The sequence below is a fragment of the Polaribacter sp. OB-PA-B3 genome (assembly GCF_054589375.1).
On the sequence record NZ_BAAIIX010000001.1, the window covers coordinates 748,080 to 805,750 of the forward strand.

Genomic DNA, 57,671 nt, shown 5'->3' on the forward strand with positions numbered 1-57,671 from the left:
GCGTGTTAATTTTTAAAAGGTGAATTTTACTATTAAAAGCATTTGCGAAATTTAGAAATTTACTAAATACTTCTTTGTTTTCTTCTTTGAAGTTTGAAGCAAAAACTAAGTTTTTTAGCTTTATTTTTACATCATCTTTTTTAACTACAATTACAGGAATTTTAGAGCTTCTAACAACTTTCTCGGTATTTGATCCAATCATAATTTCTTCAAATTCAGAATGACCTTTAGAGCCCATTATGATTAAATCTGCATTTATTTTTTCTGCATATTTTTTAATGCCATCAAAAGGAGAACTTAATTTAATAAAATATTCTACATTTACTTTATTAGCAAAGAAAGTTTGTTTAAATTCTAAAATTTTATCTCTAATTTTTCTTAAGTAAAGTATGCTTTCTGGTATGCTAAAAGAACTACCAGAGCCCATATCTATAATACCTGTTGGTAATTCGATTAAATGAATTAAGTATATAGTGGCATTGGTTTTTTTTGCAATTTTTGCAGCCATTTTAGCTGCGTATTCAGACGGTTTAGAAAAATCGATAGGAACCAAAATATTTTTCATGATGTAGAATTTTAAGTTAGAAAAGAGCTTGTACCTCAAGTTACGAAAAAAAAATTGAATCGTAGTAGATTTGGTAAATCATAAACAATTCGTATATTTGCACCGAAATTTATAGTAAATGAAGAAGGAAGGGGACTCAAAAGTCCCCTCTTTTTATACTTTATTTTAAGGTTTAAGATGGAGCAAGAAAAAATAAAAGACTTAGTAGAAGAGGCGTTAGCAAGCAATTCCTCATTGTATTTAATAGATTTATCTATTTCTGCAAACAATAAAATACAAGTTGTAGTTGATGGTGATAAAGGGGTTCCATTAAGCGAATGTATAAGAATTAGTAAAAATATAGATGGTAATTTAGATAGAGAAGAAGAAGATTTTTCTTTAGAAGTAACTACACCAGATATAGCGCATCCTTTAAAAGTGAAAAGGCAATATCTTAAAAATATTAATAGAATTCTTAAGGTAAAAACAGCAGAAGAAGAGTTTGAAGGGACTCTAATAGATGCAACAGAAGACAATATTGTCTTACAATGGAAGGCAAGAGAACCAAAACCAATTGGTAAAGGAAAAGTTACAGTGCAAAAAACGGTAACATTAGAGTATAAGGAGATTAAAGAAGCAAAAGTGAAAATTGTATTTTAAGTAAAAAATGTAATGGAGAATATAGCATTAATTGATTCGTTTTCAGAATTTAAAGATAATAAAAGCATAGACAGAGTTACACTTATGTCTATTTTAGAAGAGGTGTTTAGAGCTACTTTAAAACGAAAGTTTGGGTCTGATGATAATTTTGATATTATTATCAATCCAGATAAAGGAGATTTAGAGATTTGGAGAAATAGAGTTGTGGTAGCAGATGGTTTTTCTGAAGATGATAACGAAGAAATAGAATTAGCAGAAGCAAGATTAATCGAGCCAGATTTCGAAATTGGCGAAGATGTATCAGAAGAAGTTAAGTTGGTAGATTTAGGAAGAAGAGCAATTTTAGCATTACGACAAAACTTAATTTCTAAAATTTATGAGCACGATAGTACAAATATCTTTAAGCAATTTAAAGATTTAGAAGGAGATTTGTATAGTGCAGAAGTACATCATATTAGGCATAATGCAATTATTTTACTTGATGATGAAGGAAACGAAATTGTATTGCCAAAAAGTGAGCAAATTCGTTCAGACTTTTTTAGAAAAGGAGATTCTGTAAGAGGAGTAATTAAGACTGTAGAATTAAGAGGTAACAAACCTGCAATAATTTTATCTAGAACTTCTCCTGCGTTTTTAACAAAATTATTCGAACAAGAAATACCAGAAGTATTTGATGGTTTAATTACTGTTGAAGGTGTTGCAAGAATACCAGGAGAAAAAGCAAAGGTAGCTGTAGATTCTTATGATGATAGAATCGACCCTGTTGGTGCTTGTGTTGGTGTTAAAGGTTCTAGAATACATGGTATAGTTCGTGAGTTAGGAAATGAAAACATTGATGTTATCAATTACACTAAAAACGAGCAATTATTCATCTCAAGAGCATTAAGTCCTGCAAAAGTGACTTCAATGGAAATTGAAATGTATGAAGAAGAAAAAAATGGTAAGAAAGGGCGTGTAAATGTACTTTTAAAACCAGAAGAAGTATCTAAAGCAATTGGTAGAGGTGGTGTTAACATTCGATTAGCGAGTGAGTTAACAGGTTACGAAATTGATGTTAAGAGAGAAGGTCTTGAAGAAGAAGACGTAGAATTAACAGAATTTGGTGATGAAATCGAAGCTTGGGTAATAAAAGAATTTAAAAACATTGGTTTAGATACTGCAAGAAGCGTTTTAGAAACTAGTGTAGAAGAATTAGTTAAGAGAACTGATTTAGAAGAAGAAACTATTTTAGACGTTCAAAGAATTCTAAAAGAAGAATTTGAAGATTAGTGTGTGAAATAGTGAAAGAGTAATCGTAAAAAAGTATATTTTTACAAAATTAAAGGCTAAAAAATAATATATGTCTGAAGGCAAAACAACGAGGCTTAATAAAGTTTTAAGAGAATTAAATATCTCTCTAGATAGAGCAGTAGAATATTTAGCAGATAAAGGTCATGAAATAGAATCTAGACCAACTACTAAAATTTCTGGCGAGGTCTATCAAGTGCTACTAGATGGTTTCCAAACAGATGCAAGCAAAAAAGCAGCATCTAAGGAAGTTGGTGAAGAGAAGCGTAAAGAGAAAGAAGCTATTCGTGCAGAACTAGAAGCTAAGCAAGAGAGAAAAAGAGCAGAAGACGCTAAAAAAGAAGAAGTTCTTAAAGCTAAAGCCGAAAAACTAGAGTTTAAAACTGTTGGTAAAATTGATATCGATAATATTGGTAAGCCTGTAGTTAAAAAACAAGAGGCAGAAGTCAAAGAAGAAACACCAAAAGCAGAAACTCCAAAAGTTGAAAAGCCAACGGAAGTTGAAAAGCCTAAAGAAGAAGTAAAAAAAGAGCCTGTATCGGAAACGAAACCAGTAGAAGATAAAAAAGTAACCAAAGTGGTAAAGGTAGAAAAACCTATCTCTTTAGTTGAAAAAGAGGCTTCTAAGGTTGCTAAGAAATTAGATGGTAAAAAGGATGCTTCAAAACCTTCGGAAAAGACAGAAGAAGTTACTCCAGAAAATGCTGAAGCGATTAAAACTCAGTATAAAAAGTTAGATGGACCAAATTTTACAGGTAAGAAAATTGATTTAAAACAATTTGAAAAGCCTAAAAAGAAAAAGCCAGAAGCAAAAAAGGATGCATCTTCAGATCCAAGAAAAAAGCGTAAGCGTATTGTAAATAAAGCTGGTGGAAACGCCGGTAACAGAACTCAAGGGAACAGAGGTCCTGGTAATAGAGGGCCAGGAAACAATAGAGGTTCTTTTAACAAAGGTAGAGGTAATAATAGGCCAGCTGCAGTTAAGAAAGAAGAACCAACAGAAGCAGATATCCAAAAGCAAGTTAGAGAGACTCTTGAGAAACTTCAAGGTAAATCATCTAAAGGTAAAGGAGCTAAATATCGTAGAAATAAAAGAGATGCTCGTAGAGAGCAAACTGAAGCAGAACAAGAAGCACAAGCATTAGACAACAAAATTTTAAAAGTAACAGAGTTTGTTACTGTAAGTGAAGTTGCAACAATGATGGATGTACCTGTGACCAACATTATCTCATCTTGTATGATGTTAGGAATGATGGTGACAATGAACCAGCGTTTAGATGCAGAAACTCTTGTTATTGTTGCAGAAGAATTTAACCATAAAGTAGAATTTATTGGTGCAGAAGTAGAAGAATCAATTGAAGAGGTTGTAGATAAACCAGAAGATTTAATTAGTCGAGCACCAATTATTACAGTAATGGGGCACGTAGATCATGGTAAAACTTCTTTACTAGATTACATTAGAAAAGCAAATATTGTAGACGGAGAAAGTGGAGGAATTACACAGCATATTGGTGCTTATTCTGTAAATGTTGGTGATGAAAAGATTGCTTTTTTAGATACACCAGGTCACGAAGCCTTTACGGCAATGCGTGCACGTGGAGCGCAAGTAACAGATTTAGTAATTATTGTTGCAGCAGCAGATGATGATGTAATGCCACAGACAAAAGAGGCAATTTCTCACGCACAAGCTGCAGGAGTGCCAATTATATTTGCAATTAACAAAATTGATAAACCAAACGCGAATCCTGATAATGTAAAGACACAATTATCTGCAATGAATTTGTTGATAGAAGAATGGGGTGGAAGTATTCAATCTCAAGACATATCAGCAAAAACAGGTCAAGGTATTGAGGAGTTGTTAGAAAAGGTTTTATTAGAAGCAGAGATTTTAGAATTAAAAGCAAACCCTAATAAAAACGCAGTTGGTACAGTTGTAGAAGCGCAGTTAGATAAAGGTAGAGGTTACGTAACAACTATCTTAGTACAAGCTGGTACTTTAAAAATTGGAGATTATATTCTTGCAGGTAAAAACAGTGGTAAAGTTAAAGCCATGTTTGATGATAAAGGAAGAAAGTTAAATGAAGCAGGTCCTTCAACTCCAGTATCAATTCTAGGTTTAGATGGTGCACCACAGGCAGGTGATAAATTTAATGTATTTGAAGATGAAAGAGAAGCTAAACAAATAGCATCTAAGAGATCTCAATTACAGCGTGAGCAATCTGTAAGAACTCAGAAAACATTAACATTAGATGAGATCGGGCGTAGAATAGCGTTAGGAGACTTTAAAGAATTAAACATTATCTTAAAAGGAGATGTTGATGGTTCTGTAGAAGCTTTAACAGATTCGTTCCAGAAATTATCAACAGAAGAAATTCAAGTAAATATTTTACATAAAGGTGTTGGTGCAATTACAGAAAGTGATGTTTTACTAGCAACAGCTTCAGATGCAATTATTGTAGGGTTTAATGTGCGTCCGCAAGGAAATGCAAGAATGGTTGCAGATAGAGAAGAAGTAGATATTAGAACATACTCTATTATTTATGATGCTATTAATGATCTTAAAGATGCCATGGAAGGGATGTTATCTCCGGAAATGAAAGAAGAGGTTACTGGTAATGTAGAAATTAGAGAAGTTTATAAGATTTCTAAAGTTGGTAATATTGCTGGTTGTATGGTAATGTCTGGTAAGATTTATAGAGATTCTCAAATTAGAATTATTAGAGACGGAATTGTTGTACACGACGGAACGTTAACTTCTTTAAAACGTTTTAAAGATGATGTTAAAGAGGTAGCAAAAGGTTACGATTGTGGTCTTCAGGTTAAGAATTACAATGACATTGTAGAAGGAGATGTTATTGAAGCTTATAAAGAAGTAGCAGTAAAAAAGAAGTTAAAATAAACTAATTTTAACTATAATATAAAAGCCGAAATTCAATTAAGAATTTCGGCTTTATTTTTATAATTTTTTTAGGTATTTATTTTTTCATTGGTACTACAATTGTACCAGAAAATTCCTTTTTAAATATCAAGTTAGCTCTATCTGCTTCTAGTTTAGTTTTGTAGTTACCAACTTGTACTTTCCAGTCTGGCTTGTTGTAAATAAGCTTAGTGTAAACTCTTGGGTAGAGAACTTTAAATCGTGCATGTTTAGATCTTGCAGTTCGTTCATTTCCGTAATAAATTTGTATGCTGTAGCCAAAACCATTAGACTTATTATAACTTCTTTTCTTTTCTAGTAAATTGGTTATCTCTTTGTCTTTTTTAGTTGAGTTTTGAGCGTTTAAAGTACCTATACTTACAAATAAACAGAACAAAAATATCTTTAAAAACAGTGTGTTTTTCATAATCTTAAATGTTTCTGCAAAAATAACGACTTGCTAAAGAATAAATTGAGTCTTTTCCTTATTTAGAATAATTATAAATTGATATTTAACATTCTATTAGCTTTTCAAAATTTAGCAATATGTAGTACTTTTGTAGAACTGTTCAGAATGTGTTTTTTGAACGAATTTATACACAATACTAAAATTATAGTTTGTAAATATGAAAAGTGTAACATTGCATAGTAGACTAACCTCTGTACTTCTAAAAAGTCTTACATTACTTTTGTTTTTCGCCTTTAGTGCATCAACCTATTCGCAAGATGTTGATGAGGCTCGTCAGAAAGAAGGTAGAAAATTATTTAAATCTTTATGTGCTTCTTGTCATAAGCTAGATAAGAAATTAGTAGGACCAGCTTTGGGTGGTGTTGAAGAGCGTAGAGAAAATTCTTGGTTAAAATCTTGGATTAAAAACAATGCTGAATTTCAAAAAGTGAATGCAGATGCTGCGGAAGCTGCACAGTATAGTGCAACTGCAATGAATGCGTTTCCTCAATTGACGGATGAAAATATTGATAATATTTTATATTACACAACTGTAGGTGATATAAAAAAGGCTGCTGCTCCAGGACCTGGTGAAACTACAACTCAAGTGTTAGAGAAAAGTGGTGCGCCTGATTGGTTGATTTATTTCTTAGCTGCGGCAATTGTTGTTGCGTTTTTAATGATTGCTAGTTTGTTGAAACAAGTTAGCGAGTTAAAAGGTAATAAAAAATCTGGTGTAGATTCTAACTTAAGAAGAGACTTGCAAGAGCTCTGGGTTGGTGTTAAAGAAAATACTTTCTTAAAAGTTTTAGGGACTATTTTGGTTTTGTTAATTGGTGCTTATGTTGTTTTTGGTACAATGTTTAAAGTTGGTGTAGATCAAGGTTATCAGCCAATTCAACCAATTGCATTTTCGCACAAGATTCACGCAGGTGAAAATAAGATTGATTGTCAATATTGTCACTCTTCAGCGAAACATAGTAAACACTCAGGGATACCTTCTGTTAATGTTTGTATGAATTGTCATAAAGGTATTTCAGAAGTTGCTGAAGGGACTGAAATTCAATGGAACGGTCAGACTTATGGTAAAGAACAATTAGATCAAGAAATTGCAAAAGTTTATAAAGCTGCGGGATGGGATCCAGATGAGTTGGCTTATACAGGAGAGGAAAAACCAGTAAAATGGATAAGAATACACAATCTTCCAGATTTTGCTTATTACAATCACTCTCAACACGTAACTGTTGCAGGTGTTAAATGTCAGAAATGTCATGGTCCTGTAGAAGAAATGGATGAGATGTATCAATATTCTCCATTAACAATGGGTTGGTGTATTGATTGTCATAGAGAGACGAATGTAGATTTAAAAGGAAATGAGTATTACGAAAAAATTCATGATCAGTTGGCTAAAAAATACGGTGTAGACAAGGTTACTATATCTCAGTTAGGTGGTTTAGAATGTGGTAAATGTCATTACTAAATTAAGAATTAAAGATTCAAAATTAAAAGAGGAAAAAATTGTTGATCAATTTTATAAATCTTTCAATCATTAAATAAAAAAGTATAAATGGCTTCAAACAAAAAATACTGGAAAAGTGTTGAAGAACTAAAAGATAGTTCTGTTGTTGAAACGCTGAGTAAAAATGAATTCGTAGAGAATATTCCTACGGATGATTTTTTAGGAGATAAAGAAACATTAGAGGCGTCTTCTACTTCTCGTAGAGATTTTTTAAAGTATGTTGGCTTTACTACAGCGGCAGCTTCATTAGCAGCTTGTGAAGGACCGGTTGTTAAATCGATTCCTTATGTTGTTAAACCAAATGATATTATTGCTGGTGTAGCAGATTGGTACGCTACTTCTATGGCAGATGGTTATGATTTTGCGAATATCTTAGTAAAGACTCGTGAAGGTAGACCAATTCAAATAATGCCTAATAAAGAAGCAAACGGAACAACAAGTGCTAGAGTTCAGGCTTCTGTTCTTTCTTTGTATGATGAGAAGTTGCGTTTGAAAGAGCCTACTAAGTCTGGAGAAGTTATTTCTTGGGCTGAAGCAGATAAAGAAATTGGTCAAAAATTAAATAGTCTTAAAGAAGCTAGTAAGCAAGTAGTTCTTTTAACAGGAACAATGGCTAGTCCTTCTACAGATAAAATTATAAGTGAGTTCTTAACTGCATACCCTAATGCTAAACATGTTGTTTATGATGCTGTTTCTGAATCAGCTGCAGCAGATGCGTTTGAGAAAATGTATGGTAGAAGAGCTTTACCTAATTATAAACTTCAAAACGCAGAAACAATTGTTTCTTTTGGTGCAGATTTCTTAGGAGATTTTCATGGTGGTTTTGAGAAAGCGTATATTGATGGTAGAAAACCAGAAACAGGTAAGATGTCTTACCATATTCAGGTTGAAAGCAATATGTCTTTAAGTGGTGCCAACGCAGATAAGCGTTTGGTAGCTAAACCTTCTGATGTTGTTTTTTCTTTGTTAAATCTTTATAAAGAATTAACAGGAAATGCTGTGTCGTCTAATACTACTGCTATTGATTCAGATATTAAGAAAATAGCAAAAATATTAAGAAAGTCTGGTTCTAAAGGTGTTGTAATGACAGGTATTAACGATGTTAATGCTCAATTAATTTCTTTAGCAATTAACCAGTATTTAAATAGTGAAATTTTAGATGCCAATAACTCTTTAAATATTCGTAAAGGAAGTTTTGAAGATGTTGAAACTTTAGTTTCTGATATGAAATCTGGTAATGTTGGTGGTTTATTAGCTGTTAATGTAGATCCAGCTTATACTTTACCAAATGCAGATGAATTTACAGAGGCGTTAAGTAAAGTAGATTTAAAAGTTTCATTGTCTGTAGAAAATAATTCTACAACAGATGCAATGGAGTATGCATTGCCTGCGCCACATTTCTTAGAATCTTGGGGAGATACTCAGTTTTCTGAAGAAAACTTTGGTTTAATGCAGCCTACAATTCAACCTTTATTTGATACACGTCAGGTTCAAGATACTTTATTAAAGTGGTCTGGTAGATCAACTACTTACTATAATTTCTTAAAGGCATTTTGGTCAGAAAACGTTTTAGGTGGAGCATCTTGGAATAAAGCTTTACATAATGGATATTTTAGTAAAGCTGTAGATACTGCTACAAATTCATCGTTTGTATCAGAAGTTTCTATTTCAGAAGTTGCATCTAACTTGAGAAAGAATACCAAGGCTTCAGAAATGGAGTTGAATTTATATACTAAAACTGGTTTAGGTGATGGTAAGCAAGCAAACAATCCTTGGTTGCAAGAGTTTCCAGATCCAATAACTAGAGCTTCTTGGGATAACTATTTAACGATGTCTATTGCAGATGCTAGAGAATTAGGTTTTTCAAACCCAGTTAAAGATAACGGAGCAATCAATGGAGATTATGCAAAAGTATCTGTAAATGGTAAAGAAGTAATTGTTCCAGTAATGATTCAGCCAGGTCAAGCAAAAGGATCTGTAGGTTTATCATTAGGTTTTGGTAAAACATTTGGTTTAAAAGATGAAATGAAAGTTGGTGTTAATGCTTATCCTTTATATAAAGGAGGTAATAACATTCAATACAATGTTTCTATAGAAAAAGTGTCTGGAACGCATAAGTTTGCATGTACACAAGTGCAAAAAACCATTGCAGGACGACATGATATTTTAAAAGTTACTTCATTAAAAGATTATAAGAATGTAGATCCAAAAGATCATCATCATGGATGGAACAAGCCAGCTTATGTGTCTTATGATCATAAAGAAGTAGAAGCAAATACAATAGATTTATGGGATGAGCACAACAGAGAAGTTGGTCATCATTTTAATTTATCTATAGATTTAACTTCTTGTACAGGTTGTGGTGCATGTGTGGTAGCATGTCATGCAGAAAACAACGTTCCTGTAGTAGGTAAAAATGAAGTTAGAGTTGGTAGAGATATGCACTGGTTGCGTATTGATAGATATTATTCTTCTGAAGTTGAAACTAGAGAAGAAGCAAAAGAATTAGGATTAAGTAGAGGAGCTACTTATGAAGCTTTAGAAACAGAAGCAGAAAATCCAGAGGTTACTTTTCAACCAATGATGTGTCAGCACTGTAATCATGCTCCTTGTGAAACTGTTTGTCCAGTAGCAGCAACGTCTCATGGTCGTCAAGGTCAAAATCAAATGGCTTACAACAGATGTGTTGGTACAAGATATTGTGCAAATAACTGTCCTTATAGAGTTCGTAGATTCAACTGGTTTAATTATGCAAATAATAACGAGTTTGACTTTAATATGAACAACGAGTACGGTAAGATGGTTTTAAACCCTGATGTTGTGGTTCGTTCTAGAGGAGTTATGGAGAAATGTTCTATGTGTATTCAAATGACACAAGCAACAATTCTTAAAGCTAAAAAAGAAGGTCGTAAAGTAAATGTTGACGAATTTGAAACAGCTTGTTCATCTGCTTGTACTACAGGAGCCATGGTTTTTGGTGATGTAAACAATAAAGAAGATAAAGTTGCAGCATTAGCAGAAGATAAAAGAGCTTATAACGTATTAGATTACCTTCAAACGAAGCCAAATGTAATCTATCAAGTTAAAGTAAGAAATACAAACGAAGCGTAATTAATTTTTAAGATATAAAAACATGTCTCATTACGAAGCACCCATAAGGGAACCTTTAGTATTAGGTGATAAAAGTTACCACGATATTACCGAAGACATTGCGAAACCTATCGAAGGTAAAGCAAACAAGAATTGGTATATAGCATTTTATATTTCTTTGGCAGCAATGCTATGGGGATTTGGATGTATTTTCTACACAGTAGGAACAGGAATTGGAGTTTGGGGATTGAGCAAGAACATTGGATGGGCTTGGGATATTACGAACTTTGTTTGGTGGGTTGGTATTGGTCACGCAGGAACATTAATTTCTGCAGTACTTTTATTATTCCGTCAAAAATGGAGAATGGCAATTAACCGTTCTGCAGAAGCAATGACAATTTTCGCCGTTTTTCAAGCAGGATTATTTCCAATTATTCACATGGGTAGACCATGGAATGCATTTTGGGTATTACCAATACCGAATCAGTTTGGTTCTTTATGGGTAAACTTTAACTCACCATTATTATGGGATGTATTTGCAATTTCTACATACTTATCTGTATCATTAGTTTTCTGGTGGACAGGTTTATTACCAGATTTTGCAATGATTAGAGATAGAGCTGTTAAACCTTTCCAAAAAAAGATATATGCTTTATTATCTTTCGGTTGGTCTGGTAGAGCTAAAGATTGGCAACGTTTTGAAGAAGTTTCTTTAGTACTTGCAGGTTTAGCCACACCATTAGTATTATCTGTACATACTATTGTATCGATGGATTTTGCTACATCAATCAACCCAGGATGGCACTCAACAATTTTCCCTCCTTACTTCGTAGCAGGAGCAATCTTTTCAGGGTTTGCAATGGTGCAAACTCTATTAGGGATTATGAGAAAAGTTACTAATCTAGAAGATTACATTACGCGTATGCACGTTGAGTATATGAATATTGTAATCATCTTAACAGGTGGTATTGTAGCTGTAGCGTATGCAACAGAATTCTTTATCGCTTGGTATACTGGTTCTCCTTATGAAAACTATACATATTTATCTGTAGGAGCTGCAACAGGACCTTACGCATGGGCATTTTATTCTTTATTATTCTTTAACATTTTAACTCCGCAGTTATTATGGTTTAAGAAAATTAGAAGAAGCTTTATATGGACTTTCGTAATTTCAATATTTATTAATATTGGTATGTGGTTCGAGCGTTTTGACATTATTGCAATTGTATTAAGTAAAGGGCATTTACCATCTACATGGTGGCGTTTTGAACCAACTTTTGTAGATGTTGGTATCTTTATCGGAACAATAGGATTTTTCTTTGTATTATTCTTATTATATGCCAGAACTTTCCCTGTAATTGCACAAGCAGAAGTAAAAACGATATTAAAGTCTTCAGGTGAATTTTACAAGAAGAGAAGCGAACAAGGTATTCCTACTAAACCAGCAATTGTAATAAACAATACAGCAGTTAAAAAGGAAAACTTAGATAACAATATAAACGAATAAATATGGAAGCTAATAAAGTTATTCATGCATTTTATACGGATGATGAAGTTTTAGTTGATGCAGTTAAAGCTGTTAAAGCAGAACACCATCACATAGAAGAAGTATTTTGTCCATTTCCTGTTCATGGTTTAGACAAAGCTATGGGATTAGCACCAACTAGATTGGCTATTACAGCTTTCTTTTATGGTATTACTGGTTTAAGTGTTGCAATTTGGTTAACAAATTACATAATGATTCAAGATTGGCCACAAGATATTGGTGGTAAACCAAGTTTTTCTTGGTTTGAAAATATGCCAGCTTTTGTACCAATTATGTTTGAATTAACGGTATTTTTTGCAGCGCATTTAATGGTTATTACTTTTTATATGAGAAGTAGAATTTGGCCATTTAAAGAAGCAGAAAACCCAGATCCTAGAACTACAGACGATCATTTTTTAATGGAAATACCTGTACATAATAATGAAGAGGCTTTGACTTCTTTATTGGCGAAAACAGGAGCTGTAGAAATTAATGTAGTAGATAAGCACTAATAAATAGATAATGAAGAATCTAAAATTAATTATCGGTTTAATGGTTTTTACAAGTATCATTTCTTGTAATGACAAAAAGAATAGACAAGTTCAATATATGCCGGACATGTATGAATCTATACCTTACAATGCTGATGGAGAAGAAAGTGTCAACGGTAAAGTTGTAAATAGCAAACCAGTTGCTGGTACTATTGCCAGAGGAGGAGCGCCAGCTTATGATGTGCCAGATACTATAGAAGGATATGATACAGCTAAGGTAGAAGTTAAATCTCCATTAGAAAAAAATGATAAAAACTTAGATAATGGTAAAGCTATGTATACGATTTACTGTGTTTCTTGTCATGGTAAAAAAGGTGACGGTCAGGGTTACTTAGCAACTTCAGAGAAATTTGCAGGTGTACCAAATTATAAAGATAGAGATATTACAGAAGGAAGTATTTATCATGTACTAATGCATGGTAAAGGTTTAATGGGATCTCACTCTTCTCAATTGACTTATAAAGAACGTTGGCAAATTGTTCAATACGTAGAAGTTTTACGTGCAGATTTGTTAAAATAAAATACAAAAAGAAAGAATACGAAAGATATGTATCAATTCTCAGGTAAATTAAAGACATTCTCATTAGCACTTATTGTTTTAGGTGTTATAGGAATAGCATACAGTTTTTACAGTGGTTCACAAACTACTTTAGAAGATGCTAAACATGCAATTGAAGCAGCTAGTAATGATGGTCATGGAGGTTCACATGGTGAAGCTATTGAAGCCCCTCATACTGTTGATAGTTCAAAAGTTGACAATAATGCTTCTGGTGTACATCACGGTGAAGAAAGTGTAGATGCTACAATGAGTGGTCATGGTGCACATGATGATGATTCTCACGCAGAACATGTTTTACATCAACTTCAAAATAGACCATGGTCTGCATTTTATGTAGCTTTGTTCTTTTCTCTAGGTTTAACATTATTAGTTTTAACTTTTTATGCAATTCAAAGAGTTGCTCAAGTTGGTTGGTCTGTTGTTATTTTAAGAGTGATGGAAGCTATTACAGGAAATTTACTGCCTGTTTCTATTTTAATGGCAGTTGTTGTTATTGCTTCTGTAATGCATTTAAATCACTTGTTTCCTTGGATGGCAGAAGGTACTTTTGACCCCTCAAGTGAAAATTATGATCCTATCGTAGACGGTAAATCTTGGTGGATTAATTCTACAGGTTTTGTTATAAGAAGTATTATTTATTTAATTCTTTGGAATGTTTACAGATTCTTTATTAGAAAAAACTCTATTAAAGAAGATACTGCCAATGATGGTAATAAGACATATAAGAAGAATTACAACGCTTCCGTTATTTTCTTATTTGTATTTATGATTACTGAATCTATGATGTCTTGGGACTGGATTATGGGGTTAGATCCTCACTGGTTTTCTACATTATTTGCATGGTATGTTTTAGCTACATTATTAGTAAGTGCATTAACAGTTATTGCATTTTTTACAATTTATTTGAGATCTAAAAACGCTCTACCAGGTGTTAATGATAGTCATATTCATGATTTAGCTAAGTTCATGTTTGGTTTTTCAGTATTTTGGACATATTTATGGTTTGCTCAATTTATGTTAATCTGGTATGCAGATATTCCAGAGGAAACTACGTATTACGTAGCAAGATTTACAGAGTATAAACTACCATTTTTAGGTATGGTTGTAATGAACTTTGCTTTTCCTGTTTTATTATTAATAAATAGTGATTTTAAAAGCAAACCTTGGTTTGTATTTATTGGAGGTGTTGTAATATTAGCAGGTCATTACATAGATGTATTTATTATGGTTATGCCATCAACAGTTGGTGCACAATGGTTCTTTGGTATTCCAGAAATTAGTGCTTTATTATTCTTTATAGGTTTAATAATTTACACAACTTTAAGTTCTTTTGCTAAAGCGAATCCTGTTCCAAAAGGAAATCCGTTCTTAGCTGAAAGTGAACATTTCCATTACTATAATATTGAACATTCTGGAGAAGATTCTGGAGATCATCATTAATAAATAATTTAATTAAAATAAATAAGACAAGATAAATATGCTAGCTCTATTTTATATTTTTATAGGTGTTGCAATTGGTGTAAGCGTTTGGCAAATTACTAGAATCATGGATTTTAGAAGTTCTATTGCCAATGATCAAGATAATGCTGCTCAAGGTAAATTTGCAATTGCTTTCATGGCTTTTCTATATGCTATGATGATTTACTGTTTAATTTTTATGAATGTAATTATGTTGCCAGAATCGGCTTCTTATGAGGGTGAGCATGATGACAACTTATTCGATATTACTTTTTGGTTAATTGGTATCGTACAATTTATAATGCAATTTTTAATTTTTTACTTCACTTTTAAATATAGAGGAAGTAAAGATAGAAAGGCAAAATTTTATGCAGATAGTCATAAGTTAGAATTTATATGGACAGTTACTCCAGCGATTGTTCTAGTTCTATTAATTGGTTACGGTTTATGGCAATGGAATAATGTAATGGATTTATCTGACGCTGAAGATCCAATTGTAATAGAAGTTTATTCTCAACAATTTAGATGGGATGCTCGTTACGCAGGTGCAGATAATACTTTAGGTTTAGGTAATGTAAATTTTATTAAAGGTATCAACACAATGGGTGTAGATATGTCTGATAAAAATTCTGCAGATGATAAACAAGTTACTGAATTGTATTTACCAAAAGGTAGAAAAATACATTTCAAATTCCGTTCTCAAGATGTATTACACTCGGCTTATATGCCTCACTTTAGAGCTCAGATGAACTGTGTTCCTGGTATGGTTACAGAATTTGGATTTACACCTAAGTATACAACTCTAGAAATGAGAGATCAGCCTGAAGTGATTGAAAAGTCTATTGGTATTAATAAAATTAGAAAAGCAAAAGGAGAAGATCCTTATGTATTTGATTATTTATTATTATGTAATAAGATTTGTGGTGCATCTCACTATAACATGCAAATGAAAATTACTGTTGTAGAACAAGAAGAGTATGACAAGTGGTTATCAGAACAACCAACATTAGCTGAAGTTATTAAATAAATTATAATAAAATTACTACAAACAAGTAAGATTATGTCAGAACATCATCATAAAGAAACTTTTGTAACAAAATATATTTTTAGTCAAGATCATAAAATGATCTCTAAACAGTTTTTAGTAACTGGTATGTTTATGGGTATTATAGCCGTTTTAATGTCTATGTTATTCCGTTTACAAATTGCATGGCCAGATACATCATTTTCTATTGTAGAAGCATTTTTAGGTTCTCACCAAACAGATGGTATTATGGATCCTGATATGTATTTAGCATTAGTTACTATACACGGTACCATTATGGTATTCTTTGTATTAACAGCTGGATTGAGTGGTACTTTTTCTAACTTATTAATTCCATTACAAATTGGTGCTAGAGATATGGCCTCAGGATTCCTAAACATGGTTTCTTACTGGTTATTTTTCTTATCTAGTATCATTATGGTTATGTCTTTATTTGTTGAAGCAGGACCAGCGGCAGCAGGTTGGACAATCTATCCACCATTAAGTGCACTACCACAAGCTATTCCAGGTTCTGGAATGGGAATGACTTTATGGTTGGTTTCTATGGCTATATTTATTGCTTCTTCTTTAATAGGATCATTAAACTATATAGTTACAGTACTTAATTTACGTACAAAAGGGATGAAAATGACAAGATTGCCATTAACTATGTGGGCATTCTTTATCACTGCGATTATTGGTGTAGTTTCTTTCCCTGTATTATTATCAGCAGCTTTATTATTAATTTTTGATAGAAGTTTTGGTACTTCGTTCTATTTGTCGGATATATTTATTTCTGGTGAAGTATTACATTATCAAGGTGGATCGCCAGTATTATTTGAACATTTATTTTGGTTCCTAGGTCACCCGGAAGTATATATTGTTTTATTACCGGCACTAGGTATTACATCAGAAATTATTTCTACAAATGCTAGAAAACCGATTTTTGGATATAGAGCAATGATTGGTTCTATTATGGCAATTGCTTTTTTATCAACAATTGTTTGGGGTCACCATATGTTTATTTCAGGAATGAATCCTTTCTTAGGGTCTGTGTTTACATTTACAACATTATTAATTGCAATTCCTTCTGCTGTTAAAGCGTTTAATTACATTACAACGTTATGGAAAGGTAATTTGCAGTTAAATCCAGCGATGTTATTCTCTATTGGTTTAGTTTCTACTTTCGTTACAGGAGGTTTAACAGGATTAGTATTAGGTGATTCAGCATTAGATATTAATATTCACGATACTTACTTTGTTGTTGCTCACTTTCACTTAGTGATGGGGGTTTCTGCAATCTTTGGAATGTTTGCTGGTGTGTATCACTGGTTCCCAAAAATGTATGGTAGAATGATGAATAAGACTTTAGGTTATTGGCATTTCTGGTTAAGTATTATATGTGCTTACGGAGTATTCTGGCCAATGCACTTTATAGGTTTAGCTGGTTTACCACGTAGATATTATACAAATACTAACTTCCCAATGTTTGATGATTTAGCAGATATTAATGTTGTTATTACAATTTTTGCATTAGTTGGTGGTATTGCTCAGATTTTCTTTATTGCTAATTTCTTTATCTCTATGTATCGAGGTGAAAAAGCTACGCAAAACCCATGGAGATCTAATACATTAGAATGGACAACTCCAGTAGAACATGTTCACGGTAACTGGCCAGGTAAAATACCAGAAGTTCATAGATGGGCTTACGATTATAGTAAACGTGTAGACCCTAATGATGACGATAGCGATTATTTACATGGTGAAGATTTTGTTTTACAAACAACACCATTGTTAGACGGTGAGGAACCATCTTAGTAATCATAAATTATAAATTAAAAACCTTTCCAATTACGGAAAGGTTTTTTTGTGTAACAAAACTTACATTTTAGTATTTTAAATAATATTATCTTTGTTTTATGAATGAAAATTTAAATCCTGATAATAGTAATTTTTCCAATGAAGACTTAGATGTAGAAAAAAAGTTAAGACCTTTATCTTTTGATGATTTTACGGGGCAAGACCAAGCTATTGATAATTTAAAAGTCTTTGTTCAAGCCGCAAATAAAAGAAATGAAGCTTTAGATCATACTTTATTTCATGGTCCACCAGGTTTAGGAAAAACAACCCTTGCACATATTCTAGCTAATGAATTAGAGGTGGGTATTAAAGTAACATCTGGGCCAGTATTAGATAAACCAGGTGATTTAGCAGGGTTACTTACAAATTTAGATGAAAGAGATGTTTTATTTATCGACGAAATTCATCGTTTAAGTCCAATTGTAGAAGAGTATTTATATTCTGCAATGGAGGATTATAAAATCGATATAATGATTGAATCTGGGCCTAATGCGCGTACAGTTCAAATACATTTAGAACCATTTACTTTAATTGGAGCTACAACTAGATCTGGATTGTTAACTGCACCAATGCGAGCAAGATTTGGAATTAGCAGTAGGTTACATTATTATAAAACAGATTTACTAACAACCATTATTCAAAGAAGTGCTCATATTTTGGGAGTTCCTATTTCTATGGAAGCAGCTATAGAGATTGCAGGTAGAAGTAGAGGGACACCAAGAATTGCAAATGCTTTATTACGAAGAGTTAGAGATTTTGCAGAGATTAAAGGAGAAGGTAATATCACTATTGAAATTGCAAAATATTCTTTAAAAGCATTAAATGTAGATGCTCATGGTTTAGACGAAATGGATAATAAAATTTTGGCTACTATAATTGATAAGTTTAAAGGAGGTCCTGTTGGTATAAGTACAATTGCAACCGCTGTTTCTGAAAATACAGAAACAATTGAAGAAGTATATGAGCCTTTTCTTATTCAGCAAGGATTTATAATGAGAACTCCAAGAGGTAGAGAAGTAACAGAGTTAGCGTATAAACATTTAGGAAGAACAAAAGGAGCAAATCAAGGAGAATTGTTTTAATGGATTTAAAAAAGATTATACCTATTTTAGAGTGGTTGCCAAACTATAATATTTCTTTCTTTAAAGGAGATTTGATAGCTGGTATAACTGTAGGTATTATCTTAATTCCGCAAGGAATTGCATATGCTTTAATTGCTGGTTTACCCCCAATTTACGGTTTATATTGCGCGTTAGTACCACAAATAATGTACGCTATTTTTGGTTCATCTAGACAAGTAGCAATTGGTCCTGTTGCTATGGATTCTTTAATTGTTGCTACAGGTGTCTCTACTTTAGCATTAGCTGGTTCAGAAAGTTATATTTCTATTGCAATATTATTAGCTTTAATGGTTGGTGCTATTCAGTTTATAATGGGAATCTTTAGTTTAGGTTTCATAGTGAATTTTTTATCTAAGCCTGTTATTACTGGTTTTACATCTGCTGTTGCCTTGATAATAGGTTTTAACCAATTTAGAAATTTGTTCGGCGTAGATTTTGTACAAAGTGATCAAATTCAGATAATATTAGAAGATATTTTTTATAATATTAGTAATTACAATTATCATACAACTGCAATTGGTTTATTTTCTGTAATTGTTATTATTTTTTTTAGAAGAATAAACAAGAAAATTCCCAATGCATTAATCGTTGTTGTTCTTGGCATAATTACAATGAAATTTTTTGGTACAAGTTTTCATGATGTTTCTATTGTAAAGGATATACCTTCTGGATTACCAAAGTTTGAATTACCAACGTTTGATTTTGATCAAATTAAAGAGTTAATGCCAATTGCTTTAACGCTAGTAATGGTCGGGTATTTAGAAACAATTTCTATTGGCAAATCATTAGAAGCTAAACAAGACGACTATAGAATTAGACCAAATCAAGAATTAATTGCATTAGGTATTAGTAATATGGTTGGTTCTTTATTTAAAGCGTATCCTAGTACTTCTAGTTTTTCTAGATCAGCTATAAATCAAGAAAGTGGTGCAAAAACAGGTATGGCAGCATTAATATCTGTAATTATGGTGATAATTACATTGCTATTTTTAACACCTTTGTTTTATCATTTACCAAAAACAGTGTTAGCAGCTATAATTATTGTTGCAGTATTTGGTTTGGTTAATTTTAAAGAAGCTGGTTTTCTATGGAGAGCTAATAAATTAGATTTTTGGTTAATGCTAGCAACTTTTTTGGCCACATTATTGCTAGGAATTGAATACGGAATTATTGTTGGAGTGGGGTTGTCTTTAATTATTTTAATTTTTAGAACTTCGAGACCATATGTTGCAGAATTGGGTAAAGTACCTAATTCTAATTTCTATAGAAATAAGAATAGATTTGATGAAGTTGTAATTGATGATGATATACTTGTTTTTAGATTTGATGCGCAATTATTTTACGCCAATTCTAGTTATTTTAGAGATAAACTAGATGAAATGATGTGTAGAAAAGGAGATGCTTTAAAATTGATTGTTTTAGATGCAGAAAGTATTAATAGAGTTGATAGTACAGGAGTAGAAATGTTAAAAGAACGAATAAAGTACTGTCAAAAAAGAAATATTACATTCTATTTTGCAGGTGTTAAAGGACCTGTAAGAGACGATTTATTTAGAAGCGGAATATTAGAAATTATAGATTTAAAACATTTCTTTATGCGGGCAAATCAAGCTGTAAAATACTATAAAACCGGAGATCGATCGCATCAAGAAAAATACGCAAAATATATACATCAAGCTTACGATTAAGCTTTAACTTAAAACTGATAAATATCATTTAATAATTTAGATTATAGATGTTATTTTGATGTGTAATAAATGAAGAACAGATTATGATAATAGAACAAATTTATACAGGTTGTTTAGCACAAGGTGCTTATTATATTGAAAGTAAAGGAGAAGTAGCAATTATAGATCCTTTAAGAGAGGTACAAGATTATATTGATAGAGCTGCTAAAACTAATTCAAAAATTAAGTACATTTTTGAAACACACTTTCATGCAGATTTTGTTAGTGGTCATGTAACTTTAGCAGAAAAAACAGGAGCAGAGATTGTTTATGGCCCAACAGCTAAAACTAATTTCAACGCAATAATAGCAGATGATAATCAAGTTTTTAACGTAGGAGATATTTCTATAACGGTATTGCATACACCTGGTCATACAATGGAAAGTTCTTGTTATTTATTAAAAGATGAAAATGGTAAAAATCATGCTCTTTTTAGCGGAGATACATTGTTTTTAGGTGATGTTGGTAGACCAGATTTGGCTCAAAAAGGAGATGTTACTGAAAAAGATTTAGCTGGTTTTCTATTTGATAGCTTAAGAACCAAAATTATGCCATTAGCAGATGATGTTATTGTTTATCCGGCACATGGTGCGGGTTCTGCTTGTGGTAAAAATTTAAGCAAGGAAACTGTTGGTACTATTGGTAATCAAAAGGAAACCAATTATGCTTTAAGAACTAACATGACAAAAGAAGAATTTATAAAAGAAGTTACAGATGGTTTGTTACCACCACCAGCTTACTTTCCTTTAAATGTTAAATTAAATAAAGAAGGTTATAAATCTATAGATGATGTAATAAAAACATCAACAAAACCATTGTCTGTAAAGGATTTTGAATTAGTTGCAAACGAAACTGATGCTATTATTTTAGATGTACGTCATCAAACAGAATTTATAAAAGGATTTATTCCTCAATCTATTTTTATAGGAATTGATGGAGGATTTGCACCTTGGGTTGGCGCATTAATTAAAGATATTACACAGCCAATTTTATTAGTTGCTCCACAAGGAAGAGAAGAAGACACAATTACAAGACTATCTAGAGTTGGTTTTGATAACGTGTTAGGTTATTTAGAAGGTAGTTTTGACGCTTGGAAACAAGCTGGAAGAGAAATGGATACTTTAGAATCTGTTTCTGCATCTGTTTTAGAAGAAAAAATTAGAGAAAATATGCCTGTTTTCGATGTAAGAAAACCAGGTGAATTCTCTAGCGAACATATAAATGTTGCGGAAAGCACACCCTTAGATTTTTTAAATGATCATATATCTCAATTTCCAGAAAAAGGTGATTTTTATATACATTGTGCAGGTGGTTATCGTTCTGTAATTGCTGCTTCTATACTTAAAGCAAGAGGTTTTCATAATGTAATTGATGTGGCAGGTGGTTTTGGAGCAATAAGAAAAACTGATATCGAGACAACCGCAGGTGTTTGTCCGTCTACTTTAAAATAGTTTTAATGAAACATTTCATTTGTCTATTAATACTAGGTTTATTACTTGTGAATTGTAAATCTCAAGATGAAACTAATAATATAACTACTTTAGAGTTAAAACGTATTTTAGAAGAAGATAATATACAATTATTAGATGTTAGAACAGCTAAAGAAATTAAACATGGTTTTATAAAAACTGCGATTTATGTAGATTATTTTGATGCAAATTTTTATAATAATGCCTCAAAACAATTAGATAAAAATCGAAAGGTGTTTGTGTATTGTAGAAGCGGAAATAGAAGTGAAAAGGCCATTAAAATATTAAATAAAGCAGGTTTTAATTGCGTTAATGTTTTAGGTGGATATAATCAATGGAAAAAAGAAAATTAGATATTATGATTTCAGAAATAAAAATAGAAAATTTAAAGTGTGGTGGTTGTGCTGCTACTATAAAAAAAGGTTTATTAAGTTTAAATGAAGTTACAGATGTACAAGTTGAAGTAGAAAATGCTACGGTAACAATAACATCAGAAAACGAAAATTTAGATTTGATAAAAGAAAAATTATCTAAATTAGGATATCCTGAAGTTGGAGATAAAAATACCATAGCTCACAAAGCAAAATCTTTTGTTAGTTGCGCTATTGGTAGAATAGATTCATAAAATAAAAAATCTCAAAATGTACATTTTGAGATTTTTTATTTTAAAAGTTATTTGTATTTAACCTAAGTATGTTTTTAACATCTGATTTTTAGATTTAGATTGCAATCGTCTTATAGCTCTTTGTTTTACTTGTCTTACTCTTTCCCTAGTTAAATCAAATTTTTCACCTATTTCGGTTAAACTTGTAGCAACCTCATTACCGATACCATAATACATTTTAAGAACTTTAGCCTCTTTAGATGTTAAAGTGTTTAAAGCTCTATCTATTTCAATTTTTAAAGATTGATTTATTAGATCTTTATCCGGTTTCGGTGATTCATCAGACTGTAAAACATTGTATAAATTAGAATCTTCTCCGTCTTTAAAAGGTGCATCCATAGACAAAGATTTACCAGAATTTCTAATAGATTGCTCTACTTCTGTCTCGGTCATATCTAAGCTTTGTGCAATTTCTTTATTTGTAGGCATTCGTTGCTCATTTTGTTCTAGTCTAGCGTAAATTTTGTTAATTTTACTAATACTACCAATTTTATTTAATGGCAATCTTACAATTCTAGATTGTTCTGCTAAAGCTTGCATTATAGATTGACGAATCCACCAAACAGCATAAGAAATAAATTTAAAACCTCTTGTTTCATCAAAACGTTTGGCAGCTTTTACCAGGCCCAAATTACCTTCGTTTATCAAGTCTGATAGTTTTAAACCTTGTCCTTGATATTGCTTTGCTACAGATACTACAAACCTTAAATTTGCTTTTACTAATTTATCTAATGCAATTGAATCTCCTGTTTTAATTTTTAGAGCCAATTCTACTTCTTCATCTGCAGTTATTAAACCTATCTTACTTATTTCTTGAAAATATTTTTCTAGAGATTTTGCGTCTCTGTTGGTTACTTGCTTTACAATTTTAAGTTGTCTCATAAATTTTTAATTTATTTTTTTTGAATGAAGTGAGTTACTCTTTTAGTTAGATTTGATCTTTAAAAGAGAAAAAAAGATAAGTGATAATATGTTTAGAAAACTTGTAGGTAAAACTTCTTGATAAAAATACTGTAGAAAAGTGTAGTTTTTATACTAACAAAATTGAAGTTTAAAAGTTTTTTCATAGATTTTCAATATACAGAAAAACGAGCGATTTTCAAAGAAAAAGGCTCGTTTTGTGATTTTATTAACCAAAATTGATTAAAAAGTATGTCTTTTTTAGAATTTTAGTGTAACGCCAACTAAGAAGTTTCTTGTTGCTTGAGGGTAAAAACCTGCATAATCTAAAGTAGTTGTTTTATTTGGATCTGACCAAGTGTCATCAAAAGTACCATAGTAACCTCTGTCTACATATTCTCTATCAAAAATATTATTGATTAAAGCCGTAAATACAATAGATTTAAAAATTTTATTAGGTTTTACTTCGTATACAAAGTTTAAATCAGAAGTAAAATAACTATCTATAACGTCACTATTAGAAACTTTACTACCTAAGTTACTCATATATTGTTTGCCAACATATTTAGATAAGAAAGAAATTTGTAGGTTTTCTAATGGTTTGTAAATAAACATATTTCCAACAACTACATCAGGAGAAAATGAAATATCTGTATTACCTAAATTTTGCAAAGCACCGTCTATTCTGGCAACAAAGTTTTTGTTTTTATTAGAACTAAAAGCTGCATTTGGTTTAATTGAGAAATATTCATTTAAATAAATGTCTGCATCTATTTCTAAACCTAATCTATAACTGTCCCCAGAAGTTGCTCTAATAGGTGCGCCAACATCATCTAAAGCACCAGTTAATACTAACTGGTTTTTATAGTTCATGTAGTAAATGTTTGTGTTTAATTTTACATATTCAGTTTTTAATCTCCAACCAAATTCTAAATCATTTAAAGTTTCGTGAGTGTTTACGCCACCTTCAAAATCATTTCTATTTGGCTCTCTATTTGCTACTGCAAAAGAAGTATATAATCTGTTATTAGTATTAACTTTGTATGTAAGTCCTACTTTAGGATTAAAAAAATCAAAATTTGCATCTACTGCAATGTTTTCTAGATCAGAAGTAATACCATTTGTTTGGTAGTTAACAAAACGACCTTGTAAATCTAAGTAACCAGAAAGATCTTCTGTAATTTTAAAATTTGCTTTTGCAAAAACAGAAAAGTCAGTTTTTTTAGCATCAGAAAAATAATACTGATCTCTAATATTTGTATTTGGTGCTAAATCTTCGCCCCAAATAACTTCTCCGAAGTGATCACCTGTGTAGTTTGAATAAGAAATACCAGAAATTACATTCAAAGATTCATTTTTGTAATTGGCATTAAAATTGGCAACATAAAAGTCATTTTGTAACCATCTTCTTACAATAACATCTGAACCGTCAACAATTAAATTATTAAAATCTGCTGCATCTTCATCTGCTTTATATTGTTCGAAGTAACCAGATCCTTTAGTGTAGTTTAAGGCTAAATTTGTAGACCAATTATCGTTTAATTGTTCGTTCCAATGTAATTGATAGTGGTTTTGCTCATAATTATCTACTTCATTATCATAAGTATAATAATTATATCTTCTGTCAGAATTTCTTAAATTTTCTGCTTCGCTATCACTTAAAAAGTTATCTGCAATATAATCTTCGATACCTTGAGCATCATTTTCTAACCTTACTTTAGGCGTGCCGTACCAAGCTTGGTAGGTTTTCTCTTTCCCTCCAAACGTAATGGCTTTAATTAAAGTATTATCATCAATATAACTTCCTTGTAAAAAGTAAGATTTTAGGTCTGATGAAGCTCTATCGATATAACCATCAGAAGAAATATTAGACAAACGACCAGCAATTTCTATATGATCGTTAATCTTACCTGTACTAAACTTTACAGTGTGTTTTCTTGTGTTAAAAGAACCGAATGAGTTTGATATTTCTCCAAAAGCCTCTTCTTGAGCAGCATCTGTTAAAATGTTTAAACTTGCACCAAAAGCACCAGAACCATTTGTAGATGTACCAACACCACGTTGTAATTGTAAGTTTTGGGTAGAAGATGCAAAATCACCTAAATTTACCCAAAAAGTACCATGACTTTCTGCATCGTTGTACGGTATACCGTTAACGGTTACATTAATTCTTTCTCCGTTAGAACCACGCACACTCATATACGTATAACCAACTCCTGCACCAGCATCTGATGAAGAAACTACGGAAGGCATGTAGTTTAAAAGAATAGGAATATCTTGCCCTAGATTACGCTTTTCAATTTCTCTTTTAGATAAGTTAGAAAATGTAACCGGAGCATCTGTATTTGCTCTTACGGCAGCAACTAAAACTTCGTCTAAAACCATAGAACCTGTTTTAAGTTTTATAAAATATTCTTCGTTTTTAGAAATTGAAACTCGTTGTGAAATTGTTTTATAACCAATAAAAGAAACTTCTACAGTGTAAGTACCTTTTTTAAGTTGTAAACTAAAATTTCCTTTAAAATTTGTTGATGTTCCTTTTTTAATTTCTTTAATGTAAACAGAAGCTCCTGGTAACGGGTTTTCGTTTTCATCGATTACAGTTCCAGAAAAATTAAAGGATTGTGCAGTAGTAAGTAAACTTACAAATAAGAATAAAAAAATTGTAATTTTTTTCATTTTAAATAATATAAAACGAATAAAAAGAGGCAATTATTCTGTGACTATTTTTGAATAATTAGTTTTGGCATTTAGAAGAGTTAGCAACGTAAAAGTATTTTATTTAATTAAATCTACTTTTGATAAAAACTTCGTAATGTCTTTGTTATAAATCCCTAAACAGCATTACCTGTTCTAGGTTCTTTGGGTATGATCTCAGCCTATTTAAAAGCACCCCTTTATGAGAACGATGCAAAATTAAGCTAGAATAGTTTAATGCGGAACTAAAAAGTGATTTATTTTAACTTTTAGTTTAGTTCTACAATTATCATTACCATTAAGTAAAATTTTATATGAGTTAATGTGTATAAAAAATCTGTACTAAATTTGTCGAAAATATCAATCAATCATGAAATACAATCCATCAAACAACCTTTTTAAAAGAGTCGTTAGTTTATTTTTCTCTCTTCTACTTTCTTTAACTGTTTATTCCCAAGAAGGTGAATCTAAAAATGAAACAGGTTTAGATAAATTTGTAGAGTATTTTACATTTTATCCGAATAAAGATAAAGTAGCTAAAGATTCTACCTTGTATTTATCAAAAATAATTACAGCACCAATTGTTAGTTATTCACCAGAAACAAGTTTAGGGTTTGGTGTTGGTGCAAAATATTTGTTTAAATTTAAAGGAAGTGGAGACGAAACAAGAACATCTAACATGCCTGTTTCTATGTTGTACACATTAAATAATCAATTTTTTATTTATTCTGGATTCGAGATTTTTACAAACCAAGAAGAATGGGTAATTTCTGGTAATTTGAGTTTTCAAAATTATCCAAAATATTACTACGGTATTGGTACAGATACACCAGAATCTAATGAAGAAATTTATGATACGTATCAATTTTTAATAGAGCCAATTTTATTAAAAAGAGCATTTGCAAGATACTTGTTTTTAGGTGGTGGAGTTCGATATAATAAAATTTACAAAACAAAAGTAGAAGAAAACGGTTTGTTAGACACAACTAGACCAACAGGTTATGATGGTTCTACTTCTACAGGTATTGAATTGGCAGTTTTATATGATAGTAGAGATAACATTTTAAATGCATCTAAAGGTTGGTATTTCGAATTAACAAGAGGTTTTTATAATACATCTATGGGCGGCACGCATGATTTTGATTTAACGCGTTTTGATTTACGCCATTATTTTAAAGTTTCGGCATCTAATAACGATGTAATTGCTCTGCAAGCAGTAGGTCATTTTGCAAACGGCGATGTGCCATTATCTGAATTGGCATTGTTAGGAAACGAACAAATAATGCGTGGTTACTTAGAAGGAAGATTTATTGAAGAAAATTTATTAGCAGCACAAATAGAATACAGAAAAACGTTTAAAGACAGTAGATTTGGTTTGGTTGGTTTTATTGGTGCAGGAGATGTTTTTAATAAAACTACAGATTTAAATATTGGCGATTTAAAGTTAAATTATGGTGTAGGGCTTCGTTTTATGTTGGATAAAAAAGAGAAACTAAATATTAGGTTTGATTATGGTGCAGGAAACGAAACAGACGGAAACTTTTATGTAAATATTGCCGAAGCTTATTAAATATAAGTTAGTCTAATTTAGGTCTTTTTCTTAATGCTTTTTTTACAGAATTTTTCTGTTTAGAATCTAATCTTTTTCTGATAGCACTTTTAGATGGTTTCGATTTTTTACGTTTTTTAGGAACAATTAAATTATTTTTAATTAATTCTAAAAAACGTTTAATAGCTAATTCTTTATTTTTGTGTTGAGACCTTGTTTCTTCACAAAATAGAATTAGTACATCTTCTTTGGTAAGTTTTGTAGAAAGGTTTTTTTGCAATAAAACTTTTTCTTCATCAGTTATTGCTGATGAGTTTTCTAAATCAAAAGTTAATTCTATTTTAGAAGATGTTTTATTAACATGCTGCCCACCTGCGCCAGAACTTCTAATTGCTTTAAAATTTAATTCTTTTAAAATTAATTCTGAATTCATTTTAATAGTCTAGAGAATTTCCAAAATCTGAAGAATTTTGATGTAAAAAATGCATATCTAAATCTATTAAAGAATCTGAAAATGAGTGTAAATTGTCTTTACTTTCAATAATTTTATTGATAGCTTCTGTAGCATTTTTTAATCTTGTCTCTTTATCTCCTTTTAATAAAAGATAGGATCTTTTGTTTTTAATTAAGGCATTTTCGAAAGCTTTAAACATTTCTAATCTTTCTTCTGGTCTATCACGTAAATCATCAGCTTCCCAAGGTGTATCGATATAAGTTAATAGATACAAATCATACTGATTTTTTGAAGCTGCCTCATTTAGTTTGTCGTCAACAAAACCACCATAAAACTCTTCGGAATATACTTTTGTTTCTAATAAATCTGTATCGCAAATAAGTATTTTATCTGCTTTTTTTGCCAACGAATTTTCTAATTTCATTTGTCCAATTGCAATAGGTAATAAATCTTCTTTTTCGCAAGTTTTGCGCTCGTTATTCCATTTATCTTGCAGGTATTCTCGTGCAAATTCAGGCGCCCAAACCGTATTGTAATGGCGGGCTAATTGTCTAGAAAGTGTTGTTTTTCCTGTAGATTCTGGACCAAATAAAACAACTTTTACAATGTTAATTGGGTCTTGTTTAAGTTCTTTTTCCATGCTAAATAGCCAAAAATGGCAATAAAAGTAAATCCGAAATATTGAAAACTAGTAAAAGTAAATCCTTTGTATAAATATAAAGGTACAGAAATAATGTCTCCAATAATCCAAAAAATCCAGTTTTCTATTTTACGTTTTGCCATTAACCACATACCCACAAAGAAAATGGCAGTTGTAAACGTATCTACATAAGCAGTCCAATTTGTCCATTTTTCAAAATAAGTATAAACAGCATACACAAAAATTAATGTTGCTATAAATATTAAAACACTTATTTTTTTCTCTTTATAAGTAGTTTTAGAAATTGGTGTTTCGTGTTCTCCATCACTTTTGTAGGTCCAAATATACCACCCATAAATACTCATTATAAAATAATAAGCATTTATCATCATATCGCCTAAAAGTTCCCATTTTAGTAATAAATACACAAAAATCAACGTGCTTATCATACCTGTCGGAAAAACTAAAACTTTATTTTTTTTGGAGTACCAAACCGATAAAAAACCAAAGATAACGGCAATAATTTCTAAAACGATATCAATAGTTTCGTAGGTTTTGTATTGCTCAAATAAAAAGTTAAAAATTTCTGTCATTTTTATTTTTTTAGGTCCTCAAAAAAAGTTTCATCATTTTCAAAAGCGGTACCAATAACAACCAAATCTGCGCCAGCGTTAAATGCATTTTTTAGTTGTTTTTTAGAACGAATTCCGCCACCAACAATTAAAGGGATTGACAAGTTTTTCTTCACTACAGAAATAGCTTTTTGGCTAACAGCCTCAGTTGCACCAGAACCGGCTTCTAAATAAATCAATTTTTTACCAGAAAATTCGCCTGCCAAAGCCGTGTTTAAAATCAGTTCTGTGTTTTCTTGCTCAATTGGTTTTGTGTTACTTACTTTTTGAGTTGCAGTTTCTTTTTTTCCATCTATAAGAATATATCCCGTAGGTAAAATTTCTAAAGTAGAATTTTTTAGTCTTGGCGCTGCTTTAATTTGTTGTTCTATCAAGTACTCTGGATTTCTGCCAGATAGTAAGCTTAAAAATAAAATTCCGTCTGCGTTTTCTGAAATCTGAGAAACATCACCAGGAAATAAAACTAAGGGTAAATAAGTGTTTTTTTTAATTACTGAAACTACATTATCTGTTTGGTTATCTATATCTGTACTTCCGCCAATAAAAATATGAGTTGCTATAGATTGATGAATTTTTTCAATAAAAGCAGCAATATTTTTTAAATCTATTTTTTCTGGATCTATTAGAACAGCCAATAATTTTTTGCCTTCTTTTTCTGCCGATAAAATGTTTTGGTAAATATTCACGAATGCGAAAATACGTTTTTTAAAAATCCTTTAATAGGCAAATACACATGTAAAACCATCAAATTCTAAAAATTCTATGTTGTAAGAGAATTCTTCGCCATTATATCGAATGGTACCTGTAGTTTTTTGATCTTCAAATTTAAAATCTTCGATATAAATATTATGCAAGAATAGTAGTTTTTTCTTTCCGTAGATTTTATACAAACTTTCCTTTGCACCCCAAACTATGGTTAATTTACTTATTAATGCATCATGATTTTCGATGGTTTTATACTCTTCTATAGGTGTAAATTTATGTGCAATTTTTAAAATTTTATCTCGCTGCATTTCAATATCTATCCCAACATGAAGTTCATCAGAAATTATCAAACCAGAAAAAGTAAAAGAATGTGTTATCGAAATGTATTTACCGTCTTTTAAATGCGGTTTTCCAAACTCATCGTACATTAAATCTTCATCTGTATAACCAACTTCTTTAAGTAAGTGTCTTACGCTCAGAAATCCTTTTTGATGCAATTCAGATTTCATGCTCTCTAAACGAGTTCTACTTTTGTGAGTTAGTAAAACGTTCTTATCTAATTCGTTAAAAGATTCATCAATCTTCCAGACTAGAACTTTGGTGTTATTATTTACCGTTAAACTTTTGTAAAGAGGCATACTTTTTTAAAATGGATGTCGTAACTTTGTCGTTCGAAAAATTAGAATATAAATATACATAATATGAGCACAAAAATAGCTTACATACCAAATAAAGTTAAAGATATTTCTTTAGCTGCATGGGGAAGAAAAGAAATTAAATTGGCAGAAGCAGAAATGCCAGGGTTAATGTCTTTAAGAGAAGAATATAAAAATGAGCAGCCATTAAAAGGAGCTAGAATTGCAGGATGTTTACACATGACAATTCAAACAGCTGTTTTAATTGAAACTTTACAGGCTTTAGGTGCAGAAGTTACTTGGAGTTCTTGTAATATTTTTTCTACGCAAGATCAAGCCGCAGCTGCAATTGCAGAAGCAGGTACTGCAGTTTATGCATGGAAAGATATGACAGAAGAAGAGTTTGACTGGTGTATAGAACAAACGTTATTTTTTGGTGAAGAAAGAAAACCATTAAATATGATTTTAGATGATGGTGGAGATTTAACAAACATGGTGTTAGATAAATACCCAGAATTAGCAGACGGTATTAATGGTTTATCTGAAGAAACTACAACAGGTGTTCACAGACTTTACGAAAGAGTAAAAAACGGAACATTACCGATGCCTGCAATTAACGTAAACGACTCTGTTACAAAATCTAAATTTGATAATAAATATGGTTGTAAAGAATCTGCAGTAGATGCAATTCGTAGAGCAACAGATATTATGTTAGCTGGTAAAAGAGTAACAGTTTGTGGTTATGGTGATGTTGGTAAAGGTACAGCTGCATCTTTTAAAGGAGCAGGTTCTATTGTAACTGTTACAGAAATCGATCCAATTTGTGCTTTACAAGCTGCAATGGACGGTTTCGAAGTAAAAAGATTAGAAACTGTAGTTGCAAATTCTGATATTATAATTACAACAACTGGTAATAAAGATATTATTCAAGGGCGTCATTTCGAAGCAATGAAAGACAAAGTTATTGTATGTAACATTGGACATTTCGATAACGAAATAGACATGGCTTGGTTAAACAAAAACCACGGTAATACAAAAGATACAATAAAGCCACAAGTAGATAAATACATCATAAACGGTAAAGATATTATTGTTTTAGCAGAAGGACGTTTGGTAAATTTAGGTTGTGCAACTGGGCACCCAAGTTTTGTAATGTCTAACTCGTTTACAAACCAAACTTTGGCTCAAATAGAACTTTGGACAAATGCAGACGCGTATAAAAACGATGTGTACATGTTACCAAAACATTTAGATGAAAAAGTGGCAAAATTACACTTAGCAAAAATAGGAGTAGAGCTTACAGAATTAAGAGACGAGCAAGCTTCTTATATTGGTGTAACTGTAGAAGGTCCATTTAAACCAGAACATTACAGATACTAAACCCGTTTTAGTAATAATTATAAAAAACCCTTACATTTATTTGTAAGGGTTTTTTACTTCGAGTAATTTTTTTAGAAAAATCATATCGAGAACTTGGGCGTTTTAACAGGCTTTCACTACTCGCTTTTTCTCGTTCCTCAAAAAGAGCTCAAACAAACCGTTCAATCCTTAACGCATGCTTACTTGCTAGTTCTTAGCATTCTTTCATACCTTTACGATTATTAAGAATTAAAAAAAATACAAATCTTGACAAAGAAGAAAATACTTTCTATAATAGCAATTATTATTTTAATTGCTGTTTTAGGTTATGAGCAGTTTTTAGACGTAAAAAAAGAAGATTTTATAATTGAAGATGGTAAAAAACCAAAAGCAGCAACAAATCAATATTTTTTGCCAACAAGCACAACAAATCAAGTAGTGCATCATCAACATTACTCTTTATCTTATAGCGAAAAACACGAACAAGCAGAATGGGTTGCATACGAGTTAAAAGCATCAGATTTAAGTAGAAATAATTTTAAAAGACCTTATTTTGAAATTGATAATGCCGTTAAAACAAAAGCAGCACATTGGCGTAATTATAAAAACTCGGGTTATGATAGAGGGCATTTATGTCCTGCCGGAGATAGAAAGTTTACAAAAACAGCACACGACGAAACATTTTTAACAAGTAATATCAGTCCGCAGAAACATGCTTTTAATGCTGGTATCTGGAATCGTTTAGAACAAAAAGTACGCTATTGGGCAAAGAAAAACGATGGCGTTTATGTTGTTACAGGTGGCATTTTAGAAAATAATTTAAAAACAATTGGTAGCGAAAAAGTAGCTGTGCCTAATCAGTTTTACAAAGTAATTTTAGACAAAACAAAAAGCAAAATAAAAATGATTGCTTTTTTGGTACCGCATAAAGATTCTAAACTACCGTTGTATAAATTTGTAGTTTCAGTAGATACAATAGAAAAATTAACAGGTATCGACTTTTTTAAAGAATTAGAAGATGATTTAGAGGAAAGGTTAGAAAGTTCTAGCAGTTATAAAAACTGGAGTTTTTAACTAAAAAAGAAACCTTTCAATTACAAATTGAAAGATTTCTTTTAGAACTTATAAAGTATAAATAATAATGTTATTTATCTACAGAAAATTGAATTTCACTTTTTTTTAGACTTACTTTTTTATTAATCTTTAGATATATCGGATATAAAACACCTATAAAAAATAGAATTCCGCATAGTATAAAAATGTTGCTAATTTTAGCAAAAGTATCTCCGGCAGTTAAAATTCCTAAGATTAATAAAACAGAAATAGGTAAAGAAAGTGCTAAAATTGATAAAGCAAAATTTATATCAAAGGTTCTCTTAACCGTTTTTTCTTTGGTTTCTTTTAAATGTATTGCAGAAATATGAGCAAAAGGCCAAAAGCTTGCGGAACTTAATCCGAAAGCAATCATTACCAAAATATCTTTAGTAACAGTTAAATCTGCAAATGAAATTACGCCAGCAATCAATAACAGGGTAAACGAAGCTCTTAAAAGCAATAAAGAAAACAACTGAAAGAATTGCTGTTTTTTAATTTTAACGGCTAAACCTATGAAAAGTAATACTAGAGGCGTCATTATAAAGCTTAGTCTGCTTAACGTCATCGATAAAAAATTAGGGATTTTATCTAAGGTAATTCCAAAAGAAACTAAAACCAAAGCAACAATTATAAAGATGTTTACAGGTTCATACAATAAAGCTTTTAAAAGACCTTTAAGTTTTGTTTTTAACGAGTTTGCTTCGAAGTCTGCATTGTTGTAATGCCATTTTAATGCGACTAAATAAAGTAAAAAAAGCACAAAAAATTTATTTCCTAAATCTGCCATAGCTGCTTTTGCTAAATATCCGTCACCTAAAAACTCTAAAATAAAAGCAAAGCAAGATAATCCAGGAGCCAAAGACGGTATTAAAAGTTTAGCACTTCTACCTTTATCAGAATTAGGATCGACACCAATAATTTTTAATAATAATGGTGTAACCGCAAAAAGTATTACATTAAAAGCTAATGCTAATAATGGAAACAACACCAGATTTCCATCAATTTTAACTTTTAATAAAGCAATAAAAATAGTTGCGGGTAATGCAAGTGTAAGAATTATTTTTTTTAATCCATTAGTTTCATCTCCAACAGAAATTTTCTTTTTTAAGATGATTCCTATAATTATAAAGAGAATAAACGAAATAGATTTTTCTAAAGCACCATCCATATACTAGACAAATATTTCTGTCATAGCATTGGTGAATTTTTTCATTTCATCCATAGTACCAATACTTACTCTACACCAATTTTTGTCCCAGAATTTAAAAGATTTTACGGCAACATTTTTTGCGTAAATTTTCTTTAAAAAAGCTCTTCCTTCCATCGGGATTTCAAAAATTAAAAAATTGGTTTCAGAAGGCAAACAAGAAAAATTGTTTTCTTTTAAGTATGCTATTGTATAATTTCTAGCATCAGTAATTTTTGTTTTACAAGAATCTAAAAATTCTTGATTATCTAAGCTAGAAGATGCTGCGGCAATTGAAGGACCGGTAATTCCCATTCCACCACGTGTAATTTCACTAATAATATCTAATGTTTCTTTTTTACCAATTGCATAACCAACTCTTAAACCTGCCATACCATGTATTTTAGAAAAAGTTCTGGCAACAATTACGTTTTTACCTTCTGCAACTAAAGTATTCATAGAGTCTCTTAATCCGTTTTTAGATAATTCTAAATAAGCTTCGTCTACAAAAACGGGTACTTTTTCTGAAACTCTACTACAAAAATCTCTTAGTTTTTTAGCATCTGTAATAGAACCGGTTGGGTTGTTAGGGTTGCATATATAAACCAGCTTAGTATTTTTATCGATTCCTGCTTCCATAGCCTCTAAATCATGCTGAGAATCTTCTAATAACTTGTAAGATTTCCATTTGCCACCAACAGATTTAGCAACAACAATTAAAGACATATAACTAGGGTCTGCACTTATAACATTGCCACCGTTTTGAAAGAAAACCATGGCAACCTTTTCTAATAAATCTGAAGAACCAGGTCCCATTAAAATCTGATTGGTTTTAATGCCTTCATTTTTAGCTATTTTTTCTTTTAATCCACCTAAAGATTTCCAAGAATATCTATTTCCTCCAAAAACTTCATCTTGAAATGCTTTTACTGATTTTGGTGGCGGCCCATAAGGATTTTCATTAGACCTTAATATAGTTAAAGAAGCTTCTTCTTTAACTATTGGTGGCGTATATTCATTAAAATAATTATTAGAACTGTATAAAAAAGTACTGTTGTTTTTTTGAGCATTGGCAACATTACTACTCCAGATATCATGAGGTACTAGAGCCAATGCGCCAAGAGTTAATGATCCTTTTTTTAACCATTCTCTTCTACTAAAATTTGTTGAATTCATTTGTTTGTGTTTTATAAAAAGTTGATCTTACTAAGTTATAAAACTTTTAATTTTTTGAAGTATGGAATATTTAATAAAAATCACAATTAATTAAATTTATTGTAATAATTTAAACTAAAAATCACATTTTAATAATTTAAATTTACTAAAAATTGAATTTTGTTGTAAATAATGTATTTTATGTTTAGGCTAAAATTTTTTAAAAATGAGCTAGAAGATTATATGTAAAACTATTCTTTCAAAGTGCCAAAGAGTGTTGTGAATATAGATTAATAATTTGCATAAAAAAAGCTTCATTTATATAATGAAGCTTTTTTAGGTTATTTTACTGTTTTTTTAGTTCGCCATTATGATCTTCAACAATTTTACTGTCTCTATACTTACAACAAGGATGTACAGAATTGTATGCTTCATCTGTTGCTTTAAAACCTTTTATATCATGGCCAACATTTGCAATATTTTGTTTTAAAGTATCAACGGGAGTTTTTCGTTCATCTAATATTACATTAATTTGATGCGTTTTAACATCCCAAATAGCAAACTTTACACCTTTTGTTTTTAAAGCTGCTGTTTCTATACGTTTTTTACACATACCGCAAATACCATCTACGGTAAAACTTACTTTTGCATTTTTCTTTTTTACTTTTTTAATGTCTTGTGCTTGTGCAGAAAATCCAATTAGAAATAGACTGAATGCGAATATTATTTTTTTCATTTTGTATTAATTTTTATAGAATTTATTATTTTATTTTAAATCGTAAACCTGCATAAATTGTCTTACCAAATATTGGAGAGTATACAATTGTGGTATCAAAATTCGGTCCAAAAGGATTGTCGCTACTTAATATAGGATTTTCTTGTTGCACATTTGTTAGATTTTCTCCACCAAAATAAACTTCGAATTTGTTTGAAAAGACTTTGGTTATTTGAGAGTTTAATAAACTATAATTATCTGCATATTCGGGTAGTTGATATTGTATTGGATTGGTTGCAGTATTAGGCAAACGTTGTTTGCCAATTGCATTATAAGTAATATCAAATTTCCATTGATTTCCGTTTTCTTTAGCAACAGTTTCGTAAGATATATTTGCAAAAAAACGATCTTTAGGCTGTATAGGTTTCTGCAGATTACCACTTTTATAATCCGTAGAAATATCAAAATACTTATAAGCAGTTCTTAAGTTAAAATTTTTTGCCAACTCGTAATTTACCTCAACTTGAAAACTATCTGCAATACTTTTACCTGTTAAATTGTAGAAAGAAATTGCTTGCGGATTTTCCCAATCGACAACAACTTTATTGCTAAAATCGGTTCTATAAAAATCAAAAGTAATATCTCCTTTGTTTTCAAATAAGTTAAACTTTTGTAGATATGAAACTCCAAAATTCCATGCCGTTTCAGCATTTAATCCGTAGAAATTTCCACCGATATCATCTATATTTATTTGTCTAGAACTTGCAAATAATTGCTGATTTTCGGCAAAAATATTAGCACTTCTTTTTCCTCTACCAATAGAACCTCTAAAAACTCCTTTTTCCCAAGGGACATATCTTAGGTGAACTCTTGGTGTAATAAATGTGCCTAGTAAATTATGTGCATCTACTCGAATACCTGCAGTTACACTAAAGTTGTCTAAATTGTCAAAAGCATATTCAAAAAAAGCTCCGATAGAATTTTCTTTTCTATTGTAATTAATAGCGTTTACAAGTTCTTCAAAGTTATCATAAGTAAAGTTGATACCTGTTTTAAATTTTGATCTTGTATCACCAATAATAGAGTTAAAAAGTAAGTTAGAATATAAACTTTCTTGTTTAATATCATATATATTTAAACCAAAATAAGAGTCTTGTTGATGATTACTGTAGGCTAGTTGTAAACCAAAACTTTGGTAAGGTAATTCAGGAAAAACATATCCAATTTTTGCCGATGTATCAAAACGTTTTGTGTCTATTTCGCTTCCCCAAGCATTGGTTGTTCCTTTGTCTGTTTCTGGATTAAAGTTTAATTCTCCTGTTTGTTTTTCGTCATTTAAAAAACGAACATTTAAGAAACTAACCCAACCATTTTGAGCGTCTGTGTATTGCCAACGATTCATTACATTTATTTGATTTGCTAATGGAGCATCTAAAAAATTATCCTTGTTTTTGTCAAATTTCTCTCCTCTATAATTACCATGAATGTATAAACCAGTTTGCCATTTTTCTGAAACCGTTTTATTAAAATGTGTGTTTAATTCTAATCTACCGTTTAAAGAACTGTATGCATTTAGAAAAAAAGCGTTGTCAGAAAAAGGTTTCACTAATTCTGCATTTATTTGCCCAGAAATACTTTCGTAACCATTAACCACAGATCCGGCACCTTTTGTAATTTGAATACTTTCTACCCAAGTACCTGGCGTAAAAGTTAAACCAAAAGCTTGTGCAGCGCCTCTAATAGAAGGAATGTTTTCTTGCATTATCTGTAAATAAGGACTCTTTAATCCTAACATTTGAATCTGTTTTGTGCCTGTCAATGCATCAGAAAAACTTACGTCTATCGACGGATTTGTTTCAAAACTCTCTGCTAGATTACAACAAGCAGCTTTAAGAAGTTCATCGTTATTTACGGTAAAAGTGTTTGCAGTTGCAAATAAAGATTTTTGCACAGCATCTCTTTTGCTTTTAATTGTAATTTCGGCTAAGTTGCTTTCTGGCGTAATGTAATGATGAATTGGTGTTAAGTCTAATACAGTAATTGTATCTGTTTTGTAGCCAATATAACTAATAACTAGTTTTTTGTATTCCTTTTTATAAGGTATCGTAAACCAACCTTTTTCATTAGTTATAGCTCCTATGTTTGTGTTTAACCAATTTACAGTTGCACCTGCAACACCTAAACTGTTTTTAGGATTTTCTCTGCACATAATCATTCCTTTTAAGTTGTTTTGAGAAAGAATAATTAGCGGAAATAGTAGTGCAAAACTACTAAGTATATTTTTTTTCACTGATATATGATTTTATTAAAATTAAAACTATACTTCTTTTCAGAAGTATTTTAGTAAGAATTAGAATAAAATCAAATTAAAAAGGTTTGGTATAAAATCAGAAAGTTTCTATCTATATCTGGCGGATACGGATCTTTAAAGTAAATCTTAACAAAATCTTTTGTAGCAAATAAACTTTTGTAAGAGGTAAAAAATGAAGTTAAAAAATATTGTTTACTAAAATCTAATTGTTTTTCAGAATTTACTTGTAATTCATCCTGACCTTCAATTTTATGTTGTTCATCAGAACAGCAATCTTTCATAGCTATAGAAAGATTATTTGTTATATCTGTTTTACAAACTTCAGCTTCGCCAGTGTAAGAAATATCAACAATAAAATCACCACAATAATGCGCTTCTACCGTAAAAGAAAAGGTAGAGAATAGCACCAAGAATGCTAAAGAAAAAGCGGTTATTTTAGTCAGAATGTTTTTCATTTCTGATGCAAATTTACAATAAGAATTGTAAAAAAAATAGTTAAATTATCTATTGCTTAATTTCTGAAAATAAAACGCAGGTAAAAGAATTAGCAAAAATAATGGATGAATGATAAATCTTCTGATGTAAAATGGTAATAAATACCCAGATTGAAATTGATCTCTTAGTAAAAGTGAAAAAACAATAATCAAAATTATAAACGCAGTCATTAAAAAAAAGCCAGTAAATTTCACATAATCTTTTCTTTCAAAAATAACCCATATGATTGCGATTGTTATTACTGAATTTAAAACGTATCTAAAAAGCATATCGACAATTAAAGACCAAATATTTAAAGAAGGCATATTTGTATATAGATAATCGTTTTTAAAATATGTAATTAAAGGATCGTAAAATAATTCTTCAGAAAACGCTCTCACTACAAATAATAGAGAAACAAAAAGTAATAATAATATTATTTTTATGTACCTATTCATCGTTTATAGTTGCTAAATTTATTAACCCAAATTACCCAAAGTAAAAATACTGTACCATAAATTAATGCCGGAAAAACCAAGTTGTGTAAAAACTCTTGCTTTTCTGGATATTTATAAATCATTACAGCAAGAAAAGCTATTCTGGCAATGTTTATTACGTAAATAAATAAACTACCTAAAATAGAATAAATTATGGTGGCTTTTAAAGAGCCCGCAAAAGCCACGATAAAAGCAATAAATAAAATTATAATATTTATAGAGTTGCAACCTTCTATAACTCTTGCGGTATATTTACCATGAATTAATAATTTTACAGAAAGTTCTTCTTTATGCTGATAAGCGCCAGAATCATAACCAAAAAAATCTAATAAATCTACCGTTTGATCTGCAACAATAGTTGTTATAGAAGCGGTTTTAAATTGCCCTACTTTTGTTTGTGATTGTTGTAAGTAAGACGAGTAAATTGCGAACAAAATAAAGTATGTTGCAAAAAACTTAATTAAAAAAAAGACTACATTTTTATGTTTTTTCACAATATAAAATGATTTAATTTTGCAATTTACAATTATGTTTAAACGAAGATACAAAAATGGAAACTAATATATTAAAAAATAAAGTAGAAAGCATTATTGCTTTAGAAGAAAATGTAGCTGTTAAATTACAAGCTATTTGCGATTTATTGGAGCAAGAAATTTCTTACTACGATTGGGTAGGTTTTTATTTTAAAAATGGAGATAAAAACGAATTAAAATTAGCACAATATACAGGTGAAGAAACAGAGCATACAATTATTCCTTTTGGAAAAGGTATTTGTGGGCAAGTAGCTGTAAGTAATGAGAATTTTGTAGTTCAAGATGTTTCTGAACAAGATAACTATATTTCTTGTGGTTGGAAGGTGAAGTCGGAAATTGTAATACCAATTTTTGTAAACGGAGAAAACATAGGTCAAATAGATATAGATTCTCATACAGCAAATACATTTACAGAAAAAGACGAAGAGCTTTTAGAGTTTGTATGTAGTAAAGTAGCAACTATTTTATAGGATAGTTGTTACTTTAATTATTTTTTTTATATTTGTTAACAACATTTTATTATTTATAGTATTTCTATAATCATTAAATCCCTAACTGATGAGAAAAGAACACCTTACCTCTGTTGCAAATAGCGACATTACAAACACTTTTGTAGAGAAAAAACAATCATGGACTCATATGTTTGTGCAATGGTTTCATAATTTTTTAGAAACTGCAGAGTAATAAAGCCCTAAAAACTTACTAATATACCCTAAAATGAAAAAAATTACCCCTAATTTTTTACTAAAAATTTTATATTCAACAAAAAAAAATCAAGATAGAAGAGTGCCAAGAGATTATACAGCACTTGTAGAGAGTTTTAAATCGAAAGTGCAAGTAAACTAGTTGTTAATTACTTCTGGTTTTTGTTACTATCTTTTTATTGTCTTTCATACTTGGTTTTACTAAATTTGCGTGCTTAACAACACAACATTAGATGAGCACTTCAAAAACAATTAAATCCGCATTAATTTCAGTATTTCACAAAGATGGTTTAGAGCCAATTGTTAGAAAATTAAATGAACTTAATGTAACCATTTACTCTACAGGAGGAACAGAAAAATTTATTAAAGATTTAGGAATAAATGTAGTTCCTGTAGAAGATGTAACTTCTTATCCTTCAATTTTAGGAGGAAGAGTAAAAACCTTACACCCAAAAGTTTTTGGCGGTATTTTAAATAGACAAGATCACGAAGGTGATGTTGCAGAACTTAAAGAGTATAACATTCCGCAAATAGATTTAGTAATTGTAGATTTATATCCTTTCGAAAAAACAGTTGCATCTGGTGCGCCAGAGCAAGATATTGTAGAAAAAATAGATATTGGTGGTATTTCTTTAATTAGAGCATCAGCAAAAAACTTTAAAGATACTTTTACAGTTTCTTCTATGGATCAATACGATGCTTTTTTATCTATTTTAGATGAAGGAAACGGGAAAACTACTCTTGAACAAAGAAAGAATTTTGCAGCAAAATCGTTTAATATCTCTTCTCATTACGATACAGCAATTTTTAATTACTTTAATGCAGATGAAACTCCAGCCTTAAAACTTAGCGAAACAAATGCTAAGGTTTTACGTTACGGAGAAAATCCACATCAAAAAGGATACTTTTTTGGTGATTTAGAAGCTATCTTCGATAAATTACACGGTAAAGAATTAAGTTATAATAACTTGTTAGACGTTGATGCTGCTGTAAATTTAATAGAAGAATTTAAAGGAGAGGCGCCAACATTTGCAATTTTAAAGCATAATAATGCTTGTGGTTTTGCACAAAGAGAAACTATAAAACAAGCCTATGTAGATGCGTTAGCAGGTGATCCTGTTTCTGCTTTTGGTGGAATTTTAATTGCCAATACAGAAATAGATGCTGCAACTGCAGAAGAGATTCATAAATTATTTTGTGAAGTTGTAATTGCACCAAGTTATTCAGAAGAAGCTTTAGCTATTTTAAAAGGTAAAAAGAATAGAATAATTCTTGTGCAAAAAGAGGTTGCATTGCCAACAACTACTATTAGAACTTGTTTAAATGGTAATTTAGTGCAAGATAAAGATAGCATTACAGATAAATTAGAAGATTTAAAGTACGTTACAAACAATAAACCAACGCAATCTGAGTTAGATGATTTATTATTTGCGTCGAAGTTATGTAAAAACACAAAATCGAACACAATTATTCTTGTAAAGAATAAGCAATTATTAGCAGGAGGGACAGGGCAAACAAGTAGAGTAGATGCTTTAAACCAAGCCATTGAAAAAGCAACTTCTTTTAAATTTGATTTAGAAGGATCTGTGATGGCTAGTGATGCATTTTTTCCTTTTCCAGATTGTGTAGAAATTGCAGATAAAGCAGGTATTAAAAGTGTTATTCAGCCAGGTGGTTCTATTAAAGATCAACTTAGTATAGATTATTGTAATGATAATAATTTATCGATGGTTATGACAGGAACAAGACACTTTAAACATTAATAAATTATAAGTTTTACAAGCATATTTTTAGTAGCTTTGTAATACTTACTTAAAATAATACATTAAAGATATTTTATGGGTTTTTTTGATTTTATGACGGAGGATATTGCGATTGATCTAGGAACCGCAAATACGTTGATAATTCACAACGGAAAAGTAGTTATAGACAGTCCTTCTATTGTTGCTAGAAATAGAATTTCCGGTAAAATAATTGCAATTGGTAAAGAAGCCAATTTAATGCAAGGAAAAACCCATGAAAATATCAAAACAATTCGTCCGTTAAAAGACGGTGTAATCGCAGATTTTCAGGCTTCAGAAGAAATGATAAAAGAGTTTGTAAAGCAAATTCCGTCAATCAAAAAGAAGTTATTTCCACCAGCGCTTAGAATGGTAATCTGTATTCCTTCCGGAATTACAGAAGTAGAAAAACGTGCTGTTAGAGATTCTGCTAAACACATGAATGCTAAAGAAATCTATTTAATTTACGAGCCAATGGCCGCTGCAATTGGTGTTGGTATAGATATTATGGAGCCAAAAGGAAACATGATTATTGATATAGGTGGTGGTACAACAGAAATTGCTGTTATTGCTTTAGCTGGTATTGTTTGTGATCAATCTGTAAAAGTTGCAGGAGACTTGTTTACAAACGATATAATGTATTATATGCGTACACAACACAATTTGCATGTAGGAGAAACTACTGCAGAAAAAATAAAAATAACAATTGGTGCTGCTACAGAAGATTTAGAAACTCCGCCAGAAGACATGTTGGTTCAGGGTAGAGATCTATTAAGTGGTAAGCCAAAACAAGTGCAAGTTTCTTACAGAGAAATAGCTAAGGCATTAGATAAATCTATTTTAAGAATAGAAGATGCTGTAATGGAAACTCTATCTAAAACTCCGCCAGAATTGGCAGCAGATATTTATAATACTGGTATTTATTTAGCCGGAGGAGGTTCTATGTTAAGAGGTTTGGATAAAAGGCTTTCTAGAAAAACAGATTTACCGGTTTACGTAGCAGAAGATCCTTTAAGAGCTGTGGTAAGAGGTACTGGTATTGCATTAAAAGAATTAGATAAATACAAAAATGTATTAATGAAATAAAACTTTAGCGGTATAGTATGCAGCAACTTATTTACTTTTTACAAAAATTTAAATATTTTTTATTCTTTATGTTGCTGCAATTAATTGCTTTAGCACTTATTTTTAATAACTTAAACTTTCATAGAAGTAAGTATGTAAACTCTGCAAACTCTTTAACAGGAGGTATGTATAATAAAGTTTCTAATATTTCTGAATATTTTAGTTTAAAGCATACAAATAATATACTTTTAGAAGAAAATACACGCTTAAGAAATTTACTACAGCAAAAAGATATTTCATTTGTAAATGTAGATTCTACAGTTATAGATACCCTAAAATATTTTCAGAAATTTACGTTTTCAAACGCAAGAATCATCAATAATAATTACGCTAAAGAATTTAATTTTTTAACTATTGATAAAGGAGAAAATGATGGCGTTCAAAAAGAAATGGCTGTAATAAATAGTCTAGGAATTATTGGTATAACAGATAATACTTCTAAGAGATATGCTAGGGTTCAGTCTATTTTAAATAAAAATTCTAATTTAAATGCAAGGTTAAAAAATAGTCAATATTTTGGTTCTTTAAAATGGAATGGATTAGATTATAACATTGTGCAGTTAATTGATATACCAAGGCAAGCAACTGTTAGAGTTGGCGACACTATCGAAACTGGTGGTAAATCTACAATTTTTCCAGAAGGAATTTTAATAGGAACCGTTAGTAGTGTCAATAAAAACAATGCAGTAGAAAACATTATAAACGTAAAGTTATTTAATGATATGAGTAATTTAGGTAAAGTTTATATTGTTAAGAATTTACATAAAGAAGAAATAAAGAATTTAGAAAATCTAGTAAATGAATAAGACAATTTTTTTCGGACTTCTATTTGTCTTTATGATTTTGATACAAGTTTTTATTTTAAATAATATCTTGTTTTTAGGTTATGTAAACCCCTACATGTATATAATGTTTATATTTCTATATCCATTAAATAAAAATAGATTTGTTTTTCTGTTTTTAGCCTTTTTATTAGGATTAATTATCGACTTCTTTTCAGATTCTGGCGGTATACATGCTTTTTCTACGTTGTTTATAGCATATATTCGATTGTTTTTCGTGAGAGTATATTTTAATAAATTTGAGGTAGACTTCCCTTTTTTTAGACTTAATTTAGAGCCATTTGGTAAACGATTTAATTATGTTGTAACTTTAACAGTAATTCATCATTTTATTTTATTTTCTTTTGCTAACTTTAGTTTTCAAAATTTCTCTAATGTTTTAACTAACACAATTTACTCTAGTATTTTTACGTTAATTCTATATTTTTTAGTAACGTTTATTTTTTCTAAAAAGCAATAATGCAAAAAAGTTTATTACTATACACTTTAATCACACTTGTGGGTTTGGTTTTTATTGGACGATTATTTCAACTACAAATCGTCAGAGGAGAAAGTTATGATCCTATACATAACTCTGCGGTAGAAAAAAAGTTTGATTATCCAGAAAGAGGGTATGTTTATGATAGAAATGGTAAGTTATTAATTGCAAATCAGCTTTCTTATGATGTAATGGTACAACCAAATAAAGTTACCCCATTAGATACATTAGAATTCTGTAAATTATTAAAAATAACGAAAGAAGATTTTTATAAAAGATTTAATAGATCTGTAAAATTTGCATCTTACAAACCTTCGGTGTTTTTAAAACAATTAGCAAAAGAAGACTTTGCTTTTCTTCAAGAAAAACTACATAAGTATAAGGGGTTTTTTATCCAAAAGAGAATAATTAGAGATTACCCTTTTAAATCTGCAGCAAATGTGGTTGGTTATATTAGTGAAGTTAACAATCAACTTGCAAAAAGTAGTACATATTACGAACAAGGAGAATTAATAGGTAAAGCAGGAATAGAAAAACAGTATGAACTTTTTTTAAGAGGAACAAAAGGGAAAAAATATTTTAGAAAAAATAAATTGAATAATATTGTTGGCTCTTTCAAAAACGGAGCTTATGATACTTTACCCGAAAATGGAAAAGATTTAACCTTAACTTTAGATTTAGATCTGCAACAATTTGGCGAGAAGTTAATGCAAAATAAAAGAGGAGGTATTGTTGCAATTGAACCAGCTACAGGAGAGATTTTAGCATTAGTTACTGCACCTTCTTATGATCCTAATATGATGGTTGGTAGAAAACGATCTTCTAACTCTGTTATTTTAATGGATCCAGATAATTTAGAAAAGCCAACTTATGATAGAGGTTTGAAGGCCTCATACCCTCCAGGATCACCATTTAAAATGATGAATGCTTTGATTGGTTTACAAGAGGGAGTTATTGATGTAAATACAACTTTTAAATGTTTTCACGGTTACAGATATGGTAGCAGAAAAGGTGAGTTTATGGGATGTCATTGTAATATTTATAACAGACCAATTAGTCTAAAAACGGCAATAGCTAAATCTTGTAACAGTTACTTTTCTAACACCTATAAAAGGATTGTAGAAAAAGACAATAAACCTTCTAAAGGATTGGATAGTTGGGCAAATCATGTAAAAAGTTTTGGTTTGGGTAATTATTTAGGATACGATTTACCACAAGGAAGTCCTGGTTTTATACCGATAGGTAAATATTACGATGATGCGTATCGTTATTCTTGGAATGCATCAACAAATATATCGAATGCAATTGGTCAAGGAGAGGTTCAAACAACGCCAATTCAGTTAGCTAATTTTACAGCGGCAATTGCAAATAAAGGGTACTTCTATACTCCACATATTTTAAAAAAAGTTAATGGTAAACCAATAGACAACCCTAATTTTACACAAAAGAAAGTAACTTCTATAAAACAAGAACATTTTGATCCTGTTATTGAAGCAATGCATGAAGTTTTTAAAACAGGAACAGGAAGTGGAGTAAAAGTAAAAGGAATTGATATTTGTGGAAAAACAGGAACTTCTGAAAATTACGCAGTTGTAGACGGTAAAAGAATTAAGTTAGAAGATCATTCTATTTTGGTAGCATTTGCGCCAAAAGATAACCCTAAAATAGCAATAGCTATTTTTGTAGAAAATGGTGGTTATGGTTCTAGAATTGCGGCTCCTATTACTAGTTTGATGATAGAGAAATACCTAAACGGAAAAATATCAGAAGCAACTAAGTATAGAGAAACAAATATGTTAAACATCAGTTTAAAATCTGAATACGATAAATTAATACCTAAAAAAGAAGAAGAAATTGCGTCAGGAACGAAATAATATTTTTGTAGGTGTAGATTGGTTATTAGTAATCCTATTCGTTGTTTTAGTTGGTTTTGGTTGGCTAAATATTTATTCTGCATCTAAATCTGAAGAAGATTTAGAAATTCTTAGTTTTTCTACAAAATACGGCAAACAGTTAATATTTATTTGCTTAACAATTCCGTTGATAGTATTGATACTTTTTTTTAATTCTAAATTTTACGAGAAATTTTCTAGTATTTTATACATTATTTCGCTGTTGTCTTTAGTCGGTTTGTTTCTTTTTGGTAAGACAATTAACGGTGCTACTTCATGGTATAATTTTGGGGTTCTTGGTTTGCAACCTTCAGAATTTGTAAAAGCCTTTACAGCTTTAGCTGTAGCAAAATTATTAAGTGATAGACAATACAATTTTAAGTTGGTTAAAAACCAGGTAAAAGCTTTTTTCATCATTTTCTTACCAGCTTTTCTAATTATTTTACAGCCAGATGCAGGTTCTGCATTAATTTACCTGTCATTCTTCTTTGTATTGCATAGAGAAGGTTTAACCTTGTACTATATTATTATCGGTGTAGCCATTGTAGTGTTGTTTTTACTAACAATATTATTTGGTACCACAATAGTTTTATCGACTTTATTAGGGCTCATAACTGTTTTTACTGCTTATATTGTGTATAAAGGAGGTAAACGGTTCTTGCGTTTTAATTGGTATAAAATAATTGGAGTTTATTTAATAGTTACTGTATTTGTACTTGGTACGGGTTTCTCTTATAACAATGTATTTAAACAGCATCATAGAGATAGATTCGAAATTTTATTAGGATTAAAACAAGATAATCAAGGTATTGGTTATAACTCTTATCAATCTGAATTAACTATTAGTTCTGGAGGTATTAGCGGTAAAGGATTTTTAAAAGGAGATTTAACACAAGGTGATTTTGTACCAGAACAACATACAGATTATATTTTTAGTGTAATAGGAGAAGAATGGGGTTTTTTAGGTAGTTCTTTAGTTATTATTCTTTTTATGCTGATGATGTATCGAATAATATATTTATCCGAAACACATACAAATAAATTTGGTAGAATTTACGGTTATAGTTTGGCTTCTATACTCTTTTTTCATGTAATTGTTAATGTAGGTATGGTTATAGGTTTGTTGCCCACTGTAGGTATTCCTTTGCCTTTTTTTAGTTATGGAGGTTCTTCACTTTGGGGGTTTACAATTTTACTTTTTATTTTTATTAGGCTAGATGCTCACAAAAAATATGATTGGTAAAACTATATCAATATTTTCTAAACATATTTAATAGTTGAATTTTCTATTTATATATTGTAGTGTATTATTATTAGTTGATATAATCTGCATATGTTAAGGTAATTTTAACTGGATAAATTTCTTTACAACAATTACACTTCTTTTTTAAGAGTAGTTAAGAGTTAGTATTATGGCATATAGAAGAAACCCCTAATTAATATTTATAATCCCTCTTAGATATATTATTTGGAATGTATTAATTTATGAAAAAGTAAAGCACAAAAAAACTCTGAATAAATATTCAGAGCTTTTTAAAATTTCTTAAGAATTAAAATCTTACAATGCAGCTACGTGCTTAGTTAATTTAGATTTTAAATTAGCAGCTTTATTCTTGTGAATAATGTTGTTTTTAGCTAACTTGTCTAACATAGAAATAACAGCACTTAATTTTCCTTCTGCTTCTTTCTTGTCTTCTGATGTACGTAAATCTCTAACAGCATTTCTAGTTGTCTTGTGCTGGTATTTGTTGCGTAATCTCTTAGATTCGTTACTTCTAATTCTCTTTAATGCTGACTTATGATTTGCCATAATTTCTTAATTCGTTTTTTTATTAAAACTTTGTAGTCCGTACGGGAATCGAACCCGTGTTACATGGATGAAAACCATGCGTCCTAACCCCTAGACGAACGGACCATAACAATCAATCGATATATTTATATATGTCTCAATTGCGGGTGCAAATATACAACCTTTTTTTACTTGTGCAACTATTTTTTAAAAAAAAATGCATTTTTTTTTAAAATTAATATGCTTTTGCAAAAAGTACCCTTTTAGAAGAGGGTTTTCCACTAAAAACACATACACCATTTTCTTCTTTTGCATCATTAGGTATACATCTAATAGTTGCTTTTGTAATTTCTTTAATTTTATCTTCTGTTTCTTCTGTGCCATCCCAATGAGCCGATACAAAACCTCCTTTAGTTTTAATTGCTTCTTTAAATTCTTCAAAAGTATCTACAGACGTTGTGTGCTCGGTTCTAAAATCTACAGCTTTAGTATATAAGTTTTCTTGAATTTCTTCTAAAAGATTACTAACAAAATTAGAAACATCAGCTTGATTAATTGTTTGTTTCTCTAAAGTATCTCTTCTAGCAACTTCTACTGTTCCGTTTTCTAAATCTCTTTTACCAATTGCAATTCTTACTGGTACACCTTTTAATTCGTATTCTGCAAATTTAGCGCCAGGTCTAAAAGTATCTCTATTATCAAATTTTACAGAAATTCCTTTGGCTCTTAATTCTTTTACAAAAACATTTACTTTTTCTGATATTTCTTCTAATTGCTCTTCTCCTTTATATATTGGTACAATAACAACTTGTATTGGCGCTAATTTTGGTGGTAATACTAAACCATTATCATCTGAATGCGTCATTATTAAACCTCCAATTAGTCGAGTAGATACTCCCCAAGATGTTGCCCATACATGTTCTTGTTTTCCTTCTTTTGAAGTAAATTTAACATCAAATGCTTTGGCAAAGTTTTGTCCTAAGAAATGGCTTGTTCCTGCTTGTAATGCTTTACCGTCTTGCATTAAAGCTTCTATAGTTAGTGTGTCTTCTGCTCCTGCAAAACGTTCGCTATCAGATTTAGAACCTTTAATTACTGGCATAGCCATAAATTGTTCTGCAAAAGTTGCATAAACTTCTTGCATTTGTTTCGCTTCACTAATTGCTTCTGCTTTTGTTGCGTGTGCCGTATGACCTTCTTGCCATAAGAATTCTGCAGTTCTTAAAAATAATCGAGTTCTCATTTCCCAGCGAACAACATTTGCCCACTGATTTATAAGTAAAGGTAAATCTCTATAAGATTGTATCCATCCTTTATATGTGTTCCAAATAATAGCTTCCGAAGTAGGTCTAACCACTAATTCTTCTTCTAATTTAGCTTCTGGGTCTACTCTTAATTTTCCTGGTTTATCTGGATCATTTTGTAATCTATAATGTGTTACAACTGCACATTCTTTAGCAAAACCTTCTGCATTTTTTTCTTCTGCTTCAAATAAACTTTTAGGAACAAATAAAGGAAAATAAGCATTTTCATGACCAGTTTCTTTAAACATACGATCTAATTCTGCTTGCATTTTTTCCCAGATTGCGAAACCATACGGTTTTATAACCATGCATCCTCTCACAGCAGAGTTTTCAGCTAAGTCTGCTTTCACAACTAACTCATTATACCATTTAGAATAATCGTCTTCCCTTTTTGTTAAATGTTTACTCATAATTAAAAGTTTGGCACAAATATTGTTACCTTTAAAGTGAAATTTATGTTAAAAGATTGTTTAGAATTTTTTTATAATAAACGATACAAAATTACTACAAAAAGGTTATAGACCAAGTAAAGTTTAATTTTTTTTGTTTAACGTACTATTTCGACAACAATAAATACCCACATAAAATACGCCTTATGAAAATACGACACATAAAAAATAATAGTAACTTAATTCTTCTTTTAATAACTACTAGTTTATTCTTAGTTTCTTGTGGTACTTATCAAAGTGCTTATAATGATGACGGAATTTATGGTAGCGATTCTAATATTACAGAAAGTAATGTTAGAGTTGTAGATGAAGCGGGTTATAATAATTACAATAACGATTACTTTACAAGAGAATTAGAAAGATTAGAAAACTTAAATGATACTGAAATTTTTACAGATGTTAATTCTTATAACTCACCAGATTCTGTTTATGTAGAAGATAATTTAAATTACAACACGAACCCTTCTTGGGGAGCCAATGATAATAATGATGTTGTTGTTCAAGTAAATTTAATTAATGATCCTTATTGGAATAATTTTGGCTCTTATTATAATAACTGGGGCTTTAATAACGGTTTTTACAATAACAATTGGAGATTTAGAAATAGATTTTGGAATAACTATTGGGGGTACAATCCTTATTGGCATCCTTATCATAATAATTTTGCTTGGGGCTTTAACTATGGATTCTACGGTAACCCTTATTATGGTTTTTACAATCCTTACAGAAATAATAGATTTTACAATTATAATAACAGATATTATAGAAACTCTACATATGGTAGAAGAACAGTTTATAATAATAACAACAGAAGGTATAATGTAAATTCTAGAAATACATCTGTTTCTTCTAGAAGAAGAGGTACAAGTACCAGACAAAATTCTAATACTACAAGAAGAAGAACCTCTAATACTCGAAGTAGAACTTATGGTAACACTTCTAGAAATACGAATACTACTAGAAGAAGTTCTGGAAATACATCTAGAAGTTCAAGTTCTACTAGAAGAAGTTCTGTAAATACATCTAGAGGATCTAGTAGTACAAGAAGATCTGGATCTTCTACAACAAGAAGAAATAATGCTAGTGTAAATAGAAGATCTACGAGTAGTTCTAATAGAAGTTATTCTAGATCGTCTACAAGCTCTTCAAGAAACACGTCTAGTAGAAGTTCATCAACTAGAAGTAGTAGGTCTTCGGGTAGAAGTTCATCATCTTCATCCAGAAGAAGAAATTAAGACTCTTATTCATTAACAAATACAAAATTTAAAAATGAAAAAAATTATAACATTAGCGGTATTATTCGCAGTAACAATAACGTCTTATTCTCAGTCTTTAGGGTATCAAGATTTAGGATTGCTTTTTTCTCAAGACGATAATAATGGTACAGCAAGGTTTACTTCTATGAGTGGTGCTTTTGGGGCACTTGGTGGAGATTTATCTGTTATGAATATCAATCCTGCAGGTTTAGCTGTTTTTAATAATAGTGCCTTTACTGCTACATTAAATTCAAGAAATACAGATATTAATACAACCTATTATGGAAATAGAACTAAGAATCAAGAACAATTTTTAAACTTATCGCAAGCTGGTGCAGTTCTGGTTTTTGACAGTGCTTATAAATCTGATTGGAGTAAATTTGCAATAGGTTTTAATTATCGAATTACAAAAGATTTTACAAATAGTTTTAGCGCTATAGGTAATAGTGGTGTTGCTACTTTTAGAGATTTTCCTCTAGATGATAATACGCCAACGATAGATTATAATATTGCAGAAGAACAGCGTTTTTTTAATGATTATAAAGGTGAGTTAAGTGAAATGAATATTGCATTTTCATCTGTACATAGAAATAAATTGTATGTTGGTGCAGGTTTAAATTTTTACGATTTAAATTTTAGCCAGCGTTCTACCTTGGTCGAGTTTAATAATGATGGAAACGGAAATACATTAGATGCTAATTTATATCAAGAAAACTTTACTACAGGTGCTGGTGTTTCTTTAAACTTCGGTTTTATTTACAAAGCACATCAAAATTTTAGATTTGGTATGTCTTATCAAACACCAACTTGGTTTACAGAAATATTAGAAGAAACTAATATTATTGATAATGATGGTTTTAATGGTGATACAGAAATAACAGTTAGTAACAACAATACTACTTACGATAATACTTTTGGTGGAAATTTTCCTTCTCAAAGATTAATTTACAGATTAAAAACACCAAGTAAATTTACAACTAGTGCAGCTTTTGTCTTCGGAAAAAATGGATTGTTGAGCATCGATTATATTAACAAGAATTATAAAAATATGGAACTTTCAAATGGAGATTTTTCTGATGAGAATAACTTTTTTGTAAATGAATTAAGAAATACACATGCAATTAATATTGGTTCAGAATGGCGATTTGATAGATTTAGTGTAAGAGGAGGTTATAAATTCGAGCAAAGTCCAGATAAAATGGCTTTAGATTCAGATAACTTAGAAGGTTATTCTTTTGGTGGTGGTTATAATTTTGGAAATTTCAAAATAGATTTAGCTTACAGTAACAATAATAGAACAACACCATACAACTTTTATTCAGGTTTTAATGTAAATGCAGCTGATTTAGATATCGATAATCGATTTTTTACAGCAACTGTTTCTATAAACCTATAGTATATTTAATAACTTATTTTTAAGACTCTGTTAGATTTTATATTTTAATTATAAAATCTAACAGAGTCTTGAAGTTTTATAGCATTAGATAATCTTATTTATCTTTTTTGCCTTAATTTTGCAATTCAATTTTTAGAACATGTCAGATACTAAAATTACCATACAAGAAACTACTAATGATACAATCATTAAATATAACAGTAACACTATTTTAATAAATGGTGGTAGTTATGAGTTTAATAATATAGACGAAGCAAAAAACTCTCCGTTAGCACAACAATTATTTTATTTACCATTTGTAAAAAAGGTTTTTGTTACTGCAAACTTTATAGCAATTCAGCGTTTTGATATTGTACAATGGATTGATGTACAAGAAGAGGTGAAAGAGCAAATTGAAGCCTATTTAAATGCTGGTAATGTTGTTGTAAACGAGCAAAAAACTTCTAAAAAGGAAGCTGTAGAGGTGTATGCAGAAGTTACGCCAAACCCAGCAGTAATGAAGTTTGGTACAAATAAAGCCTTAACTCAAACAGATGTTGAGTTTAAAAATATAGATGAAGCAAATACGTCTTCTCCTTTAGCGCAAGCAATTTTTAATTTTCCGTTTGTAAAAGAAGTTTTTATTTCTGATAACTATATTTCTATTACCAAATATGATATGGTAGAGTGGAATGAAGTTTACGGAGAAGTAAGATCTTTTATTAGAGAATATTTAGCCGAAGGAAAAATAATAATTAAAGAATTACCAAAGCAAGAAGCAGCAACATCAGATAATGCTACAGAAGTAGTTCCAGAAGTAGCTTTAGAAGGAATTTCTGCACAAATTGTAGATATTTTAGATGAATATATTAAGCCTGCGGTTGCAGGAGACGGAGGAAATATTGCTTTTAGATCTTTTGATGAAAAGAATAAAGTAGTAAGTGTAGTTTTGCAAGGAGCTTGTAGTGGTTGCCCATCATCTACAGCAACATTAAAAAACGGTATAGAGAATTTATTAAAAGAAATGTTACCAAATCAAATTAATGAAGTGGTTGCAATAAACGGATAATAAAATATAATATTTAAGCTTTAAGAAATAACGTATGTCGAAAATTATAAAACCTTATAAAGATTCAGAATTAGGGAAAAAAGAACAAGTTGCTCAAATGTTCGATAATATTTCTGGTAATTACGATGGTTTAAATAGAGTTATTTCTTTAGGAATAGATGTTAAATGGCGTAAAAAAGTTGTAGAAATTGTTGGTAAAAACAATCCGAAGCAAATTTTAGATATTGCAACAGGTACTGGCGATTTAGCTTTAATGATGTCTAGTTTAAACCCTGATAGAATTGTTGGTTTAGATATTTCTGCAGGAATGTTAGAAGTAGGTAAGCAGAAAATAGCAAAAGCTAAACTTTCTGATAAAATAGAAATGATTGTAGGCGATTCTGAAGAAATGCCTTTCGAAGACAATACGTTTGATGCCATTACAGTTTCTTTTGGTGTTAGAAATTTTGCCAATTTAGATAAAGGAATTAAAGAGATTGCAAGAGTTTTAAAGCCAACAGGAGTTTTAGTAATTTTAGAAACATCAAATCCAACCAAATTTCCTTTTAAACAAGGTTATAAATTATATACAAACTTATTTTTACCAATTGTAGGTAAATTATTTTCTAAAGACAAAGTAGCGTATTCTTATTTGTCTGAGTCTGCAAATTCTTTTCCGTTTGGTAAAGCGTTCAACAATATTTTACAAAAAAATGGGTTTACACATACAGAAGATAATCCTGTAACATTTGGTGTTGCAACAATTTACACAGCACGTAAATAATTATGAGTAAGAGAATTTTATTTTTTTGTTTTTCTATATTGGTTAGTAGTACTTTTTTTGCACAAAGAGAACGTGTAGATTATTTACCAACTTTTGATAAAAGACCTTTACATTATGGTTTTTACTTAGGTTTAAATCAAAATGATTTTAAACTAAACCTAAAAGAAAGTAGTATTACAGATGCAAATATTACTGTAGAATCTACAACCGGTTTTAATGTTGGTTTAATTGCAGATTTACGTTTGCACAAAAACTTAAATCTGCGTTTAGAACCAGGATTAATGAGTAATTCTAAAAATATAATTTTTAATCACTTAAACGGTTCTTCAAATCCGCAAGATAGCATTAGAGAAGTAAGTTCTACTTACTTACATGTGCCGTTAGTGTTTAAATTTAGTACAGATAGATATAAGAACTTTAGGCCTTATTTACTTGCAGGTGTTTCTTATGATTATAATTTTTCTTCAAACGAAGATAATCAAGATGATAATTCTGCAGGACAATTTCGAATGAAAACAAACAACTTTATGTATGAGGTTGGTGTTGGTGTAGATTTCTATTTATATTACTTTAAGTTTTCTCCTTCAATTCGCGGAGTTTTTGCAATGAACAACGAAATAAAATATGATGATGATCCAAATAGTAGATGGACAGCGCCCGTAAATTTCATGGGAACTCGTGGTATTTTTATAAACTTTGCTTTCGAGTAAGGTTTAACTATTTCGTTTAAATTCACTTAACAAAATAGCTGTTGCTGTAGCAACATTAAGGCTTTCGGTTTCTTGCAGCTCTCCAAATCTTGGTATAGAAATCTTATTAGATATTAATGTTTTAATTTTATTAGAAACACCATTAGCCTCATTTCCCATAATTAAAATTCCTTCTGCGGGTAACTGTGTTTTATACACATTATCACCATCCATATCAGCAATATAAGTCGGTAAATGTGTTTCGTTCAAGTAAGTTTCTAAATTAACGTAGTTAATAGCAATTCTAGTTAAAGATCCCATAGAAGCTTGTACAACTTTTTGATTATAACAATCTACAGTATCCGTAGAACAAATTAGTTGTGTAACTCCGTACCAATCGCAAAGTCTTATAATTGTTCCTAAATTACCAGGATCGTTAATGGCGTCTAAAGCTACCATTAAGCCAGAGTTGTTTGTAGTATTTAGTTTCGGTATTTTAAACAGTCCTAAAACTTTATTAGGCGATTTTAAAGAACTTATTTTTTTTAAATCGGTTTCTTCAATTCTAACAATTTTATCTTCCGGAAGATTTGTGTCATAATCATTAGTGCAGAATAATGTTGCTACTTCAAAAGAAGAATTTAATAATTCGTTTACCACCTTTATACCTTCTGCAATAAATAAATTATGCTTTTGTCTATACTTTTTTTGTGATAAACTTGTTATTAATTTTAACTGATTTTTTGAGATGCTCATTAATTGTGTCTAATTAGAAATAAACCGTTGAAAAATACTATTTTTGATATTAAATGTATTGCTAAAGTAATGAAAAAACTTTCTTTTTACTTTTTACTTATTTTATTTTTGACAGCTTGTAATTCTACAAAACATGTTGCCGAAGATAAGCAGATGCTAACACAAAATTATATTTTTGTTGATAGTGTAAAAAATAAAAGTGCAGATTTACAAAAGTATGTACTTCAAAAACCAAATCCGCGTCTTTTAGGTTTACCTTTTGGATTGTACTTTCATAATATAGGAAACCATAATAAGCCCAAAACTCCATCAGAATGGGGTTTAAAACATCCTAAGAAATATAATTTTATAAAAAATGTTTTTTCAGAAAAACAGAGTATTGCTTACGCAAATGCTTTTATCAATTTAAATAATTGGTTTTTAAATTATGATGCGCCTGTAATTTTAAGTGAAAGTAAAGTAAATAGAACAGCCGATAATTTATGGGCTTTTTATAAAACCCAAGGTTATTTTGATTCTAAAATTAATACGGTAATCGATAGAGATTCTATCGATAAAAAAGCAACCGTTAGTTATTATATAGATAAAGGCCAACCTACTTTATTAGATTCTATTAAACTTAAAATAGAATCTCCAGTTTTAGACTCAATTTATAGAGATTCGAAAATAAAATCTTTGTTAGTAAGTGGTAATCAATATAACGATAAAGTATTTCGAAAAGAAGCTAGTAATGTTGTAAAGTTATTTAAAAATAGCGGAATTTATTATTTTTCTGAATCGGCACTTGGTTTTTATGTAGATTCTACAAGAACAGATCATAAAACCAATGTAGAGTTTTTAATTGCTAAAGATAGGTTTAAAGAAAAAGATGGTATTTACGAGAAAAAAGATTATAAAGTACATAAAGTTACTGAGATTAATGTAGTTACAGATTATTCTTACACAAAGAAAGAAGAGGTATTTAAAGATTCGGTACATTATAACGGAATTAATTTTTTAGCAATTGATAAATTAAAATACAATCCTAAATATTTATCGCAATCTATTTTTTTTAAATCTGGTGATGTTTATAAAGACACATTAAGTAATTTAACAAGAAATCATTTAAAATCACTTAAAAACTTTAAATCTACTAACATATCGTTTAGCCCTATAGATGGTACAGATGATGAATTAAAAATGGATATTTTTCTATCACCAAAAGAGAAATATACTTTAGGTTTCGAAACAGAACTAACACATTCTAATATTAGAAATATTGGTTCTTCTGCAAAGTTTTCTCTAACCAATAGAAATGCATTTAAAGGAGCAGAATTATTAAAGTTTTCTTTTTTAGGTTCTTATTTTAATGCTAATAATGGCCCAGGTTGGGAGATTGGTGCAGATGCCTCTTTAGAATTCCCTAGATTGGTCGCACCTTTTGGTTTAGATAAATTAGT

Annotated in this window: 53 protein-coding genes and 1 tRNA gene (2 of these 54 cut by a window edge); 34 read left to right on the forward strand and 20 right to left on the reverse strand. The window is 30.4% G+C overall.

The genetic code is table 11. From position 1 onward, the window contains the following. Positions 1–565 carry the 5' portion of a universal stress protein gene (locus tag ACYPV9_RS03145; protein WP_299062129.1) on the reverse strand. 263 nt of this gene lie to the left of the window's left edge, so the window shows 565 of its 828 coding nt (coding positions 1–565); its start codon is at positions 563–565; the stop codon falls past the left edge of the window. A 177-nt stretch (positions 566–742) separates the two neighbouring features. Between ACYPV9_RS03145 and rimP the strand changes: the two genes are divergently transcribed. From rimP to infB, 3 genes are all read left to right on the forward strand, one after another. Further along, positions 743–1,204, forward strand: coding sequence for a ribosome assembly cofactor RimP (gene rimP / locus ACYPV9_RS03150; protein ID WP_459741565.1), 462 nt, complete (start codon positions 743–745; stop codon positions 1,202–1,204). Positions 1,205–1,216: 12 nt separating this feature from the next. Continuing rightward, positions 1,217–2,473, forward strand: coding sequence for a transcription termination factor NusA (gene nusA, locus ACYPV9_RS03155; protein ID WP_299062123.1), 1,257 nt, complete (start codon positions 1,217–1,219; stop codon positions 2,471–2,473). A gap of 70 nt (positions 2,474–2,543) precedes the next feature. Beyond that, complete coding sequence (gene infB, locus ACYPV9_RS03160) at positions 2,544–5,390, forward strand: translation initiation factor IF-2 (RefSeq protein ID WP_459741566.1); 2,847 nt, start codon at positions 2,544–2,546, stop codon at positions 5,388–5,390. Between the two features lie 76 nt (positions 5,391–5,466). Here the strand turns inward: infB and ACYPV9_RS03165 are convergent, their stop codons facing one another. Next, positions 5,467–5,835, reverse strand: a complete 369-nt coding sequence (locus tag ACYPV9_RS03165) for an SPOR domain-containing protein (protein ID WP_299062118.1) — start codon at positions 5,833–5,835, stop codon at positions 5,467–5,469. Between the two features lie 199 nt (positions 5,836–6,034). Here ACYPV9_RS03165 and ACYPV9_RS03170 point away from each other — a divergent pair, with 199 nt between their 5' ends. From ACYPV9_RS03170 to ACYPV9_RS03230, 13 genes are all read left to right on the forward strand, one after another. Continuing rightward, entirely contained in the window at positions 6,035–7,336 is a 1,302-nt protein-coding gene (locus ACYPV9_RS03170; RefSeq protein ID WP_459741567.1) for a c-type cytochrome, read from the forward strand. Between the two features lie 87 nt (positions 7,337–7,423). Further along, entirely contained in the window at positions 7,424–10,486 is a 3,063-nt protein-coding gene (locus ACYPV9_RS03175) for a TAT-variant-translocated molybdopterin oxidoreductase (RefSeq protein ID WP_459741568.1), read from the forward strand. Between the two features lie 22 nt (positions 10,487–10,508). Beyond that, positions 10,509–11,972: an NrfD/PsrC family molybdoenzyme membrane anchor subunit gene (nrfD, locus tag ACYPV9_RS03180; RefSeq protein WP_299062112.1), complete on the forward strand. Its 1,464-nt coding sequence runs from the start codon at positions 10,509–10,511 to the stop codon at positions 11,970–11,972. 2 nt (positions 11,973–11,974) lie between these two features. Continuing rightward, complete coding sequence (locus tag ACYPV9_RS03185) at positions 11,975–12,502, forward strand: DUF3341 domain-containing protein (RefSeq protein ID WP_299062110.1); 528 nt, start codon at positions 11,975–11,977, stop codon at positions 12,500–12,502. 10 nt (positions 12,503–12,512) lie between these two features. After that, on the forward strand, positions 12,513–13,061 hold the full coding sequence (locus ACYPV9_RS03190; protein ID WP_299062108.1) for a c-type cytochrome: 549 nt from the start codon (positions 12,513–12,515) through the stop codon (positions 13,059–13,061). A 27-nt stretch (positions 13,062–13,088) separates the two neighbouring features. Further along, a complete protein-coding gene (locus tag ACYPV9_RS03195) occupies positions 13,089–14,540 on the forward strand; it encodes a quinol:cytochrome C oxidoreductase (protein ID WP_459741569.1) in 1,452 nt (483 codons plus the stop codon). A gap of 37 nt (positions 14,541–14,577) precedes the next feature. Beyond that, on the forward strand, positions 14,578–15,585 hold the full coding sequence (locus tag ACYPV9_RS03200; protein ID WP_077810256.1) for a cytochrome c oxidase subunit II: 1,008 nt from the start codon (positions 14,578–14,580) through the stop codon (positions 15,583–15,585). A gap of 33 nt (positions 15,586–15,618) precedes the next feature. Beyond that, a complete protein-coding gene (locus tag ACYPV9_RS03205; protein ID WP_459741570.1) occupies positions 15,619–17,400 on the forward strand; it encodes a cytochrome c oxidase subunit I in 1,782 nt (593 codons plus the stop codon). A 101-nt stretch (positions 17,401–17,501) separates the two neighbouring features. After that, positions 17,502–18,524: a Holliday junction branch migration DNA helicase RuvB gene (gene ruvB, locus ACYPV9_RS03210; RefSeq protein ID WP_459741571.1), complete on the forward strand. Its 1,023-nt coding sequence runs from the start codon at positions 17,502–17,504 to the stop codon at positions 18,522–18,524. Further along, positions 18,524–20,251 carry a SulP family inorganic anion transporter gene (locus tag ACYPV9_RS03215; RefSeq protein ID WP_459741572.1) on the forward strand — a complete coding sequence of 576 codons (1,728 nt, stop codon included), beginning with the start codon at positions 18,524–18,526 and terminating at the stop codon, positions 20,249–20,251. Before ruvB ends, ACYPV9_RS03215 begins: the two co-directional genes overlap by 1 nt. A gap of 83 nt (positions 20,252–20,334) precedes the next feature. Next, positions 20,335–21,741: an MBL fold metallo-hydrolase gene (locus ACYPV9_RS03220; protein ID WP_459741573.1), complete on the forward strand. Its 1,407-nt coding sequence runs from the start codon at positions 20,335–20,337 to the stop codon at positions 21,739–21,741. A 5-nt stretch (positions 21,742–21,746) separates the two neighbouring features. After that, the gene (locus ACYPV9_RS03225; protein WP_299062092.1) at positions 21,747–22,112 is read left to right on the forward strand and encodes a rhodanese-like domain-containing protein; all 366 of its coding nucleotides are present in this window, start codon (positions 21,747–21,749) and stop codon (positions 22,110–22,112) included. Then, entirely contained in the window at positions 22,094–22,384 is a 291-nt protein-coding gene (locus ACYPV9_RS03230; protein WP_299062087.1) for a heavy-metal-associated domain-containing protein, read from the forward strand. Before ACYPV9_RS03225 ends, ACYPV9_RS03230 begins: the two co-directional genes overlap by 19 nt. A 57-nt stretch (positions 22,385–22,441) precedes the next feature. On the opposite strand, the gene ACYPV9_RS03235 is transcribed toward ACYPV9_RS03230, so the two are convergent. Beyond that, positions 22,442–23,305 carry a sigma-70 family RNA polymerase sigma factor gene (locus ACYPV9_RS03235; RefSeq protein WP_299062085.1) on the reverse strand — a complete coding sequence of 288 codons (864 nt, stop codon included), beginning with the start codon at positions 23,303–23,305 and terminating at the stop codon, positions 22,442–22,444. A 279-nt stretch (positions 23,306–23,584) separates the two neighbouring features. Next, positions 23,585–26,002, reverse strand: coding sequence for a TonB-dependent receptor (locus tag ACYPV9_RS03240; protein WP_459741574.1), 2,418 nt, complete (start codon positions 26,000–26,002; stop codon positions 23,585–23,587). Positions 26,003–26,390: 388 nt separating this feature from the next. On the opposite strand from ACYPV9_RS03240, the gene ACYPV9_RS03245 reads away from it, so the two are divergent. Further along, positions 26,391–27,590 carry a BamA/TamA family outer membrane protein gene (locus tag ACYPV9_RS03245; RefSeq protein ID WP_459741575.1) on the forward strand — a complete coding sequence of 400 codons (1,200 nt, stop codon included), beginning with the start codon at positions 26,391–26,393 and terminating at the stop codon, positions 27,588–27,590. A 7-nt stretch (positions 27,591–27,597) separates the two neighbouring features. Here ACYPV9_RS03245 and arfB read toward each other — a convergent pair whose 3' ends face one another. From arfB to ACYPV9_RS03270, 5 genes are read right to left on the reverse strand one after another with little or no spacing between them, the layout of a single operon-like run. Next, on the reverse strand, positions 27,598–28,002 hold the full coding sequence (gene arfB, locus ACYPV9_RS03250; RefSeq protein ID WP_459741576.1) for an alternative ribosome rescue aminoacyl-tRNA hydrolase ArfB: 405 nt from the start codon (positions 28,000–28,002) through the stop codon (positions 27,598–27,600). A gap of 1 nt (position 28,003) precedes the next feature. Beyond that, positions 28,004–28,663: an ATP-binding protein gene (locus ACYPV9_RS03255; RefSeq protein WP_299062072.1), complete on the reverse strand. Its 660-nt coding sequence runs from the start codon at positions 28,661–28,663 to the stop codon at positions 28,004–28,006. Continuing rightward, positions 28,624–29,256 carry a nicotinamide riboside transporter PnuC gene (gene pnuC / locus ACYPV9_RS03260; RefSeq protein ID WP_459741577.1) on the reverse strand — a complete coding sequence of 211 codons (633 nt, stop codon included), beginning with the start codon at positions 29,254–29,256 and terminating at the stop codon, positions 28,624–28,626. Before pnuC ends, ACYPV9_RS03255 begins: the two co-directional genes overlap by 40 nt. Before the next feature lie 2 nt (positions 29,257–29,258). After that, positions 29,259–29,981 carry a phosphoglycerol geranylgeranyltransferase gene (locus tag ACYPV9_RS03265; RefSeq protein ID WP_459741578.1) on the reverse strand — a complete coding sequence of 241 codons (723 nt, stop codon included), beginning with the start codon at positions 29,979–29,981 and terminating at the stop codon, positions 29,259–29,261. A 30-nt stretch (positions 29,982–30,011) separates the two neighbouring features. Beyond that, entirely contained in the window at positions 30,012–30,638 is a 627-nt protein-coding gene (locus tag ACYPV9_RS03270) for a 4'-phosphopantetheinyl transferase family protein (RefSeq protein ID WP_459741579.1), read from the reverse strand. Between the two features lie 63 nt (positions 30,639–30,701). Between ACYPV9_RS03270 and ahcY the strand changes: the two genes are divergently transcribed. Both ahcY and ACYPV9_RS03280 read left to right on the forward strand, forming a co-directional pair. Next, the gene (gene ahcY, locus ACYPV9_RS03275; RefSeq protein WP_459741580.1) at positions 30,702–32,015 is read left to right on the forward strand and encodes an adenosylhomocysteinase; all 1,314 of its coding nucleotides are present in this window, start codon (positions 30,702–30,704) and stop codon (positions 32,013–32,015) included. A gap of 246 nt (positions 32,016–32,261) precedes the next feature. Further along, positions 32,262–33,068, forward strand: coding sequence for a DNA/RNA non-specific endonuclease (locus ACYPV9_RS03280; protein ID WP_459741581.1), 807 nt, complete (start codon positions 32,262–32,264; stop codon positions 33,066–33,068). A 70-nt stretch (positions 33,069–33,138) separates the two neighbouring features. Here ACYPV9_RS03280 and ACYPV9_RS03285 read toward each other — a convergent pair whose 3' ends face one another. The 7 genes from ACYPV9_RS03285 to xrtF form a co-directional block, all read right to left on the reverse strand. Then, positions 33,139–34,257 carry an AEC family transporter gene (locus ACYPV9_RS03285; RefSeq protein ID WP_459741582.1) on the reverse strand — a complete coding sequence of 373 codons (1,119 nt, stop codon included), beginning with the start codon at positions 34,255–34,257 and terminating at the stop codon, positions 33,139–33,141. A 3-nt stretch (positions 34,258–34,260) separates the two neighbouring features. Then, a complete protein-coding gene (locus ACYPV9_RS03290; RefSeq protein ID WP_459741583.1) occupies positions 34,261–35,451 on the reverse strand; it encodes a pyridoxal phosphate-dependent aminotransferase in 1,191 nt (396 codons plus the stop codon). 325 nt (positions 35,452–35,776) lie between these two features. Then, positions 35,777–36,166: a heavy-metal-associated domain-containing protein gene (locus ACYPV9_RS03295; RefSeq protein WP_459741584.1), complete on the reverse strand. Its 390-nt coding sequence runs from the start codon at positions 36,164–36,166 to the stop codon at positions 35,777–35,779. A 25-nt stretch (positions 36,167–36,191) separates the two neighbouring features. After that, positions 36,192–38,354, reverse strand: coding sequence for a TonB-dependent receptor (locus ACYPV9_RS03300; protein WP_459741662.1), 2,163 nt, complete (start codon positions 38,352–38,354; stop codon positions 36,192–36,194). 152 nt (positions 38,355–38,506) lie between these two features. After that, on the reverse strand, positions 38,507–38,911 hold the full coding sequence (locus ACYPV9_RS03305; protein WP_299062049.1) for an HYC_CC_PP family protein: 405 nt from the start codon (positions 38,909–38,911) through the stop codon (positions 38,507–38,509). 45 nt (positions 38,912–38,956) lie between these two features. Further along, positions 38,957–39,388 carry an exosortase F system-associated membrane protein gene (locus ACYPV9_RS03310; RefSeq protein WP_459741585.1) on the reverse strand — a complete coding sequence of 144 codons (432 nt, stop codon included), beginning with the start codon at positions 39,386–39,388 and terminating at the stop codon, positions 38,957–38,959. Beyond that, positions 39,385–39,921: an exosortase family protein XrtF gene (gene xrtF, locus ACYPV9_RS03315; RefSeq protein WP_459741586.1), complete on the reverse strand. Its 537-nt coding sequence runs from the start codon at positions 39,919–39,921 to the stop codon at positions 39,385–39,387. Before xrtF ends, ACYPV9_RS03310 begins: the two co-directional genes overlap by 4 nt. A gap of 56 nt (positions 39,922–39,977) precedes the next feature. Here xrtF and ACYPV9_RS03320 point away from each other — a divergent pair, with 56 nt between their 5' ends. The 9 genes from ACYPV9_RS03320 to rodA all read left to right on the forward strand — a co-directional run bounded on the left by ACYPV9_RS03320 (position 39,978) and on the right by rodA (position 48,025). Beyond that, positions 39,978–40,430: a GAF domain-containing protein gene (locus ACYPV9_RS03320; RefSeq protein WP_459741587.1), complete on the forward strand. Its 453-nt coding sequence runs from the start codon at positions 39,978–39,980 to the stop codon at positions 40,428–40,430. A gap of 88 nt (positions 40,431–40,518) precedes the next feature. Next, positions 40,519–40,644: a hypothetical protein gene (locus ACYPV9_RS03325; protein WP_299062039.1), complete on the forward strand. Its 126-nt coding sequence runs from the start codon at positions 40,519–40,521 to the stop codon at positions 40,642–40,644. A 33-nt stretch (positions 40,645–40,677) separates the two neighbouring features. Continuing rightward, on the forward strand, positions 40,678–40,806 hold the full coding sequence (locus tag ACYPV9_RS03330; protein WP_299062036.1) for a hypothetical protein: 129 nt from the start codon (positions 40,678–40,680) through the stop codon (positions 40,804–40,806). Positions 40,807–40,897: 91 nt separating this feature from the next. Continuing rightward, the gene (gene purH / locus ACYPV9_RS03335) at positions 40,898–42,427 is read left to right on the forward strand and encodes a bifunctional phosphoribosylaminoimidazolecarboxamide formyltransferase/IMP cyclohydrolase (RefSeq protein WP_299062032.1); all 1,530 of its coding nucleotides are present in this window, start codon (positions 40,898–40,900) and stop codon (positions 42,425–42,427) included. 75 nt (positions 42,428–42,502) lie between these two features. Then, positions 42,503–43,531 (forward strand): rod shape-determining protein, encoded by a 1,029-nt coding sequence (locus ACYPV9_RS03340; protein ID WP_299062029.1) that lies wholly within the window; start codon positions 42,503–42,505, stop codon positions 43,529–43,531. Between the two features lie 17 nt (positions 43,532–43,548). Beyond that, entirely contained in the window at positions 43,549–44,376 is an 828-nt protein-coding gene (mreC, locus tag ACYPV9_RS03345) for a rod shape-determining protein MreC (RefSeq protein WP_459741588.1), read from the forward strand. Continuing rightward, positions 44,369–44,872 (forward strand): rod shape-determining protein MreD, encoded by a 504-nt coding sequence (mreD, locus tag ACYPV9_RS03350; protein WP_299062023.1) that lies wholly within the window; start codon positions 44,369–44,371, stop codon positions 44,870–44,872. The genes mreC and mreD overlap by 8 nt, the downstream gene beginning before the upstream one ends. Next, positions 44,872–46,764, forward strand: a complete 1,893-nt coding sequence (gene mrdA, locus ACYPV9_RS03355) for a penicillin-binding protein 2 (protein WP_459741589.1) — start codon at positions 44,872–44,874, stop codon at positions 46,762–46,764. The genes mreD and mrdA overlap by 1 nt, the downstream gene beginning before the upstream one ends. Next, complete coding sequence (gene rodA / locus ACYPV9_RS03360) at positions 46,745–48,025, forward strand: rod shape-determining protein RodA (RefSeq protein ID WP_459741590.1); 1,281 nt, start codon at positions 46,745–46,747, stop codon at positions 48,023–48,025. The genes mrdA and rodA overlap by 20 nt, the downstream gene beginning before the upstream one ends. Positions 48,026–48,340: 315 nt before the next feature. Here rodA and rpsT read toward each other — a convergent pair whose 3' ends face one another. The 3 genes from rpsT to proS all read right to left on the reverse strand — a co-directional run bounded on the left by rpsT (position 48,341) and on the right by proS (position 50,285). Beyond that, entirely contained in the window at positions 48,341–48,592 is a 252-nt protein-coding gene (gene rpsT, locus ACYPV9_RS03365) for a 30S ribosomal protein S20 (RefSeq protein ID WP_299062014.1), read from the reverse strand. Between the two features lie 33 nt (positions 48,593–48,625). Beyond that, positions 48,626–48,697: transfer RNA gene (locus ACYPV9_RS03370), tRNA-Glu, on the reverse strand. Positions 48,698–48,806: 109 nt separating this feature from the next. Next, positions 48,807–50,285, reverse strand: a complete 1,479-nt coding sequence (proS, locus tag ACYPV9_RS03375; RefSeq protein ID WP_459741591.1) for a proline--tRNA ligase — start codon at positions 50,283–50,285, stop codon at positions 48,807–48,809. Between the two features lie 185 nt (positions 50,286–50,470). On the opposite strand from proS, the gene ACYPV9_RS03380 reads away from it, so the two are divergent. From ACYPV9_RS03380 to porT, 5 genes are all read left to right on the forward strand, one after another. Continuing rightward, a complete protein-coding gene (locus tag ACYPV9_RS03380) occupies positions 50,471–51,559 on the forward strand; it encodes a hypothetical protein (RefSeq protein WP_459741592.1) in 1,089 nt (362 codons plus the stop codon). A gap of 34 nt (positions 51,560–51,593) precedes the next feature. Next, positions 51,594–52,976, forward strand: a complete 1,383-nt coding sequence (locus ACYPV9_RS03385; protein WP_459741593.1) for an OmpP1/FadL family transporter — start codon at positions 51,594–51,596, stop codon at positions 52,974–52,976. 139 nt (positions 52,977–53,115) lie between these two features. Beyond that, complete coding sequence (locus ACYPV9_RS03390) at positions 53,116–54,024, forward strand: NifU family protein (RefSeq protein WP_459741594.1); 909 nt, start codon at positions 53,116–53,118, stop codon at positions 54,022–54,024. 34 nt (positions 54,025–54,058) lie between these two features. Next, positions 54,059–54,787 carry a bifunctional demethylmenaquinone methyltransferase/2-methoxy-6-polyprenyl-1,4-benzoquinol methylase UbiE gene (ubiE, locus tag ACYPV9_RS03395; protein WP_077810209.1) on the forward strand — a complete coding sequence of 243 codons (729 nt, stop codon included), beginning with the start codon at positions 54,059–54,061 and terminating at the stop codon, positions 54,785–54,787. Between the two features lie 2 nt (positions 54,788–54,789). Further along, positions 54,790–55,497, forward strand: a complete 708-nt coding sequence (gene porT / locus ACYPV9_RS03400) for a type IX secretion/gliding motility protein PorT/SprT (protein WP_299061981.1) — start codon at positions 54,790–54,792, stop codon at positions 55,495–55,497. 3 nt (positions 55,498–55,500) lie between these two features. Here the strand turns inward: porT and ACYPV9_RS03405 are convergent, their stop codons facing one another. Then, positions 55,501–56,232: a TrmH family RNA methyltransferase gene (locus ACYPV9_RS03405; RefSeq protein ID WP_459741595.1), complete on the reverse strand. Its 732-nt coding sequence runs from the start codon at positions 56,230–56,232 to the stop codon at positions 55,501–55,503. A 69-nt stretch (positions 56,233–56,301) separates the two neighbouring features. Here ACYPV9_RS03405 and tamL point away from each other — a divergent pair, with 69 nt between their 5' ends. Beyond that, positions 56,302–57,671, forward strand: partial view of a translocation and assembly module lipoprotein TamL gene (tamL, locus tag ACYPV9_RS03410; RefSeq protein ID WP_299061975.1) — the 5' portion only. The gene runs 1,135 nt beyond the window's last position; the window shows 1,370 of its 2,505 coding nt (coding positions 1–1,370); the start codon lies at positions 56,302–56,304; its stop codon lies beyond the right edge, outside the window.

What these genes read in the sequence shown, in the direction of transcription:
- rimP (WP_459741565.1), top strand. Translation starts at nt 743, where the DNA reads ATGGAGCAAGAAAAAATAAAAGACTTAGTAGAAGAGGCGTTAGCAAGC.
- nusA (WP_299062123.1), top strand. Translation starts at nt 1,217, where the DNA reads ATGGAGAATATAGCATTAATTGATTCGTTTTCAGAATTTAAAGATAAT.
- infB (WP_459741566.1), top strand. Translation starts at nt 2,544, where the DNA reads ATGTCTGAAGGCAAAACAACGAGGCTTAATAAAGTTTTAAGAGAATTA.
- ACYPV9_RS03165 (WP_299062118.1), bottom strand. Translation starts at nt 5,835, where the DNA reads ATGAAAAACACACTGTTTTTAAAGATATTTTTGTTCTGTTTATTTGTA.
- ACYPV9_RS03170 (WP_459741567.1), top strand. Translation starts at nt 6,035, where the DNA reads ATGAAAAGTGTAACATTGCATAGTAGACTAACCTCTGTACTTCTAAAA.
- ACYPV9_RS03175 (WP_459741568.1), top strand. Translation starts at nt 7,424, where the DNA reads ATGGCTTCAAACAAAAAATACTGGAAAAGTGTTGAAGAACTAAAAGAT.
- nrfD (WP_299062112.1), top strand. Translation starts at nt 10,509, where the DNA reads ATGTCTCATTACGAAGCACCCATAAGGGAACCTTTAGTATTAGGTGAT.
- ACYPV9_RS03185 (WP_299062110.1), top strand. Translation starts at nt 11,975, where the DNA reads ATGGAAGCTAATAAAGTTATTCATGCATTTTATACGGATGATGAAGTT.
- ACYPV9_RS03190 (WP_299062108.1), top strand. Translation starts at nt 12,513, where the DNA reads ATGAAGAATCTAAAATTAATTATCGGTTTAATGGTTTTTACAAGTATC.
- ACYPV9_RS03195 (WP_459741569.1), top strand. Translation starts at nt 13,089, where the DNA reads ATGTATCAATTCTCAGGTAAATTAAAGACATTCTCATTAGCACTTATT.
- ACYPV9_RS03200 (WP_077810256.1), top strand. Translation starts at nt 14,578, where the DNA reads ATGCTAGCTCTATTTTATATTTTTATAGGTGTTGCAATTGGTGTAAGC.
- ACYPV9_RS03205 (WP_459741570.1), top strand. Translation starts at nt 15,619, where the DNA reads ATGTCAGAACATCATCATAAAGAAACTTTTGTAACAAAATATATTTTT.
- ruvB (WP_459741571.1), top strand. Translation starts at nt 17,502, where the DNA reads ATGAATGAAAATTTAAATCCTGATAATAGTAATTTTTCCAATGAAGAC.
- ACYPV9_RS03215 (WP_459741572.1), top strand. Translation starts at nt 18,524, where the DNA reads ATGGATTTAAAAAAGATTATACCTATTTTAGAGTGGTTGCCAAACTAT.
- ACYPV9_RS03220 (WP_459741573.1), top strand. Translation starts at nt 20,335, where the DNA reads ATGATAATAGAACAAATTTATACAGGTTGTTTAGCACAAGGTGCTTAT.
- ACYPV9_RS03225 (WP_299062092.1), top strand. Translation starts at nt 21,747, where the DNA reads ATGAAACATTTCATTTGTCTATTAATACTAGGTTTATTACTTGTGAAT.
- ACYPV9_RS03230 (WP_299062087.1), top strand. Translation starts at nt 22,094, where the DNA reads ATGGAAAAAAGAAAATTAGATATTATGATTTCAGAAATAAAAATAGAA.
- ACYPV9_RS03235 (WP_299062085.1), bottom strand. Translation starts at nt 23,305, where the DNA reads ATGAGACAACTTAAAATTGTAAAGCAAGTAACCAACAGAGACGCAAAA.
- ACYPV9_RS03240 (WP_459741574.1), bottom strand. Translation starts at nt 26,002, where the DNA reads ATGAAAAAAATTACAATTTTTTTATTCTTATTTGTAAGTTTACTTACT.
- ACYPV9_RS03245 (WP_459741575.1), top strand. Translation starts at nt 26,391, where the DNA reads ATGAAATACAATCCATCAAACAACCTTTTTAAAAGAGTCGTTAGTTTA.
- arfB (WP_459741576.1), bottom strand. Translation starts at nt 28,002, where the DNA reads ATGAATTCAGAATTAATTTTAAAAGAATTAAATTTTAAAGCAATTAGA.
- ACYPV9_RS03255 (WP_299062072.1), bottom strand. Translation starts at nt 28,663, where the DNA reads ATGGAAAAAGAACTTAAACAAGACCCAATTAACATTGTAAAAGTTGTT.
- pnuC (WP_459741577.1), bottom strand. Translation starts at nt 29,256, where the DNA reads ATGACAGAAATTTTTAACTTTTTATTTGAGCAATACAAAACCTACGAA.
- ACYPV9_RS03270 (WP_459741579.1), bottom strand. Translation starts at nt 30,638, where the DNA reads ATGCCTCTTTACAAAAGTTTAACGGTAAATAATAACACCAAAGTTCTA.
- ahcY (WP_459741580.1), top strand. Translation starts at nt 30,702, where the DNA reads ATGAGCACAAAAATAGCTTACATACCAAATAAAGTTAAAGATATTTCT.
- ACYPV9_RS03285 (WP_459741582.1), bottom strand. Translation starts at nt 34,257, where the DNA reads ATGGATGGTGCTTTAGAAAAATCTATTTCGTTTATTCTCTTTATAATT.
- ACYPV9_RS03290 (WP_459741583.1), bottom strand. Translation starts at nt 35,451, where the DNA reads ATGAATTCAACAAATTTTAGTAGAAGAGAATGGTTAAAAAAAGGATCA.
- ACYPV9_RS03295 (WP_459741584.1), bottom strand. Translation starts at nt 36,166, where the DNA reads ATGAAAAAAATAATATTCGCATTCAGTCTATTTCTAATTGGATTTTCT.
- ACYPV9_RS03300 (WP_459741662.1), bottom strand. Translation starts at nt 38,354, where the DNA reads ATGTGCAGAGAAAATCCTAAAAACAGTTTAGGTGTTGCAGGTGCAACT.
- ACYPV9_RS03305 (WP_299062049.1), bottom strand. Translation starts at nt 38,911, where the DNA reads ATGAAAAACATTCTGACTAAAATAACCGCTTTTTCTTTAGCATTCTTG.
- ACYPV9_RS03310 (WP_459741585.1), bottom strand. Translation starts at nt 39,388, where the DNA reads ATGAATAGGTACATAAAAATAATATTATTATTACTTTTTGTTTCTCTA.
- ACYPV9_RS03320 (WP_459741587.1), top strand. Translation starts at nt 39,978, where the DNA reads ATGGAAACTAATATATTAAAAAATAAAGTAGAAAGCATTATTGCTTTA.
- ACYPV9_RS03325 (WP_299062039.1), top strand. Translation starts at nt 40,519, where the DNA reads ATGAGAAAAGAACACCTTACCTCTGTTGCAAATAGCGACATTACAAAC.
- ACYPV9_RS03330 (WP_299062036.1), top strand. Translation starts at nt 40,678, where the DNA reads ATGAAAAAAATTACCCCTAATTTTTTACTAAAAATTTTATATTCAACA.
- purH (WP_299062032.1), top strand. Translation starts at nt 40,898, where the DNA reads ATGAGCACTTCAAAAACAATTAAATCCGCATTAATTTCAGTATTTCAC.
- ACYPV9_RS03340 (WP_299062029.1), top strand. Translation starts at nt 42,503, where the DNA reads ATGGGTTTTTTTGATTTTATGACGGAGGATATTGCGATTGATCTAGGA.
- mreC (WP_459741588.1), top strand. Translation starts at nt 43,549, where the DNA reads ATGCAGCAACTTATTTACTTTTTACAAAAATTTAAATATTTTTTATTC.
- mreD (WP_299062023.1), top strand. Translation starts at nt 44,369, where the DNA reads ATGAATAAGACAATTTTTTTCGGACTTCTATTTGTCTTTATGATTTTG.
- mrdA (WP_459741589.1), top strand. Translation starts at nt 44,872, where the DNA reads ATGCAAAAAAGTTTATTACTATACACTTTAATCACACTTGTGGGTTTG.
- rpsT (WP_299062014.1), bottom strand. Translation starts at nt 48,592, where the DNA reads ATGGCAAATCATAAGTCAGCATTAAAGAGAATTAGAAGTAACGAATCT.
- proS (WP_459741591.1), bottom strand. Translation starts at nt 50,285, where the DNA reads ATGAGTAAACATTTAACAAAAAGGGAAGACGATTATTCTAAATGGTAT.
- ACYPV9_RS03380 (WP_459741592.1), top strand. Translation starts at nt 50,471, where the DNA reads ATGAAAATACGACACATAAAAAATAATAGTAACTTAATTCTTCTTTTA.
- ACYPV9_RS03385 (WP_459741593.1), top strand. Translation starts at nt 51,594, where the DNA reads ATGAAAAAAATTATAACATTAGCGGTATTATTCGCAGTAACAATAACG.
- ACYPV9_RS03390 (WP_459741594.1), top strand. Translation starts at nt 53,116, where the DNA reads ATGTCAGATACTAAAATTACCATACAAGAAACTACTAATGATACAATC.
- ubiE (WP_077810209.1), top strand. Translation starts at nt 54,059, where the DNA reads ATGTCGAAAATTATAAAACCTTATAAAGATTCAGAATTAGGGAAAAAA.
- porT (WP_299061981.1), top strand. Translation starts at nt 54,790, where the DNA reads ATGAGTAAGAGAATTTTATTTTTTTGTTTTTCTATATTGGTTAGTAGT.
- ACYPV9_RS03405 (WP_459741595.1), bottom strand. Translation starts at nt 56,232, where the DNA reads ATGAGCATCTCAAAAAATCAGTTAAAATTAATAACAAGTTTATCACAA.